Genomic DNA, 57,671 nt, shown 5'->3' with positions numbered 1-57,671 from the left:
GTCGATGCCCATGAGAATGTCCATGTTTTTCAAGCTCGGCTGCTGGGTCCGTTCTATCTACCCCTAGTGGCCGCGAATTATGCCCTCGCCACCATATTTCCGTATTGGCTGCGCAGCTATCGTCGTACCAACCCGCCAATTCGCGACCTAAGAACTTACTTTCATCAAGGCGTTTATCACGCCACCTGGCATGAACGCTGGGCGTATGCTCGAGCACCAAGTTCACAGGGTGCCACTCAACCCGCCGAGACCTGAGCTACCGAGGCGGTTGGTCATAACTGCGCTTGGCCTTAACAGCGCCTTGGCCAAGTCGCACCGATTACTTAGTCCAAACTGCGGACACGCCTACCTAGGCTGTGGTTACGGCTAAGACTCGCTACCGGCCTTTAATTGCCGCGCCAGGTATCGATAATAAATGGCACCAAAGAGACCAGCCACTCCGATAAACAGGCTGCCCGCAATATTCAGCTGGTAAAAAGTTTCAACATTGCTCAAGACCACATCTTCGACGTGCCTGGCATCGACACGGCCATCCCACCACACGGTTGAGCCCCCAAAACAAATAGACGCTGCTACCCACCCCAGCCAATACCAATACCCATTGAGATTCAACTTCGTCTGACGCCAACGAGAGGTATTTAACTCGTCGTCGTTACTTCCGGCGACACGTTCAATTTCGTTTAAGACCAGCTTGGGAATAATGAAGTTGGCGAAAGGAATAAACCAACCCCCAATGGTCCAGCCCGATGACCAGCGTCGATTCCCCGGCGCAAACGGTGTTTGGTGCTTGTAGGCCGCGTTCATCCAGACGATCACCAAGATGAAATTCACGAGCAACACCAACAGGACTAGCCCTAGCGCCCCCGAAAAACCCTCGTGGCTTTCGAACCAATTATCGAGGCTGCGATTGGTACCACTGTTGCCCCACAGACGGGCTTTGGCTAACGCTTGGTTACCTAGTCCGGCGGTGATTAGACCCAAGGGGATCATTGCCCACCAGATTATTTGAATCCACTTAGTTAATCCTGCTGACGGTAGCGGGACACTGGGATAACCAGGAGCGGAAGTTGGTGGATACCAGCGTCCGTCGGACGCCAACCACCAATCTGGTCCTTGTTGGGTGTCACTCACAAAAGTGCTCTATTGCTCGGGTTTAGGGCCATTTTCACGGTTGGCTACTTGAACGCTTATCGGTATTAGAGGGCTACTTCGCCACACCAACAACTGCGAATCGACAATCAATCGACTAAGAAGTGGGCGCAACAGGATTCGAACCTGTGACCTCTACCGTGTCGAGGTAGCGCTCTAACCAACTGAGCTATGCGCCCTTATTGCCAGGCAATAAGCTGGGATTAGAGACTCTAGCATCCTCACTGGTTCATGGCGTATATGCTCTCGATAAAGATCACAGAATTACGCCCGTTCGTATCGCCCAGACCGCCTAGGGTGGTGCCATGGCAAGCCAACTAGGAATCGATGTTGTGGGCAACGTGGCCATCATCGAGATGCAAACCCCACCCCACAACTTCCTCACCACCAGCCTCATCGCAGAAATCGCAGACGCGTTGGAATCGTATGAGCACAACGCCACGGTTCGAGCGGCAGTGCTTTGCGCGCAAGGCCGATCTTTTTGTGCTGGTGCTAATTTTGGCAGCGACGATGGCCCTCTCGGTGCCGGTAGCGCCTCAGAACCAATTGGTGGTTCTGCCACCGAGCAGCTTTACGCCTGGGCAGCAAGATTGTGCGCAGTTTCCATACCCACCATCGCAGCGGTACAAGGCCCGGCCATTGGCGGAGGTTTAGGCCTGGCGATGTCTACAAATTTTCGCATTGCCAGCCCGGAAGCACGATTTTCAGCTAATTTCGCCGCCCTTGGTATCCATCAAGGGTTCGGTTTGTCGGTGCTCTTGCCTGAAATCTTGGGTCCAAGTCGTGCCGCCGAGGTGCTTTTGAGTGCCAAACGTTACAAAGGTGACGAAGCCGTAGCGATGGGTTTGGCCGATCGCTGTGTTCCAGGCGATGAACTGCGCGACGCCGCTATCGACTGGGCGGGCGAGATCGCCGTCAATGCTCCCTTGGCTTTGCGAGCGATTAACCGAACCTTACGTGCTGGCCTAGCCGATCGGGTTCGCGCTGCTACCAAACATGAAGCAGAACAGCAACGAATTCTGTCGGCGACCGCCGATGCTGCGGAAGGAATCCGGGCCGTTTCCGAACGGCGAGCCGGAAATTTTCTCGGAGAATGATCGGCTGAATCCTACCAAACCTCGACAAGGGGTGATGGTAGCTCCCACCGTTTCGTGCGACTGATATTTGGCCGATCGAAACGAACTGGGAGCACCACTTAGAGCGCCGGGTCGGATTTGAACCGACGACTTTACGGCTTTGCAGGCCGTTCCCTTGGGCCGCTCGGGCACCGGCGCCTGAAGGCAGAGCGGTTATCGCAATGCGCCGCCACACCACCTCTGGGCTATGCAGTGTACGTGGCGACGAGCGCAGAGTGGTAACCGACACCGCGAAAACTCCCCCTCATTACACCGCCTCGGCTAGATGTAGCTGGCACACTCGTAGGTAACTATGTCCAAACCCACACAATCTGAAACCCCGGGTCCGCTGTCGGCTCTTGGAATTTTGGCCACCACCCAAGTACAGGTCACTCCCACACTTGATCATGTGGAGTTGTACTCGGCCCAAGGCTTGCTCTCGTTAATGTGGCACGGCGAAGCTGGGGCCACGTCGGTGGTTTTGATGGTGGGAGGTGCTCTGGGCGGTCTCCTAGGCCCTGGAAAAGGCCTCTATCACCGTTTTGGCGAGCATCTAGCTGAACAGGGAATTGCCACCATTCGGGTGGGCTATCGAGCTCCTAACAACCTAGAAGCATGTGTTCATGACACCATGGCTTCAGCCGAGTTAGCAGCGCGTGCTGGCGCCGATCGTTTTGTGGTCATTGGCCATTCTTTTGGTGGCGCCGTGGCGGTGGAGACCGGGGTGGCGTTGGGCGGTTTAACGGCTGGGGTTGTCACGGTGGCGACCCAGGTTAATGGCTGCGAAAATGGTGATGCCTTGGTGTGTCCAGTGCTACATATTCACGGCGATGCCGACACCTTGTTACCACCGCAAGCATCCGAAATGGTGCAGATGTTGACTCAAGGGGAACTAATGCTTATACCCGGCGGTACCCATTTGCTTGGTGAGTCAGATGAGATCCTATTTGAACGCTTGAGCGACTGGGTTCCGGCCGCTTTCCAAGCGTATGCTCAACCGGCACAATAAAAATCTAGTTCCGCGATCTGGTAAAGCCTGCTTTTGAGCGTGGCCGTCTTTTCTAGTTGCGTTGAACTTCTCTCAAGTTGCGAGCCTCAAGATAAGCATTAATTTCGGCACCGATAAGCGCCACCAAAGCCGTTATCCAAAGCCAGGTCAGCAACAAGACCACCGCCGCTAACGAACCGTAGGTGCGATTGTATTTGGCAAAGTTCGCAGCATAGAACTGCAGACCAATTGAGGCCGCCACCCACGCCACAACCGCCACCGTGGAACCAACGCTGGCCCAATGCAACTTCGCCTCACTATTCTCATGCGAACGATTTGGTCCGAAGTGATATAGCGTGGCCAGCCCAGCCGCCAAGGCCACCGCGATTAGCGGCCACACCGCCAGGCGCAGCAACCACGAAACACCACTTGGTAGCTGGAACGACGAAACCACAGGCGGCCAAACGCTTATGGCACCAACAGCGATTGCTACAAACAGGACGGCCCCAAAAGTGAACCCCAAGGCTTGCAAGCGCCGAATGACAAACGTGCGGGTCTCATCAACCTCATAAACCGTGTTAAGCGCCTGAATCAAGTGTCCAACTCCGCTTGATACTGACCACAGCGCGGCCAGGGTGGCAAAAACGAAGCCAATCTTGTGGGCATTGTGGGGTGTTGAGGTGATTTTTGAAAGTTCTTCCACAATAAGCTGGCGAGCGCCGTCGGGCAGGGTGCCCGCAATTTCGTTGACGCTCGATTCGATGGAATCAGGATTGCCAAAGATTCCATATAAAGAAACCAGGGCCACCAAGGCCGGAATCAGTGCTAAGAAACTGAAATAAGCAATACCGGCCGCCGTTAAAGGCAGGTTGTGGGCTTTAACGCGCGCCGCGACCGCCTTGGCTTCGTGCACTAAGCCGCCCTCGTCGTCACCAACCATAGCCACCATTTCATCCCTGGTGTTTTCGTCTTGGTCCAATGCCATTCCGGCCCCCAAAATTAGGCACAAGTGACATTACCCTACCCGCCTAGCTGGGCTTCCACCGGAATAGCACGGGGAAGATTGGTAATGGTTTGGTGCGGTCTAGGTCGGGATGGCTATGGTTCTTCGCGTTCCACCGAAACGTGTGGAACGGCACAAGAGAGCGAAGTTCGGTGCGATTCCGACGCTGTCCCGCAACTGTAAAGCCCTTTGGGTTTAGCCAGGCCGCCTCTTCTTGTGTGTTGAACGCCCTCGGAGGAAGGGCAACTTCAACAGCGCTTTTCGCTGCTGGCTCATCCTCCGATCAGATGGAGGATTGAATGAAATCGAAGCAATGGTTGGCGGCAGTGTTCGTGGCGGTTCTGGCCTTATTGGCTAGTGCGTGTAGCGACAGCGACGATAAAGCCAACGACACCACCAGTACCACCGCTGCTGGCGGCGACAGCGCCAACGACACCGGCGCCTTTCCTGTAACGGTGACGGGCACAAACGGTGACGTAACTATCTCAGAAAAGCCGGTAGCAATCGTGTCGCTCTCCCCTAGCGGCACCGAGATGCTCTTTGCTATTGGTGCTGGCGACCAAGTAATCGCGGTAGACGATTACTCATACTTTCCCGATGAGGCACCGGTGACTGACCTTTCCGGGTTCCAGCCCAATATTGAAGCCATTGCCGCTTATGAACCCGACTTTGTGCTGCTCTCGAACGATCCGGGCGACGTAGCCGATGGTCTTGACAAGTTGGACATTCCGGTGCTGGTGCTCGGTGCCGCCGATGTGATCGACGACGTGTACACGCAACTGGAAATCTTGGGTGCCGCAACGGGAAACATTGGTGGCGCCGCTGAGGTAGTTAGCCAGATGCAATCTGACATTGATGAGATTGTGGCTTCCCTGCCGGAAGATCTGCCTGAAGGCACCTACTTTCATGAGCTGGACGAAGGTCTTTACACCATCACCTCCGATACCTTTGCCGGTCAGATTTACGGCATTTTAGGGCTGTCTAGCATCGCAGATTCCGCTGAAGGTGCTGCTGCTTCAGCCGGATATCCGCAGATTTCCGAAGAGTTCCTATTGGATGCTGACCCGGATTACATTTTCTTGGCTGACGGACAGTGCTGTGGTCAAGACGCCGAAACCGTGGCCGCACGACCCGGTTGGAACACCCTTTCGGCTGTGACCAACAACAATGTCGTGGTACTGGATGAAGACACTGCGTCCCGTTGGGGGCCACGCATTGTGGAGCACCTGCGTTCGGTAGCCGATGCGATTTTGGCCAACACGGAAACGGCGGCCGCTAACTAACCGCTAAACCAGTTACCGAATCGAACCGGCGTCTGAGACTGATTGCACCATCTGTGATGGCGTATATGCGGTCACAAACCGTTTCAGCCAAGGCCGTGTCGTGAGTGATCAGCAAAAACGAGGCTCCGGTTCGATCTTGGTAGATCTTGAGCAGTTCAATAATCTGCGCTTGTGAAATCACGTCCAGCATGCTGGTAGGTTCATCAAGTACAACCAGCGCTGGCTCAACCACTAGCAGTCGAGCCAGCGCCAGTCGTTGGAGTTCACCACCACTCAGCTGCGACGGCAACCGCTGTAGATGCTCACCGTATAGGCCCATGGTGCCTATGTGGTTTAGCAATCGCTTCATGGTAAATGGCGGGCTGTAGAGCTTGTACGGCTCGACCATGCTTTTGATGATCGGCAATGCGGGGTTAAACGATACTTCGGGATGTTGAAACAGAATTTGTATTCGGCGTCTGATCTCACCCTTGTATGGATGACGAAGCGTTCGCCCCTCATAGGTAATGATGCCGTGGCTTGGGCGGGTGAGACCTGCGACCATCATTCCTAAGGTGGTTTTACCGCTGCCGCTTTCCCCCAGTAGGCCAACAGTTTCGCCCACCCCAATCGAGATTGAGGCATTCTCGACAGCCACGAAGCTTCGTTTTTTGTTGGTTCGCGAACCATAGATTTTGGTAAGAGCCGTAGTTTCAAGCCTCATACAGCCAGCACCTCACCATGTGGCCAGAATAAATTGTCTGCATGGGCGGGTCTTGCACGCATTTGTCATGGGCGAACCGACAGCGGTCTCTATATGGGCAGCCTCGGGTTTCGATGGTGCGAGAGGAAGCAAAACCAGCGGTGGAACGTAAGCCATTTTCTGGCAGGGCTGCCACCATATCTTGGGTGTACGGGTGGAGCGGTTCGTTTAGTAGTTGTTCCGTTGGGGCTACCTCCACCTGTTCTCCGGCATACATCACGCAAATCGTCTCAGCCACCGCGCGAGCGAAACGAAGGTCGTGGGTGACACACAAAATCGCCTGGTCAACCAGTGAATGAAAGGCCTCTTCCACTTGGCTAATACGTGCTTCGTCAAGGCCTTTGGTCGGCTCATCGGCCAGAACAACTTGGGCTCCGGCAGAGATACCCATAGCTACCATTGCACGTTGGCGCATACCTCCCGAATAGGTGTGCGGATACCCCTTAGCGCGCGTGACGGCCGGTTTAATATGAAACCGCTCAAGCAGTGTCACCCCTTGGTTCAAAGCCGCTTCGCGGCTTACTTTTCGGTGGGTAATTATGGGTTCGGCCACTTGAAAACCAACGGTTAAAAGTGGATGCAAGCTGGCACCTCCCCCTTGAGGAACGTATGCGATCTCGGCACCCCGAACCTTGCGAAGTTCTTTAGGCGTTAATTTCAACAGATCACGCTCGTGCCACCTCACAATGCCGCTGACCTGGGCATTCGCTGATAAAAGCTGTAAAATTGCTAGCAGCAAGACGCTCTTGCCGCTACCAGTTTCGCCAATAATTGCTGCTTTTTCTCCGGGTTTTAGGCTGAGTGTTACGTTGCGCAGTGCATGAACGGTATGCGCTCCTGGGAATGACACTGAGACGTTTTCGATATTTAACATCAGCTGCCCTCCTCGACCTTTTGAAGATTCATTAATTGGGTCATGGCAAAAATTTGATTTCAGGGTGATGACTCATAGAGTGCGTCGTCCGTAGTACCCGACCAGCATGAAACCAAGTACCGCCACACTGATACACACAATGGGGGGCACATACCACCAGTAAGCACCCCGGACGATGCTGTTTCGAAAGAAGGCATAGTGCAGAATGTTGCCCCAGCTTTTCTCACCATATGTTCCAAGACCGAGGAAGCTAAGACCCGTTTCGGTGAGCATGGCACTGGCAATTGAGAGCGAACCGCGCATCAAAATAATGTCGGTGATGTTCGGCAGTATGTGCTTGAAGATTATTACCGGCGATCGAACTCCAAGGCCGCGCTCAGCCAAGATGAACGGCATTTGGCACACCTGTTGCACCCGGGTTCGCAGAATTCGCGAAGTTCCTGTCCAAGCGGTAATGCTCATGGCCAGAATCAGGCTCCATTTACCACCAGAAAGGTAAGCAATTAAGAGCACGGTGAGAGGTAGGCTGGGCAGGGCCATAGCCACGTTGGTTACTGCCGTGATCGCTACGTCTGCTAGGCCACCAAAATAGCCCGCTATCAGGGCTAACACGGTTCCAACCCCGGTCACAACGAAAGCCGCTGCGAAGCCTATGAAGAGCGAAACCCGGGTCCCGTGAATTAGTTCACTCAGAATGTCTTGGCCCACGTCATTGGTACCAAGGAAGTGTTCACCGGAAGGTTTCAGGTAGGGAATACCCATTTCATAGGGACTGTGAGGGCTTACGTAGCCAGCTCCCACCGCTATCAGCACAAAGAATCCGATAATCGTGATGCCAGCGTAGAGAGCAGGGCTCCGGGCGTTAGTCACGGCCAGCCGCCTCTCTCAGACGGGGGTCAAAAACCAGGTTCAACACATCGGCCAGCAACATTACGGCCACTACCAGCACCGCCGAGACCAAAAAACAAAGCTGCGCGGTGGGGAAATCTCGGGACTGCACTGCGTCATAAAGCAGCTTGCCCATACCTTTCCAACCAAAAACCACTTCCACGATCATGGAGCCACTTAGTAATCCGCCCATCTGCAAACAGATGGAAGTTAGATATGGCAACATGGCACCGCGGGCGACGTGTCGAAACAAAATGTGGCGAGGTGCCAGTCCTTTGGAAGTGGCGGTCAAGGTGTACTCTTCGTGGCGTACTTGACTAGCCGCACCTTTCATTAACATGTAGTTGGAAGCTGAGCGGCCAAGCACTAGCACCGCCAAAGGTAAGACCATGTGCCACGCCACACTGGCGAACCAAGCGCTGCCCTCAAGGCCCGGGGAAACCATGCCATTAATCGGCAGCACCCTTAGTCGGTAGGCCATAACCACTAGCAGAATTAGGGCAATGCAGTTCGAGGGAATGGTGTTCAAGACCAGTATGACCGGTGTGCTGGCCTTGTCGAAGACTCCGCCTGGTTTCCAACCCGCCAGCAGTCCACAGGCACCACCGATTAACGAAGCCAAGATCAAAGTGGGCAGCGACAACGCCAAAGTCCAGCGCGAGGCACTGAGCACGTTTTCCAGCACGGGGCGATGGTTGGTGAAGCTAGTACCAAAATCGAGTGTGATTACGCTATGTAAGTAGTTGGTGTACTGCGCCCACAGGCTTTCATTTAAGCCGTATCGATTGGCAATGGCGTCGAGTGTTTCGGGTGAAGCGTCAAGCAGGTAGTAGTAGTCCTCTTGACCGATCAGGTGGATTAACGGGTCACCGGGCATGTAGTGAACAAAGAGAAAACTAATGGTGATGATCACATAGACGGTGGCCAGAGCCACCGCCGATGGACCGATATAGCGGCGCAATTGCTATTTAGTGGTTAGCTCATGCCAGGTGCGAGTGTTGATCACGCCCCAGGACGGGTAGTTCGTCCAACCGGTGTACTTGTCGGTTCGGTAGGGGAAGAAGGCTGTTTCCCAGGTCAGTGCTTGGGCAAAAATCTCATCGGCAGCCATTTGTTGCAAACGCTCGAGGTTTTCCAGATACACAGCTTCCGAAGCAGCACTTTGCATCGCAAAGAACGTGTCGCGGTATTCATCGTTGTGGAAGGTGCCCCAGATCCAAGTGCTTTCACCTTCACGAGCGTCGGCTAAGAAGTAGCGGAAGGCCGTGGTGTAGCTGGCCACGCCGGAGGTTGTGTAGCCAATAGCAAGGTCATACTTGCCATCAGAAATGTTGGCTTCCCAGATTTCGCTGTTAGCTAGGCTTTCTTCATCAAGGACGGTCTTTACGCTAATCTTTTCAAGGCTCGACATCACCACGTCACCGATCCGGTTAAGCAGGTTTTGTGAGGCGGCCGAGAACTGCGGCGTTACCAATACTTCCATTTTGGTGCCATCGGGGAACTCTCTCCAGCCGTCACCATCGACGTCGAGGTAGCCAGCATCGTCGAGAATTTGGTTGGCAGCGTCGAGGTCTTGGCTAAGGGTAGGCAAACCTTCTAAGTGGCCTTTGTTTTGAGGCGGAATAATGCCTGCACCAGGGGCAATACCGTATTCCCCGTTAATGGTTATCCCTAAGAGGTCATAATTAAGAGCACCTCGCACGGCTTCTCGGAAAGCCTTGTCATTCCCAGGGGCCCGTTCCATGCCGTAGGTCATTTGGTAATGACCAGAATAGGTACTTTCCCCAAGGTCAATGTTTTCGTCACGAACGGTTTCGATGATGGTCGAGTCGATGGGGTTGGCGTAGTTGAACATGGCGTCGACTTCACCGTTCATCATGGCCATCATCAGGGTGTCTTCACCGGAATAGGTTTGGAGTGTTACCGATTCAACGGTGATCGGACCTGCGTAGTCGTTTTCATGCACTGCTTCGTAGTACGAGGTTTGAGCGCTTTGGTCTTTGCGCACCAGTTTGAAGGGGCCTGCTCCGATGGCGGCGTCTTCACCGGTGTAGGTGCTTGGGTCTTCAATGTTTTCCCAAATGTGCTTTGCGAAAAGGCAAGCGTTGTTACTTACCGACGAGTTGATCCAGTAATAGGCGTCGGGCTCCGAGAAAACCATCTCGTAGGCATCATCACCAAGCTGGTTTACTTCGGCCAGGTTTTGCAGGCTGCCCACCTTCAGGGTGTCGCGCATGAAATCGAAAGTGAAGAGAATATCGTCGCTCGTCACCGGCTCACCGTCGTGCCAAATGGCGTCTACGGGCACGGTGAAATCGATTTTTGTGCCATCTTCAGAAATTTCGAAGCTGCGGAAGAAGTAGGGCTGCAACTCGTTGTTCTCGTCGCGATATACAAAGTTGGCCAGGGTGAAAGCGTTGTAGTTCATTCGCCCGAAAATGTCGGTTTGCTTTACAGCGCTGAAGGTGTTGTTTTCGGCGATGGTGCCAATGACCAAGTTCTCTACCTGCCCACCGGCGGAGTGGCTGTTGTCAGCTGCGGTGGTGGCATCGCCGTTGTTATTCGAGCTATTGGCATTGTTGTTCGGCGTGTCGTCGTCGCCGTTTGCGCATGCCGCCAGCAACATAAGGGCGAGCAGCATGGCTGTCGTTCGCCTAAATAGTGCTTTGGTCATTCACTGTGTCCTTTAAAGCGTGAGACCTTGTGTCAGGTCCCGATAGCTAGGTACACGTGATAAACACTTGTGGGTTTGCTCCAGGCCCCAATCCACAGTCCTCGATGGATGAAAACGGGTCTGCACCAAATGGAGGTAATCCGGCTTGTTTATGGAAGATTCCATAAACCTACGGTTGCGGGTCAGCGCCGGAATTTGACCGGCTTCCCCTCACATCTGCTGCTAAGTATTAAGTTGCGCCTTGTTTATCCGCTCGGGCGAGAGGTTGCAAATTTACGCGCTGGGGGCTGGCATGGCGAGGAACATTTTTCGGCTGGCGCTCACGGTTCCTGCCCATCTTGGTTGGGGTGCTTCTGTCATTTCTGCCGACAACTGCGAAACGGCTGCTAGATCGGTTGCGTCAACGTATTCTGCCAGCTCATCTACTATGCGTGTGAGCTGGCGTGCGATGAATTTAGTGGCCGCGATGCTGGTTTCTAGCGCCGCCGTCTCTGTCAGAACTTCTTCGAGAATAAGGGTGAATCCGGCTTCGGCCAGCATGGTCGGATAACGATCGGCATTGGCGCCACCGGGCAGTTCCGAGCGTTTTTCGTAGTCACGTTTGAGGCGCGCTTCGTTGATTCGGCTCCACAGACCCGGCTTGCCTAGGTCATCTTCCAGGTTGATGGTCGCTGGTTCGTGCCGTTCTAGAACACAGAGCAGGCCATGGGGGCTGATCTGGCTGTGGAGTTGGCGCAGTGTGGTTACCTCGTCGTCGACATGGTGAAGGGTCATCGACGCCAAGACCACATCGGCTGAGCCGATGGCGGCCGCATCTTGGTCAATATCAACCAGCCGGGTGTTTACCCGACTGCTAAGACCAGCGGCCGCCGCCCATTTTGCGGTGCGATCTAGGGCTACTTCCGAGACATCAACGGCCAGAATTTGGGCGTTTGGAAAGCTACCGGCCAGATTGAGGGTGGCAATGCCAGGCCCACAACCAACATCTACAATGGATGAAATGTTCTCACCATTTGCTGGCGCTTCAGCCTTAATTGTGGCAATGGCTTGATCAATAAAACCTGAGAAGGTCTCGGCATCCCATTCGAGCGCCGTTACGGCCTCATCGGTTAGAAAGGTATGCCCGTCGACACCGTGACCATGGTGATCGTGCGAGTGCTGGTGATTGGACGCGTCATTGTTCTCTTTATCAGCAGCCATCACCAGAGCTTAGTGAGCCGACACAAAAACCGGTTTATTAAAAGCGAATTGCTCAGAAACCATGACTAGAATCGACCCATCCACTATTTCTTCTTCGAACACCCCAATACACACATTCCCAGATGCCGATCCACCAGGATATAGTTGTGGCGCGTCGCGTAAATTATTTGGTGTAACCTGATAACACTTACCATGAACCTGGTTTTTGGAACCTATTGCTTCTATATTTACCTCCCATCCTGGATCAATTGGCTCATCGGTACCATTCGTTACAGTTACGTTGATCAGAATATACTGTGATCCTGCTGGAGCTGGATCATTGAACATATTCTCGGCTGCAATTATGGGTCCTGCCTCGAAGTTCACACTGTTTACAGTTATCTCTAGACCTTTATCTGAGACCAATGTAGATCCCAGTGTATAGGGATTATCACGAGCACCACGAGCTGCTCGGACAGATGTAGTAGTGCTAGGCACGCGTTTCAGCGTGGTCGATGTGGTGTTATGAGCTTCACGCTGTTCAGCTTTTCTAGGCTCTCCTCCACTACTCATATCACGGTCGGCCTCAGGCTGGGCACTTGAGAATTGAGCGTCGTTTGAACTTTCGCGGCTGGGGCTAAACACAAAACCGAGTAGCAAGGCACTACCTGCTATTCCAGCTGTTACCCACAGAGGTATAGGCTTTTTCCAGAGTGGTGGTTTTTGCAAGGTTGAGGGTTTCGGTGGCGTTGCCGTTGCGTTGGACGGCGGCGGATACCATCTGCCATCGCTAGCTTGCCACCATCCTGGCCCCTTCGAGATATCAGACATTATCAAAACCTCCATATTCAATGAGTCGCCTCAACCTTAATGAAGACCTGTGACATCGAACGGTCAAGAACAGCTACGTCCAGATCAAATACTTAAAGCTAGAGCTTTAAGCTCCACGTAGGAATGAACACAACAGTCACGAATAGAGACTGTAAAATTAAGAGCCTTAGACTGAAAACTGTAGTGGTCTGGGTTTAGTTCCGGTGTCTTTGAGAGGAAAGGAACTATGCCTACGAGCCTTTATAGGGCGCAAGTGCTTAGCGATGACCTAAGCAGCGCTGTCCTGAAAGGCGAGTGGACGAAACCACCATCAAAATGGCACGGGCCGAAGTGCAGCAAACCAATAATGCCGTATCGCACCTTTGACATATCTAGAGTCATATTTTCGGACGTTCACCGGATCCGAGTAGTGCGTACAGGGGCGATCACACAAACTAATTAATAGACAGGGCTTCCCACTCAACTGCCTAGCTACGACTTCCCATCGAGTAATCGGGCTTTCGCACGCTCAAACTCAGCTTGGTCAATCACACCATCCGCTAACAGCTTTCCAAGCTTGGCAATCTCATCAGCAATACTTGCATTAGGTATTGCTTCCACCAGTGGACCCTCAACAGATAGCTGTCCACGCGTCCCTAAACTGTTTTCTTTAACGATCGCTAAGCTCGGTCCCATAATCATTAAAAGTTGTGTCTTTGACTGCCGTTCAGCCTCAAGTAACACCGGACCTTGCTTGCAATCAATCGTTACGAGAACCGAGCCCGGCTTCTTCTTGGGAACCGCTAACGCGAATACGCCAAGGGTTAACATTCGAGTGGCAGTCAGCCGCCTCGTGGCTTCATCTTCAGTTTCAACGATAATCTCGTAGACATCTGACATTGATCTACGAATAAACAGTTCAGATCCGTGTTCGAGGGCAACCTCACTAGGCGTCACTACAAGCCTGACCGAACGTTTAGAGTTCGGATAGTCCGGTAAACCACCCAAATAAGTGAAGCCCGAAGTTCTTTTGATCTGACGAGGATCGACTCCAAGTTTCTGATTATTTGATTGGCGATTCTGATTCCATACTGAGACGGCAATTACCGAAACCAGAATGATTACGATCCATCCAACGGCTGCTTCCACAACAAACCTCCTTGGTTCTTAATTGCAGCCGACTATACGGAGGGCCTGTGACATTAAAGACACCTACAAAGCTCGCACATTGCAACCAGCGAGTAGCGCAAGACTCGCATGGAACTATCGAGATAGCTCACCTCATCTGTGTTGAACTGGGGGTTATTTCATTCGGGCGATGGCTTCCCAGATCAAGCTCGACCAGGTGAGAGGGCCGACTTTGCCGTCAGGCTCTAGATTACGGCTCGCTTGATATCGGATTACTGCTCGGTTTGTGGCCGGACCGAAAATCGGCAATGAGCTGCGCATACCGTCTTCAAATACGCCTGATCCTTCTAAGAAGTCCCAGAGCTCAGCAACGGCATTGCTCCGATCGCCTTCACGAAGTAGCGGCTTCGAAGCAATAAACGCCGCCACCACGTCTAGCGGGTCACTGCTCATCGTTCCCACACCAGAAGCCGCGTGAGCGACACCAGCAGCAATTTCGGCTGGCGAGGCAATGACCTCAAAGTGCATGGCATCTTTATTGCCGGAATAATCACCACCCCAGCGCCATACAGCGACACCGGAGATTGTCCGAATGGCTTTAATATCCGTCACCATGGCCGCTGGCATATCGGTTATTAATTTTTTGCCGTAAGGATTGGTCGACCAGTTGATGTCGAGGGCGGTTCCATATGCATGAAGTGAATATCCAGTTCCACCAGTGATTTGGCGGCAATTGTAAGCTCCGGTGTCGGCTTTGCGGGTGGCGTAACCGTGAGCAGCTAAACAGCCGTTCAATGCCAAAACCGCGTCAGTGATTGATGCTCGCACGGTGACGCTGCCCTCGCCGAATAGCTTCACTTTCGCCCATGGCCCAACACAATGTGGTGCCCATAATGTCCGCAGATCGCGAGTAGCACGAGCTGATGGCATCTCGCTCTCATAGGTCGAACCATGTTCGGCATTGGCGTCAGGTTCCGGGTCCTCGACGATGATGACATTGGGCGTCTCGGCAACGGCATGAGCCCAAGCCGCAAAGGAATCTAGATACTCGGGTGGATACTGCTCCAGCTCGTTCACCCCATGAACATTAGAACCCGTCTAGGTCGCTGACCAGGGTTAATTCCGGCCTGGCTAACGATTCGTGGCGAAGGCTTCCCGATCCCAACCCGCCAGTTTGGCACCAGCGTCATAGGCACTCCGATAGAAATCAAGCAGTGCTTGGTGGGGGTCTTCGGCACTTCGAACAGCGTCGTACGCAAGAACTGCTAAGGAACCGTTGCCAGTGTCTTGCCATTCAGCATCGTGGGGAAGCAAAGGTTGCGATGACAATGCTTCTGGTTCCGGCGCGGTGTACGAATAGAACGCTGGGTACGGGGTTCGGCGTTCGTCGCCTGGCCAGAAACCAAACGCAATTACCTCGTGCGAGTAAGCCTCGGCGGTTACCGGTTCGGCCGTGGGCGCAATCGGGGCAGGGCGTCCTGAATACCGGGCGTGCGCCAGGTCGAAACTATGCCAGAACAGTTGGATTGGGCTGGCTTTACCGTTGAATTCTGACGAGAACGAGGCCAGAACCCGGTCGGTAGCTACGAGAACACGCCAGAACCGAGTGACCGCATCGGCATCATAACTGTCGTTTTCACGGTCATCGTAAAATGCTGGTGAATCACCCAAATCATAGGGTTTGGCCAGAATACTTACTTCCACCTTTAGCTTGGCCAAGATATCCATCAAATCTTGATAGAAGTCGGCACAAGCTGGTCTTTCACCAAGTGAGAGGCGTTCAATTCTGCCATCACTGGTGATGGCTACAAGTTCGTGTCTGACAAAATCGAACACTAACTCAAGCTCGCCAAAGCTAACCGGCATCGGACCTGTGGTAAGGCCAGTCACGGTGGGCAAAAGGGTGACGTGCCACCAGTGATTGCGAAACGGCACCAGTTCCATACGAATCTTGCCTACGATTTGGGTATACCGATGCAGTGTTTCTTTAGTCGGTTTCCACTCTTCGTATGGCAGAGCTGGCCACACGTCACTAGTACTACTTTCGGACACCGCACTCCCCTGGTCACAAGTCGCCACATCGTTTGTGGCGCTCAATTCCATTACCCTACCGTGGCTATGTTCGCGAGCTGGTGAAACACCATAACTCTGCTCACGTCGGGGAACCCACCTGTTCTGGCTCAGCCGAGTCATATAGCTGGCAGCGAAGAGCTGTAAGCAAATAGAAATTTAACAGTACGAGCGGCTGAGAGTCCGCCGAAGAAGCCACTGTGCTCTGACAGAGTAACCAAATAGAGCGACTAAACCGAAGCAGTTATTCGTCTCTGCCAATTTAGGATCCTTCGGCGGATAAACGACGAAGCGTTTACTTAACGTTAAATTCGGCGTACATGCCATTCACGAAATGTGGAGGTCCACCATCTACCTTCGGAGCTTCGCCTCCTGAGGTCTCGGCTGCGGCCATATACTCCGCTGGGTCAGCACCAGTTGGTATTGAGCAAAACACGATATAGCGTCCGGGCTCTGTGATAGTGCCATCGCCGACCGCTGGAATGGTCTCGTCACTATCTGGCATTGCTAGCAATACAGCCGCTGGCGGACCCTCAAACACTCCCTCGCTCTCCTCTTCGGGGAGCTTCAGTATCTCGTCAGCCGATCCGTGTTTCTCCATCCTTTACCCGGAAGACAACCATTTCGTGAAGTTCCGAGTCGCTTTCGTTACTCAAGGTGAACTTAGTACCTGCTGTAACATCGCTTGGCAAACCATCGTACTTATAGTCGAGTGCTTTAACGTTTATTTCTGTTGCCGCAGCATCATCTGATTTGTCGTCGGTTTGTTCTATGGTGCTCGACGAAGACTTTTCCGAATCATCGCTACAAGCACTGCCAACCATGGCGGCAACAATGGTCACCACAGTTATCGCCACCATGGATGATCGCGAACGAGTGTTCTTCATGGGTCCCCCTTAAATTTATGTTAATGAACCCTTATAGCTACTGCACCAATATGATTTAACCAGCAGACACTGAAGAATAACTGTTCTCCTCAGGAGTTTGTCAAGGGTTTTTAAAAGAAAACTTATGGGGTAGCAGCGGCAGCATGAACTTTCTCCACAACGTTCACATTCCCATTTGAGTGCTGATGACGTCATCAGCGACGCGACCAGTTCCGGTCGACAACTGGTCTCACATCATCCCAATTTTTGCATCTTAATATGTACGTATTCCTATACATGCGCCTGTTAAAAATATTTGGAGGCTTTGTGAAGGTAGAGACAATCAGCAACGTTCGTCGAGATCTATTAAAGTACGTCGCTAGATTTCGAATAGAAGGTCTCAACTCCGAACCGATCGTATTTGGCGAGCACCGCAACGCTGAAGCGGTTGTCGTTCCGCTCGAGATGTTCCAGCTACTGCTCGATATCGCCGAAGACATTGCTATAGCCGAGAGAATTCGAGAGCGAGCCTCAGCGGACACCGGTGCCCGTTCGTCCTTGGCCGAGGTCGCAGCCGATTTTGGGAAGGAATCCGCATCACTACAGCCACACGATCGAGCAATGCCACGTACTCACCAAGGTAGTCGCCTCCAAACCGGTTCATGACCTCATCCACACACAGGTAACACTGAAGTGCTCTGGGTCGCGGCGGGTGCGGGCAGGGTATTTGTGGGAGCAGTGATTTTAAGGTCCAGCAGTGGTGGTGTTACCTGTTAGACGGGTCGGTGCGGAATCGTTTCGTGGGGCGGGTCCCTAGACAGGTTGTTGAATCATCCATTTGTGATGGTTGTGATTCTCGTCCTAGGGATTGGGAAAGACCCGTCGGCTAGTCTCTCTCTGCCCTGCCAAACGCGCACCCAGCCAAGCACCGATACAGCCACCTAAGAGTGCAGCGAAAAATATCACCGGTGGGCCAAAGAAAAGCGACACACGCTGGTCCGGCTCTAGCTCGCTACCGGCCAAGTACTGCACAGGAAGAATCGCCGCACACGCCGCACCCACTACAACGGCCCATGCAATTCCCCAACCGCAAGTAGTACACGCAGCGACAATAAGCGCTCCGACCATGCCAACTAGAAACACGATCGGGAAATGGCCCGCTGGATCGACATCTGGCCTAAAGCCCCAACCTAACGCCACCGTATGTAGGACGAGAGCAAAAATAGGTGCAGATATCGCCATCAGCACAATGACAGTAACGCTCTGTGAAGCCCTTGACATATCGCTAACCTACTTCCTCTCTACACGACCATACTGAATCCAGATCGCCCCCAGACCCTAGAGGGTCTGATAAGACTCCGGCGCTTAGGGCTTGAACCCGGACGGCCTCTGGCCAAAGGCCGACAGCGGAAGGCGGCTCAAGCGCTGACGACTCAGTAGCACAAACTCCGCCATCGCTAGAGCCAACTGACAACCAGTTGGTTTCACCGGGACCGTGGTTTAACGGTGTCTTTGGCCTGACACGTTTACGCTGTGGGCTTGGTGGGATGGGTGCTGTATTGACTGCGACACTTAATAATGTGCATACACCGAAAAGAAGGCCGAACCGTCGGCTGAGAATGCCGCTGCGGTTGAGTTGGCGAGGCCGGCCCAGGAACAGGTCTACAGTTGACTGGCACCGACGGTTTGTTAAGACCGTCCACCAAAAGGATGTTGGAGACGGCATTGGACGAGGAGCTAACCGCTGGCCAGCCCCAGAAATCTACTAAATGAAACCGCCACAAACAGCGTTAATGAAACAGACCCATCTCACCTAGCAGGAGGGGGATCCAGATGGCAGGAGATCGGAGCGGTGTTACGGCCGAGTGGCACTGCGCGAAACCACTTCGATCAGGAGATCATCATGCCTCAACCAAAACCGCCGAACCAGCAGTCCTCACCATCGAAGAAGCAGGAACACTCCTACGAATAAGCTGCAACTCCGCCTACGCAGCTGCCCGCAAATGGCGCACCAACCGAACAATGCAACCCGGCAAGCAAGTGGGCACAATTTCTAATCGGAAAAACAAGCGAAAACCGCAGGTTAAAACGCAAGAAGCCCCAGCCGAGGCTGGGGCTTCTAGTTGGAGCGGACGACCGGATTCGAACCGGCGACCCTCACCTTGGCAAGGTGATGCTCTACCAGCTGAGCTACGTCCGCACGAAGCTTTTACTTTAGCACTTTCGCACCAAAGTGCGAATTGAGAGAAAAAGCTCCGTGACCTGGTTTACGCCTGGCCTGTTCTAGCTCGAACTCGCTGCGCCATCTCGCGAGCCAAAGCAGTATCGCTAATGCTTTCGACCATGACCGTAGTGGCACCCGAGGTAAAGGTAAGCGAAGCCGAACGGTCATCGCCCATACCCTGCACTTCAAGAGAACTATCCACATCAAGGTTCACAACATCGGGCTTCCATTCCCGGTCGTTCACCAGCAACAAACGTTGATCGGTCAAGACTGCGAAGGCCGATTTTCCGAGGAAGTTTCCACCGACACCAAACTCGACCATCTCGCCATCATGAAGCAATGCCGAGATAACAGCAGCGGCGGTCTTAGCTGAACGACGCGACAACATGCCCAAGCGCCCTAAAGCAGCACCCACGGCATGAGGGTCTTCGGTGGTTGCTACCAGCGGTGGGCTCAATGGAGCGGCCTGAGGCGGAGCTGGTACAGACGAAGCCGCGGGTGGCATTGGCGCGGCCGGCAGGGGCGGAACATTTGGGGCGGCAGGCGCACCTGGTGGAGCTGGCGGCACCGGTGGAATCGGTGGGGCCGGAGGAGGTGGCACGGCCGATGGACCTGGTGACGGTGGCGGCGGTGCCGACGACCCGGTAGCTCCAGGCGGTGGAGGCACCGGTGCCGATGATGACGAATCTGCCGCGGGTGGTGGAGGCGGTGTGGACGGTTCGGCAGGAGGTGCCGGTGGCGTTGGCGGTTCCGGTGGTGCTGGAGCAGGGGGCGGAGGTGGCGGCGTCGGTTGCGAAGGCACGTCACTACCCGAGTCGTTAGGAACCGGGGGTGGTGGCGGCGGCGGTGCAGACGACCCGGTAGCTCCAGGCGGGGGCGGCGGCGTATCAGAGCCAACGGCCCCAGACGGCGGGGGCGGCGGAGCTACAGCACTGGGAGGAGCTGGCGGTACCGGTCTGGGCGGAACGGGCGTCGGCGGAGTCGGACCAGGAGGCGTGGGAACTGGCGGGGTGGGTGGGGTTGGCCCTGGTGGGGGCGGTGTAGGAATCGGCGGATCAGGCAGTGGTGGTGCTGGTTCTGGTGGATCAGGCAATGGAGGGCTCGGCTCGGGTGGCGTTGGCCCTGGAGGTTCTGGAAGTGGCGGTGTGGGTTCTGGTGGTGGAGGGGGCGGAGTCGGCGTTGGCGACTCTAAGTTTGATTCCGTTGCGGCAGGCACGCCCGAGGCATCGTCTAGTGGCGCATCGGCCCCGACTTCAGGTGAAACTGGCGAGTCATGTGGGTCCGTAGGCAGGTCAGACATAACACTGTCCTCATTTCTACTTGCGATTTATGGAACACTTCCCGAAATAAAATCTCTAGCCTGCGCTAAATACTAGGTGACCAGCGTCTCAGAAGTACGGTCGCTAGTCATCACGCCGATATACATTCTCTGAACGCGGTGGTTGCGGACGCGTTTTCCACCAATAGAACACGGCCAAGGCCAAGAGAAGCACCCCAACCACAATCAGGCCATACATAACTTTTTGGATGGTCGCTTGAGCATTGTCGACCACTTCGGGTGCCTCGGCGACAGTCGTGCTAGTGGTATTACCATCATCGACCTGAGCACTGACACCAGGTGCCACAAGGCCCGTCAGCACAAAACAGAACAGTCCGATGGCAAGCTTTGGTTTGATCACTGGTCTTTATGCTTCCGAAACAGCACTTGAGGAAGCATCAGAATCTAAAGCGCCGACTAAATCGGCCACTACGTCATCGGCATGCTCAAGGCCTACCGATACTCGAATGGTGCCCGGAGTAATGCCAGCCAGTTCTAGCTCTTTAGGTGACAGACTTACGTGGCTTGTTGATGCCGGATGAGTAATCAGAGTCTCGGGTCCACCGAGCGACGTTGCCAGTTGGGCAATATTGGTGGCCTCTACCAACCTCACACCAGCGTCGTAACCACCGGCCAGTTCGAAAGCCACCAGTCCACCGAAATAGTCAAGCTGCTCACAAGCCAGTTTGTGCTGTGGATGCGATGGGAGACCCGGATAGCGCACATCGGTCACGCCAGGGTGGCCTTCCAAGGCTGTTGCTAAGGCCAGCGCCGTGGCCGATTGTCGTTCTAGGCGCACCCCCAACGTCCGCAAACCTCGCAGCCCATTCATGGCTTCGGTCGGAGAAGCATTAGCGCCCTGAAGGACCGCGTAACCCCATAGCCAAGCAATCAGCTCAGCGGAACCGGCCACCACACCTAGGGTGGCATCGTTGTGCCCACCAATAGCTTTGGTGGCCGAATGCAGCACCAAATCAACCCCATATTCTAAAGGTCGCTGACCAAGGGGTGTGGCGAAGGTGGAATCAACCACCGTCAGCGGCCCAGCAATTTCGCCAAGCTCGGCCAAATTGACCAGATCGAGCCTCGGGTTAGCAGGGGTTTCAGCAAACACCATCATGGTTTTACCGGGGCGAATAGCCTCAGCGAAAGCGCCCGGTTTGGTGGCATCGACAAAGGTCACGTCAATCCCAAAACGGGGGCAAACCGCCTGAAAAAGCATCTGCGTACCAGCGTAAAGCTGTTGCTGGGTCACAATGTGATCTCCAGTGGAGCACAAACCCAAAATCACAGCGTTTATCGCACCCATCCCTGAAGCAAAAGCACGGGCCTGCTCGGCTCCTTCAAGATCGGCAATGGCCTGCTCAAAAGCCTGCACGGTGGGGTTGCCGTAGCGGCTATAAAACCTGGTTTGACCGGGAGTGGTCGCCAAGCGCCGACCTTCCTCCACCGACGGGGAAACGAAAGTGGTGGTGTTCCATAGCACCGGGGCTAATGCGGTGTCGTTGTCGCCACGTCCGCTGCGGATCAATTTCGTGTCGGGGTGCCAATGCGGCGACGAATCATTCATTTCCACAAACCTTATTTAACAATCGTGTCAGAGGCGGCCCAACTTGCGCTGGTTCCACCAAAAAACCGTCATGTCCGTGATCGCTTCGAATGTTGACGTGTTCAAACAGGTGACCGTGGCGATTCAGCACTTCCGCAAGGTGTTCTTGCTGGTAGGGCGGGTATAAGCCATCAGAATCGATGCTCATGGTCAGAACTGGCACCCTAATTCGCTCTAAGGCTCGGTCACTGTTTATTCGACCCCGCCCGACATCGTGCAGGTCCATAGCTTTGTTCAGCACCAGATAGCTGTTGGCGTCGAATCGGCGCACCAGTTTTTCACCGTGATAGTCGAGGTAGCCCTCCACCTCGAAACGGTTCCAAAGCCCAAAATTGTCAAGCGATTCAATACTGCGACGACCAAAGCGCTGCGCATAAACCACTTCTGTTCGATAATGGATCTGAGCAATGGCTCGCGCCAGCGCCAGACCCTTATGTGGACCGTCACCTTCGGCCGCTTCATAGTAATCGCCGTTGCGCCACTTAGGATCGTTCCCAATGGCCAGACGCCCCACGTGGCTCCACGCTATCTGCTGGGCACTGGCATGCGCGGTGCTCGCCAGAGTGGCCATGGCACGCAAACGGTCGGGGAACATAATGGCCCATTCGAGCGCCTGCATTCCTCCCATCGACCCACCAACAACCGCTGCCCAAACTTCAATTCCAAGTGCATCGGCCACTAGCGCCTGGCTGCGAACCATGTCTCGTATAGTGACCACCGGAAATTCTGAACCATAGGGCGTATTAGTCGCCGGGTTTAGCGAAGACGGGCCGGTCGAGCCCTGGCAGCCACCCAGCACATTCACACAAACGACAAACCACTCGTTAGTGTCTATGGACTTGTCCGGGCCAACTAAGTCGTCCCACCATCCTGCGACGGCATGACCACGTCCACTAGGCCCGGCCACGTGTGAATCTCCGGTTAAGGCATGACAGATTAGTACTGCGTTCGATGAGTCACCGTTTAAAGTTCCCCAGGTTTCATAAGCCAAATCGACCCCGTGGAACACGCCGCCGCTTTCTGTGACGAACGGGCGCGCCGCGTTTTGATGATGGAACTTACGATTACCAGGCGGATCGCCAAGCCGCCATGCCCCACTTACGGGCAATCGACTGGGATGCGACTCTGGTCGGTTAGCTCGCGACAGGCCCGAGGGAGCACCATTTTTGTTGTCAGTTCCACGAGCGTCTAGCGACACAATCCAACCTTTGAAATCCACTTGGTGGAACTAAAACAGTGGCCCTGCCATTTGAGTGCCGTCAACCTACCCATCAAGCTTTGGAGCAATGCGGTCGTACCACCAGTCAAAAACTTTTGGTGAAGCCGCATATGCCTCAGTCATGATCTTAGCCGCGTCAACTATTGCGGCCATGTTACAGCCCGCCAAAGACCCTTCGTAAGCGTCGGCCAGCATCAGCGCGGCAGAGTCCCATTGCTCTGAATCGCCAGGTAGTGGAATCTGTTCAACCTGGCTGGCGGAAACTTTGATGGCGTTGACCGACAAGGCTGCACCGGCATACGTGCTGGCCGCCCACCAAGAAGCTGGCGGAGACAACAAGACTGCCAGCACATGCCAGAGACGCTCGGGTACCACATGCACTGCAATAACTGGCGTCGAGGGCACCCAATGTCCACTTAGATCGGGCGCTGCTTCGAGCACTGGTGTTTGAGTAGCTAACACGATTTTCGCGACTAACCGTGCCTCAAGCCACCGCAGCAATGAGCTGTCATCGGCCACTGAACCAGCAAGTAATGCTGGCGCTTGCCAGGTGTGGCCCGCGATGCGCGTTGAGCGTTCACCCCAAAGTACCCTGCCTGGTTCAATCAAACCTGAGGTAATTACCGGCAAGGGCACCTCTCGCAAGCCGGTGGTCGCTAATGGGTGGCACGGTTTGACGCTGCCACCATAGCTGTTCTCGTGAATCAGTTCGGAAGGTGCCTCGAAAACATGGGGAGCAAGTCCGTAGAACTGCCGTCGAAAGCCAGCCGTAGCGCTAGCTAGATGGCCCAACAAACCTGCTGTTTTGAGCGTGCTCCGTGGCGTATTGTGCACCAGATCCGAGACCAAATGGCCCCACGTGGCAGCCTCGCGTAACGAAGCCTGGTCAACCTCGATGGCATCAGCTTTCGACCACGCTTCCCCACTCCACCGGCGCACCCAAGTGCTGCGCTCAACTGGGTCACTTGGTTTGTCATCAACCGCCGTGTCTACCTCGTTGACTACCGCCGTCGTGTCATGCCGAGGGAAGACCGTGTGCAGGCCAGCTGCGCCATTCGAAACAACGGATGGGCAAGTTAGGGGTTTTCGGTCCAAAATGATTGCGCAAACCTGCACCGTCGCTGTTGGGAAAACTTGAGCATTGGCCACCCACAATCCCACCAAGTCGGCCAGCTCTAGCACTCGCTGGCGGGCCGGTTGAGCGTCGCGAACCGTAAGAAACGAAAGCGGCATAATCATCGCTACTCGCCCACCAGGCGCTGCAATTTGGGTCGCGTGGACCAAGAACATCGATGCAGTATCGGCGTAAAGCGAAGCCACTGCCCCAAACCGCTCTTTCAAGGCGGCTCGTTCGCTGGTCTCCAACCAGGTTCGGCGTTCAAGCTGATTCCTAAAGGGAGGATTCCCAATTACCAAATCGAAGCCTGCTTCAGGTGCGTCCTGCCAGGCGTCAAGACCGGCTAATAACGCGTTCCCATGATAAAAATCGCAGTCGGCAATAATCTCTCCATCCTCGTCACTGCCATCTAGCCAGCTCGGGTGGAAAATGTCGGCCGCAAAGAGGTTGGTCTTATTGCCGGTTAATGCTGCAATTTGCCCAAGTAGGCGGCCATCACCGGCGGCCGGATCGCAAACACTATTCGGGGTGACCCGACCAGCCAGGGCCACTTCGGCAAGCTTGCGGCCAATGGCTGGCGGAGTGAAAACAGCACCTCGAGAGCGCCTATCTTTCATAGTTTCCAACTGAAGATTAAATGCTGTGACGCCACTGGAAAAACCTCTGGGCCAAAGCTAACCATGGACCCAACACCAGTTACCGAAGCTCAGTTGAACGGCCTCGAGTCGAAACTTTTTGATCTCAACGAGGAAGGTTGGCTTCAATGGCGGCGATTACCTCAGGAGCATCGGGTGTAACGGTGGGTCGAAAACGCTCGAGCACTTCACCCTGGGGAGACACCAGGAACTTCTCAAAATTCCATTTGATATCGCCGGCTTCACCTTCGGCATCGGTCTTTTGGGTCAACTCTTGATAGATAGGGTGGCGATCCTCACCGTTGACGTCAATCTTTTCGAACATGGGAAAAGTTACGCCATAAGTTGCTGAACAGAACTCGGCAATCTCTTCTGGTGAACCGGGTTCTTGGGCACCAAATTGGTTGCAAGGAAAGCCCAACACAGCGAAACCACGATCGGAATACTTCTCGTGAATATCCTCTAGCTGTTCATACTGCGGAGTGAGCCCACACTTCGACGCCACATTCACCATCAAGGTGAGCTTGCCTTTTTGTTCAGCCAGCGAAGGTTCGGTACCCCCATCTAACGCCGCAATTGAATTATCATAAATAGACATCAGCACTCCCCTGTCGGTGCTTAGAAATATTTCTGTGAAATGAACCCTAGTGGCTGATTGGGACATTTCGAGGTACAGGCCCGAAAGTCAAACACTAACCTCATATAGCGTGAACAGCATTCTTAGCCAAGTTGAGGCTTGGCCGGTGGAACAAGTCGCCGCTGGCGCTATCGGCCCGGGCAGCACCTCGCTTCAGCACGGTCCCACTAGTCAAATCTTCAAACTGGCTTCGGTAACTAAGCCTCTAGTCGCCTTGGCAGTACTGGTGGCGGTCGAAGAAGGCACCTTGAGCCTCGACCAGCCCGCCGGTCCTCCAGGTTCGACCATTAAACACCTTCTAGCCCACGCCTCAGGTCTAGCTCTCGATAACAACGAAATCTTGGCCCCGGTTGGCACTAGACGAATCTATTCAAATACGGGCTATGAAACTCTAGGCGCAGCGCTATATGAACATAGCGGTCTCCCGGTTGCTCAATACCTGCATGAAGCGGTGCTCGAACCACTTGGTATGTCCAACACCGTACTTGGCGGTTCACCAGCGCATGGTGCCACAAGCAGCGTCGATGATCTATTGCTCTTAGGTAACGAGTTGCTGAATCCGAATGGTCGGATTCTCTCTGATGAGACCATTGAACTGGCAACACAAGTAGCATTTCCGAATCTGGCGGGCGTATTGCCTGGTTACGGCCCCCAAACACAAAACGATTGGGGTTTAGGTTTTGAGATTCGGGACTCTAAAGAACCTCACTGGACACCCCCACAGGCTTCACCAAAAACGTTTGGTCACTTTGGCCGTTCAGGCAGTGTCTTTTGGGTTGATCCGGTTGCCGAGGTTTGCCTAGTCGTGCTCGGTAATCGAGATTTTGGTGAATGGGCTACGCCGTTGTGGCAAGATTTAGGTTCAAAAGTGCTGACGGCCTTAACCAGAGGGTGATTTCGCGAGCTACTGTATGAACTTATAATTCACAGTTGTATTAACTAAACCCTTGTAAAACGCGTGTCGTCAACTAGCCCCCAAGCATCAACTGGTTTCGCCATGGCCCGAGCCCGTCGGGCCTTGCAAGAAGCCGGGCTAGATATGGAAATGCCGCTCCGCCGTGCCGATAGCGTTACGAACGAGGTTTGGTTCGGCGAAGAATACGTTATTCGGGTGAATCGTCGCCTAGACCCCCGCTTACGTCGCGAAGCGTATCTGGCGCCCTACCTACCGCCAGAAGTGGGTTACCCCGAGGTCGTGGCCTACGGAGGTAAGCCAGGCGCTGATTGGTTAATTGTTCGCCAGGTTCCGGGCCAGGTTCTGTCTCGTGCATGGCCAACCATGTCAAAAATTGAGCGCCGCGAAGCTGTTCACCAACTAGCGATGCGCCTAATGGCCCTGCATAAAACGGCACCACCTCCTAATTTGCCCGATATTAGCGACTCTACACCCCAGCTTTTGTCGCCCGATACATTCACACCAGTCATGCCTTTGTTGGTAGCGATCGACAAAGCACGAACCTTTCCCAATCTCGACAAAGAGCTCTTCGATGAGGCTGAAGAGTTAGTGATCGCTCTAGCTGGCTCGATAACGCCTTTTGAAGCCACCGGGTTAGTGCATGGCGACTTAACTTTCGAAAATATCATGTGGGATGGCAAGCAAATCTCGGCCGTACTTGATTTCGAGTGGTCACGGCCAGCACCTTGCGATCTAGACCTAGATGTATTGCTACGTTTTTGCGCCTTGCCACATCTTCACGTGGCACCGGATTATGAGCACTTGGCTCGACCCGTCGACTATCAAGATGTTCCCTGGTGGCTGGCCAAGGATTACCCGGCTTTGTTCGCATTTTCCGATCAATACAGCCGAATGCGCCTCTTTGCCATGGCGTACGATCTACGAGACCTGGTGAAACATCCTCCAGAGGGATCGGTGGATGATTTGTGGGAGCATCATCCATATCACCGCTTGGCGGCCACGGTGCGTGGTACTGGTTACCTAAGCCAGCTGAACCGTTAGCCGAACCGCCAATTCGCTATTCCTCAGGATCATCGGCTGACACTGCGTCCATCGTTGCGCCTTTGGAATTCTGAAGACCTGTGACCACAAAGAATCCGCCAACCACAATGCCCAGTAATGCTGTCCAGACGTTGATTCGTATACCGAGAACCAAACTGGCTGGATCGCTTCGCATCAACTCCAAACCAAGCCGGGCGATGAAATAGCCCAATACATACAGCGGAAACAGGCGTCCAATCTTTAGACGTCCACTTCGCTCGGCCCAGATCAGGAAGCCGCACAAGGCCAAGTTCCAGAGCGCTTCATACAAAAAAGTCGGATGAAACGTTTCGTATTGCATGTAGCGCGCTGGCCGATGAGTCGGATCAATTTCTAAACCCCACGGTAAATCTGTAGGCCCACCAAAAAGCTCTTGATTAAACCAGTTTCCAAATCGGCCGATAGCTTGAGCTAGCGGTAATGCTGGAGTGGCGGCATCTAAGATGAGCGGCACAGAGAGCCGCCGGCGATGGGCCACCATTAGCCCAACAATTACACCCAGGGCCATCCCCCCGGGAATACCAAGACCACCGTTCCAAATGGCAAAGGCCTCGCCCCAATTGCCGCTGTAGCGTTTCCAGTCGGTGGCCACATGATAAAGGCGGGCACCAACTAGACCGGCCGGTACTGCCCAAATGGCAATGGCTGAGATGTCATCGGGGTTTTGGCCCTTTTGGGCCCACCGGCGCTGAGCCAGCCAGACGGCCGCTACCACTCCCAAGGCAATCATTAGGCCGTAAGCCCTTAGCTGCAAGGGTCCAATCGAGATGGAACCACCCGAAGGGCTCGGTATTGAGCTGAATAACAAAATTTTCAACCTAGTTTAGCTAATAGAGGTTTGAACGAGGTGCTCAATCGCAACGACTGCGACCCTCCACGATAGATCAGAACCGACGGGCATTTAGGGTCTGGGGGCAACTAGGTTCGTAGCACTAAGTTATGAACGATAACCACGGCATCGATCAAGGAGAATGCGTGAGCAGCAAGAACCTCTTCAACATTGAGGGCAAAACAGCGTTGGTTACCGGTGGTAGTCGTGGCATAGGTTTGATGATCGCCCGCGGTTTCGTGGAGGCCGGTGCCAAAGTGTATATCTCGTCTCGCAAGGCGGCTGTTTGCGACGAAGTGGCCGCCGAGCTCTCAGAATTCGGCACTGTTGTCTCGGTGCCCGCTGATCTCTCCACCGAAGCCGAATGCATCCGCTTAGCTAACGAGATCGCCGAGCGTGAAGAACGCCTCGACATATTGGTAAACAATGCTGGTGCCACTTGGGGTGCACCCCTCGAAGATTTCGACGATGCCGCCTGGGATAGAGTGCTAAATCTGAATGTGAAGGGTGTCTTTCATCTGACCAAACATTTGGTCCCACTCTTAGATGCGGCTGGCACCGACGACGACCCCGCCCGAGTCATCAATATTGGTTCGGTCGATGGAATCCATGTGCCAGCACTAGAAACATATTCCTATTCGGCCTCTAAAGCCGCTGTGCATCAGCTAACGCGGGTCTTTGCTCGGAAGCTAGCGCCTAAACGGATCACGGTAAATGCCATTGCTCCGGGGCCCTTTGAATCGAAAATGATGGCGGCAACCTTGGAAGCTGCTGGGGATTCAATTGCTCGCAACAACCCACTTGGCCGCATTGGCCGGCCTGATGATGTAGCAGGCACCGCGATCTTCTTGTCTAGCCGTGCCGGAGCGTATCTGACTGGAACCATTATTCCAGTTGATGGTGGTATTACCGGCACTCGGTAGCTCGCAGCGTTTCTAAGCGCAGGAACGTATATCTGGTTCGGTTAGGTGGGTTGGCACCGTCGTTGCGGTGCCGCCGCCCTCTATTTCTGCAGCCGATCCCGGCTTTTAGAATTTTCGATCGATGGGTTTAGCCCCACACGCTCAGTGCTGAGATCAAGAACAAAAACGCCACCACCGCTACCATCAGCCAGATAGCTAACCATTTGGGATGACCAGAAACTGGTTCATCCCGCGAGGGAGGATTCGGCATGTTTTATTCCTCTCGTGGGTCGAGGCGGACCGGATTAACGCTTGGCTGTGCTGACAACTAAACACAGCAGGGGTACGGCGCTAAAGAAGTGACTCGTTCACTAAGCGGAGAGCTTCTTCTTCTGAAACATCAAGAGCGAAGCTGAGCTCGGAAACCAATACGCTACGGGCTCGTACCAACATCGATTTCTCACCAGCCGACAGACCCTTAGAAACTTCGCGCAAAGCCAGGTTTCGCACCACTTCAGCGACCTGATACACGTCGCCCGACTTTAGTTTCTCCTGGTGGTTCTTGAAGCGACGGCTCCAGTTCGAAGGTTCACGTACATCTTTCTTCCGGAGCAGCTCGAAAAGATCTTCTACGTCTTCACCACTAATCGGCGGTCGCATTCCAACGTCTTCGGCTTTGTCGGCTGGCACCGACAGCACCAGATCACCGTGCGCCATCCGCAAAACTAGATATTCAGTTTCTTCACCAAAGGCAAAGCGGTTTTCTCTACGTTCGATGACTGCGGCTCCGTGATGCGGATACACAACTCGATCGCCAGGCTTAAACGACATATGACTCCTGTAATGGCGCAGTTCTACTTCTAGAATGCCAGATTTTTGCCTGAATCCCCTCATTTTCCACTATCTAGAGACTTAAAGGCGATTGACAATCCAACGTTGGCCGAAGATTTGATCACCTTGGCGCTTCGAAACTGCCGCAGTTGTGTGCAATCCGTTAGCATGGCCTGAATGGCTCAACCCTCTGTACTCCCAGATACAGCTCGTCCGAGCTTAGACGACGGTGACGATGAACGTTTTGCGCACTATGCACGCAAAGCTGACATTGCTCGTGCCGCGGTAACTGGTGAGACCATTACGGCCATCTGTGGCAAACGGTTCACCCCAACTCGCGATCCAAATCGTTATCCGGTGTGCCCAAGCTGTGCCGAAATCAAAGCCGCCGCCAGTAACGCTGGCAATAATTAATCCTGTTCACTGTCTTGGCGTGGAGAACAGAACCAGCACGGTAGCGCGCACGAACGCAAAAAGGAGTGGCGGGTGGAGTTGAGTCCCGAGCTTGAAAATGAAGTGGAACAAACCCTCTCAACTTTAGAAGGGGTGTTGCTTCCCAATGATCTTTGGCAACGAGTAGCTCGACTATTGCGGGATTTAGAGCCAGCCGTTGCTTCCGGTAACGAATCGGGTGTGCGTGGAGCATTGATTCCACTGGCGCAAATGGTATTTGAGGCCAAGGTAGGTGGACGTTCTATTAAGGCGCGTCCCGAAGCCTCGGTGGTGATTCCGACCAAATCAACGCCAATTCTGCCTTTGGTAGGTGCTATCTGCGCGGCCGTGTTGCTCTTGTTGGCGTGGATGTTAGGTGGGGGTCTCATCCTTTTAGCCACCGGAGCATTAGCAGCCTTGGTAATGGTGGTTGCCATAAGTGGCACCCGCTCACGACACCTGAAACCGGCCAAAGAACCCGATGGAGCTGCCCAAATGGCTCCACCGGTGCCAGCGCCGCCCAAAGTTAGTGCGTCGCTTGGCAAGATTCGAACAATTATCGACAAGTGACACTTGACACAATGAGAATAAACGTTATTATGGACTTATGGCGAACTCCGAAGCCCCGCTCATCCACGACCCCGCTTGGGCAACTATGAGCGACCCCGTACGCGAACGGCTGGTCGATTCAGCAGCATCGGTCTTCGCCAATCACGGGTACGACGGTGCACGTATCCAAGAAATTGTCCGCGGAGCAGGCCTCACCACCGGAGCGGTATACGGACGCTTCACCGGCAAAGCCGAGTTGCTCCACGAGGCAGTTACCACTCGAGCTGTACCGCAGGCACCGCTTTCAGCCGAAGGAATCGCCAAAGTAGCCGACCTCGTAAAAACTTCCGCTCTTAAAATCAAACCGGGCCTGGAAGATCGCGAGGCTCTACTATTGGAAACCTATGTGGCGGCAAGGCGCGAACCTGAAGTAGCAGCGGCTATTGCTGAAGCTGAGGAACGCTGGAAAGTTGCCCACGCTCCGTTGGTCGAAGCAGCCGTGCTAGACGGCACGATTGATGACGACATAAACCCCGAAGCCGTATTGTTTTTCGTTCGGGTAATGCAACTTGGCCTCTTACTTTACCGAGGTTCAGGGCTTGAAAGCACCGAGCCAGAAAACTGGGCCACCCTGATCAGCCGCGTTGTCGCCAGCTTTGGCCGACCTGCCGACATGATCAGTGCACTTCAAGATCAAACCAAATAACCACCAAATCCAACGGCCCAACAGAGGGGGACCACCAAAATGACTGCAACCGATCTACCTACCAACACCGGACCTGATCTCACCCTGCCTAGCCAGGCCGAGATGAACGAAGCCTTCAAACTTGTTGAAGATCATTCAGACTCCATCTTCACCTGGCGTTACGAGCGTGAGCGAGATCAACTCGTCACCTTGTACAACAAGGGCGTAGACAACCAGTGGAGCGGCGTGACCGACCTTGACTGGTCAACTGACGTCGACATCGAGCGTGAGGCCTATCACGATCACCCCACAGTCTTTTTGGCCCGCAAAGTTGCCGAAATGCCCAACTCACCGCTTAAGAACTGGAGCGAAAAAGAGTTCAGCCAGCTGGCTGTTGAGCTTCAAAAAGCACAGCTCAGCCAGTTCATGCACGGTGAGCAAGGTGCCATGATCGTTACCGCCAAAATCGTAGAGACGGTTCCTTGGATTGACGCTAAGTACTACGCCTCAACCCAGGTAATGGACGAGGCTCGCCACACCGAGGTCTTCGCTCGCTATTTGTACGAGAAGATGGAAGACCATTACCCAATGAGTCCCTTCCTCGCTCAGCAGATCGACGCTTTGATCACCGATAGCCGTTGGGATATCTCGTATCTCGGAATGCAGATCGTGATCGAAAGCTTGGCCTTGGCGGCCTTTGGCGACATGTTGCGCCAAACCAAAGAACCACTACTGAAGAAGCTCATCCGTTATGTCATGGCCGATGAAGCCCGTCACGTAGCCTTTGGAATTCTGAGCCTCGGCGAGCACTACCAGCACCTCAGTGAACCCGAGCTGAAAGACCGTCAAGAGTTCATGCTTGAGAACACTCTTCGCAGCCGCTCACGTGCCTCAACCCCTGAGGTATGGGACCGCATGGGTGTTAGCTACGATCAGGTCCTTCCGTTGCTCATCGAATCCATGGAAGAGTTCGGTGTGAACTCGGTTTCAAGCTTCCAGCGTGGTTTCTTCGCCAAACTGGTGCCAAACGTACGCAAGCTTGGTCTGCTCGATGCCAACAATGGCTACCTCCGCAAGGAATGGGAAAAGGCCGGTCTAATGGAGTTCGAGTTCTCCGATGACGACACCGCCAGCGACTACGACACCTACAATGCTGTGGCACAAGATCGTGCCAGCAGCGAGGCGTAAGTAGCCCAACACAAACTCACAAATCCTTAAGTAATAAACTTTGGCCGAGCCGGGAGATTCCTGGTTCGGCCAAAGTCGTTTTTGGTACCGGCTGTCGTTCTTTTTATTTCATCGATCAAATTCGCATCTTGGCTCGGACAAAGCGGTAGGCTAAGGCAACGGGTTATATCCGAGTGCGCTCGGGTTAGGGGCTTCGTACCTTTCCCATTTCGGGAACGTCAGAGCCGCCTCCTAAGAAACTTCTGCAACTAGCAATCGGCAGATCTCGCTGCGATAAGCAGTCTGAGGGGCCTTCTGTGATTCGTGGAGATTAATGCAGCCAGCTACCGGAGTGGTTAAACCACCCACAAACCAGGCGCCGCTTACGCCCAAAATCGTTGTGCCTAAAAACTCAACTCGAGCGGCCACACCTGGCAAACCAAAGCCGATTGAAGAAGAGCCTTCCGAGGAAGAACTAATTGCTCTCATCGAGTTAGCCGCCAGCGCCGAAGCGTCACCGCAACAACTGGCGCTCCTTAATGCCAATCGTGAACGTTGGCTCAGCACCCTCGACACGCTCCTCGAAGAAACCGAAGAAATTTTGGACGAGCTGCGCGGCATGCGTGGCCCTGAACGTGCCCAAATTGTGGCCGATTTTGACGGCGAACGGCAGCGCCTCAAAACAGCTCTAGAACTGCTGGAAGACGCCACTTCATCAACTGAAGCAATAGCTGTGGTGCAATCCCCTGGTGAAACCCACCTACACCTCTCTTGGGCTAACCCCAACCTGGTGGCTTGGAGCGGTGGACCAGCAGCACCTTCCGGGAATGAAAAAACCCTGCGCCAATTCCTAGCTGATTTAGGTGCCCCCACCGACGTTTGGCAAGAGCACGATCCGGTAAACCTGCCCGGAAACGAAACCGCTTTTGCCCTCTCAACCTCCATTGCCCAGGTGCTTGGTTGGCTGGCCGTAATTGGTGGCAACAACTCATCAGAAACCTATGTGAGTCCGAGCGTCTTGTGGCTCGCTCGGGTGGTGGCCTGGGGTGTTCAGCTAGTAGCACAAGGTGCCGTGGTACCCACGGTTCAGGTTGAAAGCTCGGCCCCCAAAGGGCAGCCCTCGTCAAGCACATCGAATGTGTCGCTGCGTTGGCAACCGGCCTTGGTGGAAACAAAACGGCTAGAAGGCTTCACTAAAACCATGCCCGGGCCAGTAACCGCGGTCGCAAAGGCACAAAGCCGCGACGTGGTTAAGGCCCTACTGTCAAATGTTGTGCATGCCATTGTCAGCGATTCGGCCAGCCGTCTCTCGTTGCCTGCTCCCCCACCTAACCCTCAAAGCACTTCTGATGTGGCCGAAGCCCTGCTCACCCGCCTCGACGGCTCGGTGTTCACAGCACCCCACAAAACTTCAAGCGAAGTAGCTTCTCGCATCGATCGGTGGGCGCGGCCTGTTACCGACCCAATCTCAAGTCGCTTGCTAGTCACCCTCGACCCACCCGACTCCGGTGGCGCCTGGTTCTTGTCGGTACAGCATCCCACTTCGGGAGGTGAATACATCCCGGTCGAAGTGGCCCTTATCGACGCTAGGTCAAAGCGCCAAACCTCTTCGCAGCTCGATCGGCTCGAGCGATTACTACCGGCTCTCAAACGCCCTGGGGCCCTACGCCGAGGCCAGGTGTATCTGGCACAAGATGAGGCTTGGGAATTAATGACCAAAACGGGCCCCTTGCTTCAAGCCGCAGGTTTTGATGTTCGTGTCCCCGCGCTTTCACGTCGTAGGCCTTCGCCCACTCTCCGTTTAAGCACCGAAAGTACCGAAAGCGTTGTTGGGGCTAACCAGCTCACCAACGTGCGCTGGTCGGCCGTATTCGACGATGTTGAGCTCACCGCAGCCGAGATCACTGCTTTGGCGTCGGAAGCCAGACCCCTTATTCGATCGCACGGACGCTGGGTCGAACTTGATCGCGCCGATTTAGCCGAAGCAGCTGCCGCTCTCGCCGAGCACTCGCAACGAACGCAGATGACCGGGGCCGAGGTGTTGCGCTTCGGAGTTGGTCTCGACGGTAGCGGACTTTCTGGCGGCATTACTGTTGTCGGAAACAGCTGGGCTGCCGACCTACTCGAACGGGCCAGTACGGCCACCACCGAGCCAATCACTAAACCGCAAGGGTTCAAAGGTGAACTTCGTAGCTACCAAGCCGAAGCTCTCGGTTGGCTTAGCTTCCTCGACTCGGTTGAGTTGGGTGGATGCTTGGCACTAGATATGGGCCTTGGCAAAACGCCAACCGTCTTGGGCCACTTAGCACGAACCCGGGGCGAAGCCGCCTCGTTAATCATTGTGCCACCCGCCATCGTCGGGAACTGGGCTTCTGAAGCGGCCCGATTCGCGCCGCAGCTTCGGGTACTAATTCATCACGGTCCTAATCGTTTGGAGGGCCAAGGATTCAAAGATGCGCTGGCGGGAACCGATCTGGTGATTACGACCTATGGAACCGCGGTGCGCGACCTCGACCTGCTCGCCAATTGCGGCTGGCGGCGTATGATCCTCGACGAGGCCCAAGCCATTAAGAACCCCACCAACGAAACCTCACAAGCGCTGCGCCAAATCAACGCCGATATGCGCTTGGCCCTTACCGGTACCCCGGTTGAAAACGGTTTAGGCGACCTGTGGGCCATTCTCGATTTCACCAACCCCGGCTTGGTCGGCTCTCGCTCAACTTTTGTGGCTCAACTATCGACCAACACCAGCCCGCACACACCTAAAGGTGCCGAAGCTGGTTTACGGGCCCTAAATGGCATTCTTATCTTCCGTCGCACGAAGGCTGAACCAGCGGTGGCGGCCGAGCTGCCCGACCGAATCGACGAGCTCGACCATTGCAGCATGACACCCGAACAAATTGGCCTCTATCAAGCGGTGCTTGACAAGTTGGTGGCACCACCTAGCTTGATTGGTGAAGATGCCCAACAACCGGCCCAAGGTCAGATTTTGGCTGCCATAACAGCGCTAAAACAGATCTGTAACCATCCAGCGGCCTATGAAGACGATGGCCGACCCCTCCACGGCCGTTCGGGCAAACTAACCCGTCTAGAAGAGATCGTTCGTCAGGTTTACGCCTCAGAAGAACGAGTGTTGATCTTTACCCACTTCGCCCGTTGGGGCATGCGTTTGGCAGATCATTTGACCGAAGAGTTCGGTCACAAAGTCGAGTGCTACCACGGCGGGCTTTCACGCACTGAGCGTGATCGCATCGTTCGTGAGTTCCAAACCGGAGAAGGACCAGGTGCCCTGGTTCTTTCTCTCAAGGCCGGCGGCACCGGTTTAAACCTAACCGCGGCCAGCCATGTTGTGCTGTACGACCGTTGGTGGAACCCAGCGGTGGAAGACCAGGCCCGAGACCGTGCTTGGCGAATTGGCCAAACTCGCACCGTAGTCTCGCGGCGATTGGTATGTCCCGGCACAATCGATGAGCGTGTGGAAGAAGTAGTCGCCGGTAAACGCCATATCGCCAACATGGTCTTGCCGAAATCAAGCTCGCTGTCTGATCTTGATGCCGAACAGCTTCGCAGTGCGTTGGGTCTCCGAACCGATTCACTCTTGGTCGATGATGAGGAAGAGGTGGCACTGGTATGACGAGTAGACATCGGAGCCGAAAAAAATCGGGTCGCGGAAAGTCTAGGTCACCGCAGCCACTTGAGTTCTGGAAGGTTGTGCCCGAGCCAGATCGTTCCGAGCCGATTAAGGCCGTTGACGATCCGGGAGCAATTATTCGGTCTCTGGGAAGCCCGCCCTTTGGACCTCATACCACCGAGGCCGCTCGCTTTCTAGAACTCGCCAGCCGTAAGGCAGCCGCCACCGCGGCTGCCTTAGCCAATGCTGCTGGCCTTGTCGAAGCGCCTGACGACTCCGACGAATAAACCTGGTCGCCTCACAAAAAGTTTAGATACCAGGCACCGCGCCTTAAGCGAAGAAAATGAGCGTGATCCAGTCGGCAACCAAGGCTGGCCGATCGCTGCCTTCAATTTCCACGGTATAGGTCTTGGTCACCTGGATATTGGAGCCCTTCAGTTCCACACTCTTTACGGTACTTGCCGCACGAATTTTGGAACCGACCTTCACCGGCGACACAAAGCGCACCTTGTCAAAGCCGTAGTTCATGCCCATGACCACACCTTCTAGCGGGCCGGTGCTGTTTTCAGCTTTAATCGAACCCGACAGATGAGTGAGCATTGAAAGCGTTAAGAAACCGTGCGCAATGGTGCCACCAAAGGGTGTAGAGGCCGCGGCACGTTCGGGGTCGACGTGAATGAACTGGTGGTCCTGGGTTATATCAGCAAATTCGTTGACCTGCTCTTGGGTGACTTCAAACCAGGCACCAACGCCCTCGTCGGTCCCCTCGGTGGCTTTCAAAACCTCATACGCCCGCTCAGCATTGCTTGACATAATTTCAGTCCTCTCGAAGTAAATACTTGCTCGAACCGTAGTCAGCGCAGCGGTATGGCACCAAGGTAGAAGCTCAGATGAGCTTGCTCGCCAGAACGTCGTCGTTTCTGAAGCACGACCGAAACCGGCTGGTATGCTCCAATGAGCGTGAAGGGTTAAGTTAAAGGCCGATCGATCTTACGAACCAGTTCTGACATAGCAACAGCTGGAATCGGCCGGCTGTAGTAAAAGCCCTGGGCATAAGGAACATCGAGAGCACGTAACAGCTCGACTTGTTTGGCCGTTTCAACCCCCTCGGCAATTACCGACAGATCGAGAGCGCGCGCCAATGCGGCAATACCACCGACCAGAGCGGTACCAGATTCCTCAATGCTAGAGATGAACTCACGGTCGATTTTCACCATGTCAACGGGTAGACGTTGCAGATAGGCCAGGGACGAATACCCAGTGCCAAAGTCGTCAATCGAAATCGGGGTACCCAAAGCCCTAAGCAGCGAAATTAGTTGCAGCGCCTCGGCCGGATCGGCCATAACTGCCGATTCGGTCAGCTCTAAATGCAGTGCCTCACCGGGCAAGGAACGAGTTGCCAACGCACGTTCCACCCGATCAATCAACGCAAAATCATTCAGATCGGTAGCTGACATGTTGACCGACACATAAAGATGCTCAGCGCCGGGGTATTGCCGCCACTTCGCTATCTCCTCAACAGCCAGGTTTAACGCCAGTTCACCAAGACGTGTGATCAAACCTGTTTCTTCAGCAACTGGAATGAAATCACCGGGACTAACTCCCCCAAACTCTGGACTGTTCCAGCGAGCTAGCGCTTCCATTCCTTTTAGATGGCTAGTCTCCAAGTCGATAATCGGCTGGAAGTGCAAGTAAATTTCGCCGGTATTGTTGTTTTCTTCGATGGCTCGCCTTAGCGCGGCCGCTAAGCCAATGTGTCGTTTCGATTTGTCACGTAGGCTCTCTCGGAATGACTGGGCTCGGTTCTTCCCCGAGCATTTGGCCTGCAACAAAGCCAAATCGGCATCGCGGAGTACCGTCTCAACCCCAATTGGTTGCAGGGCTTTGGGATAGTCATTCGGCCAAACTATACCAATGGAGGCGGTAATGATGACGGTGGCGCCTTCCAAAGCTACCGGCTCGGATATCGCGGTCAGAATACGCTCTGAAATAATTTCTACGTCACTGCGTTTATTAACGTGACGCAGCAACACCACGAACTCATCGGCAGCAAACCTCACCACCAAATCACTTGCTCTGGCACAAACTCGAAGCCGTTCGGCAATTACCGTAAGTAGATGATCACCAGCAGAATGACCTAAGGAATCATTAATATATTTGAAATCATCAAGGTCGATAAACAAAACCGCCGCTTGTGCTATATTAAGCTTTAATACCTCGTCAAGCTCGCTCCAAAGCACCTCACGATTAGGAAGCATGGTGAGGGGGTCTTGGGTGGCTTGCACCCGAAGCTGACGGTTGAGGTTATCGCTCTCGGTTAGGTCTTCAATAGTGGCAACAAAGCCAACGTCACGGTTAGCGAGGCCCGCTCGAGCGACCTTGATCCTAACCCGACGTTCCAACCCTTCCCTTGACTTTAGTGATGACGTGAAGATTCGCGCGCTGCCATCTACCAGCACTTGACCAATGGCATCTTCAGCCAGATACGCCCCATCTTCATCGAGATGGTCAAGCCAGCCAAAACCTAAAAGGTCTTCCACGCTGCTAGCAAATATTCTTGCTGCGTATTCGTTAATATAGTCTGCACGCATGCCGAATTCTGAGGAAATAATACCGGCAGGAACATTAGTAACTAAGTGCTCTAAGCGTTCTTCGGCCAGACGTAGGCGCAACGCCTTATTATATTCCTCACCTAAAACCCTAATAAGAACACTACAGGCTTTCACTGCTGGCAATGCCTTAATAAGCATCACGACCGGAATATTAATATCCTCGGAATACCGTATGGTACCGGTGACCTCAATCGGGGTATTTCGACCAACAGTGGCCGCCTGTGTCGCCCGGGTCATGATGTCATCAAAATTGCCGTCAACATCGAGCAACTCACAAACATCAAAGTCGCCTTGGCTCTCAGGCAGACCGGCAATTTCACGAACCAGCGCATTAGCAAAAAGCGCCCGGCCTTCACGATCACAAACAATCAGCCCGGCGGGCAGGTGTTCAAGCGCGCTCCGCTCGAAATCTGACAGCCTGTCCTTCGGTCGCATCAGGGCATTTCCGCAGTATCAAGCACCGCTGCTAGTGAGGCTGCTTCAAACTTAACTCGGCTCACATAGCGGTCTAGAGATTCGTCTTCAATACCTTCCAAGCCCAGCAAAATGCGTGCTGTTTCAGCTTGATTAAAACTCAGGCGGTTCAACGCCAAATCAGCCACTAGCTGCGAGGCTATCAGGCACCGGGTGAGAGGCGTCTCGCGGGGGCTCAGCTTACGATGGTGGTTCGCCACCGCCTCACAAAAAGCTCCGGGAAAACGCCAGGCCTCAAGCACTCGCGCCCCCGCATCGGCGTGACTCACACCAAACAGCTTGTGCTCTTCATCCAAGGTATGACGCTGACCTAGCTCTTCCCAAGCGGAGGGCGAAGCTTGTTGAAGTAAAGCTTCACCAAGGTTGTGTAACAGACCCAAAGCAAAAGCGTCTGAAGGTGGCACGAAGTAGCGAGGAGCCAAAAGCTGCGCTGCATTGGCCACCCCAGCGGCATATGTCCAGAAATCTTGGGGCACCACCGCCTGATCTTCACTCAACCCAGCCGCTGAGGAAGCCGCGAGGGTCCGAACGGTAGCGAATCCCAAGGCTGCTATTGCACGCGGAACATTCGTTACTGGCGTTCGAAGGCTGTAGTAAGCCGAGTTTGAAATCCTAATTAGCTGTGCTGAAAGCAGAGGATCGAGCTCTACCACTTTGGCCAACTTGGCAACATTTGAAGTGGGGTCATCAATTAGCCACAGCACCCGCAAGGCAATGGTGGGATGGGTGGGCAACGATTCGAGGGCCTGAAGAAGTAGCTCAACTTCTTGTCGATACTCCTCCGCTTCAGTTTCCTCCAAAGTCATTTCAATGTCGGCTTCCGCATGCTCAAGATCGACAGCACGAATGAACCTCTGATCACTGACCAAAGAGTTTGGGGCCTCATTTGGGCCGCCGAGCACATCGGCATAAGCCTCAGACGGTTTACGCACATCAATAATGTCGGCATCGGCACGTGAAGGTTGAGTCTTTAGGACTACAAATTCTAAGAGGCCGAACCTAAGTGCCGCACTCATGCGCACCGATTGCGCTCAAATATGGCTGATCAATGACCTGGTGAGCGGTAATGAAGGGTGATTACCGGCCCAAGAAACGAGGAGAACGCTTCTCGGCGAATGCAGCTTGGCCTTCTAGATAGTCTTGCGAATCGAAGCATGCTTCAACCGCTTCGGCCACCAAAACCAGATCGCGCTGCGGCAACGGTATGCCGGTTTGAACCAACCCGGCCTTGCACGCCCGCACTGTGAGTGGCGCATTGGCCGCAATTTGGCGGGCTAACGAATAGGTTTCGCCCTGCAGCATGTGTGGCGGCACCACGCGATTAACCAAATGCATTGCTCGGGCCTCTTCCGCATCAAATTGCCGGGCCGAGAACAATATCTCTGCGGCATGGGCTTTGCCTACGGCGCGCTCAAGCATGGCAATACCGTCGTAGGCGAATCCGAGGCCTAGCTTGGCAGCCGGAATTCCAAATCGTGCCTGTTCACTAGCAATGCGAATGTCGGTCTTTAACAGCACCAACATGCCAGCACCTAAGCAATATCCTCCCACCATTGCGATGACCGGTTTGGTGACCTTTTGCCAGGCTTGATTCATCGCAAGGTAATTGTTGTCATACTCATGCCGGGCTTCAGGTGCGGTGCGTTGCGATTCAAACTCTGAGATATCGGCACCGGAAATAAATGCCTTGTCACCAGCTCCGGTGACAACAATTACCCTCACCTCGTCAGACGCTTGCACAGCCGCCAACGCCCTAGGCAGCGCGGTGCGGATCTGTTGTGTCATGGCGTTGTAACGTGCCGGGTTGTTAAAGGTGACTGTGGCGATACCATCGACGGCTTCGCAAAGTAGCTGCTCGGTACCAGTATCAAACTCGATCGACATGAGGGCTCCCGTTCACCAACAATTTTGTCGCGATGGCTGATGCTACCGCAGTTCCTCTAGCTTGGGTTCATGGCCGATACTCCCAGCTCCAGACACAGCGGCACTGCCTATGTGGTGACACCGACGGCTGAGGCCGGCCCTGGGGTTCTGGTATTGCACTCGTGGTGGGGCCTCACCAGTTTCATCAAGCAGTGGTGTGATCGGTTGGCCGATGAAGGCTACGTGGTGATGGCACCCGACCTTTACGGCGGTGAAGTAGCGTCTACCCCCGACGAGGCCGAAGAGCTGCTGGCCGAAATGGACGTCAACGCGGCGGCCGATTTGGCGTTGAATTCTGTGGGCGCGTTGCTACGTTTGCCGGTAACTCAGGGCAATCATATTGCCGTGGTTGGATTTTCAATGGGGGCTTCATTGGCATTGTGGTTGTCGGCTCGGGCAAATGAGTTCGTTAGTGCCACCGTTGCCTATTACGGAACTCAACAAATCGCCTTAGATGATGCCAAGAGCGCATTCTTGGGCCACTTTGCCGAACATGATGAGCTGGTAGATGCTGATGAAGTCGTTGAGCTTGAGGCCCATTTGCGTCTCTTAGACAAAGACGTGACGTTCCACCATTACGCCGGTACCGGACATTGGTTTGTGGAAGAAGATCGCCCAGCCGCCTTCGATGCGGCGGCCGCCCAAATCTCTTGGCAACGGACCGTGGAATTTTTGAATCGGAACCTGCTTGAGTCGCCCTAGTCGGATTAGCTATTCATAACGGTCGCACTAGCGAACCCAGTTTTACTCAGCCCAATCGAAAGAACACCTATGTCATCTTCTGGCGAAAACTCCATGCCAATTCCTTCGGTATCGCAAAGCATTGTGACTTTGGATCTTGAAGGAGTGCTAGTACCTGAAGTGTGGGTTGCGGTTGCCGAAGAGACTGGTATCGAGACGTTACGTCGCACGACCCGCGACGAACCGGATTACGACGTCTTGATGAAATACCGCCTTAACATCTTGAAAGAAAATAATCTCGATTACGAAGCCATCACGAAAGTCATCGACTCGTTGCTGCCCCTGCCGGGTGCCGTTGAGTTTTTGAATGAGCTTCGAAGCTTTACCCAGGTTGTGATGCTTTCTGACACCTTTGAAGAGTTTGCTCAGCCCCTTATGCGCAAGCTCGGATGGCCCACAATCTTGTGCCACCGCTTGGTGGTTGAAAACGGCTTTATTACCGATTATCGGCTTCGCATGTCCGACCCCAAACGGAAAGCTGTTCAAGCGTTTCAAGCGTTGAATTACCGCGTGATCGCGGCAGGAGATTCCTACAACGACACGACCATGCTTTTGGCCGCCGATGCCGGATACCTCTTTAATGCGCCTCAAAATGTGGTTCAAGAGTTTCCCCAGCTCACCGCGTTATCGAGCTATGAAAGCTTGTTAACGGCGATAAAATCGCACCTCAGCCCAGTTTCATAATCACTTAGTTTCACGGTTTTTCATTTTCCATGGTTCGAATCAGCCCCGAGGCGGCAGAGCGGCGCGCCGCACGGCTTCCAATACCGACTTATCCCGCAGAGCTGCCCATAACGGCACTGCGCGATGAGCTTTTGGAGACCATCGCCCAGAACCAGGTGGTTGTGGTGGCCGGTGAAACGGGGTCTGGTAAATCGACCCAATTACCAAAGTTGTGTTTGGAATTAGGCCTTGGAGCCAAAGGCTACATCGGGCACACCCAGCCGCGTCGACTGGCGGCACGAGCGGTGGCCGAGCGTGTTAGTGAAGAACTCGGCACCAGTGTTGGTGACTTGGTTGGCTACACGGTGCGTTTCAACGACCAAGTAAGCGAAGACACCTTAGTTAAGGTGATGACCGATGGAATCTTGTTGGCCGAGATTCAGCGTGATCCCAAGCTGTGGAACTACGACGTCATAATCATTGATGAGGCTCACGAACGTAGCCTGAACATTGATTTCTTGCTCGGATACCTCAAGAATCTGTTGCCCAAACGGCCCGATCTGAAGCTCATAATCACTTCGGCCACCATCGACACCGAAAAGTTCTCACAGCACTTTCGAAACGCTCCGATCGTCGAGGTTTCAGGGCGCTCTTACCCCGTCGAAATTGTTTATGCACCACCGCTTGCTGATGACGAAACCGAAGATTCGGCGTCCTCCGATGGTCGCTATAACCAAATCGGCGACGCACTGCCCCAGGCCATCGTGGAAGCAGCAAAGCGATGTCGCTCCGATGGACCCGGAGACATTCTGGTCTTTTGTGCTGGCGAACGCGACATCAAAGACGCTGCCGATGCGCTCAGAGCGCAAAACTGGTCACGAACTGAAATTCTGCCTCTATATGCTCGCCTGTCGTCGGCCGACCAACACAAGGTCTTTTCCCCTCATACAGGCCGTCGGATCGTACTGGCCACCAATGTTGCCGAAACATCACTTACGGTTCCCGGGATCCGTTATGTGATTGACCCTGGTTTTGCCAGAATTTCACGGTTCAACCATCGCACCAAGGTGCAGCGCCTTCCGATTGAGGAAATTTCTCAAGCCTCAGCTAACCAGCGAGCCGGTCGTTGCGGTCGAGTTGGTCCGGGGGTTTGTATCCGACTCTATTCGGAAGCAAATTTCTTAGAACGGCCTGACTTCACCGAACCGGAGATCCAACGAACCAACCTCGCTTCGGTTATTTTACAAATGGCTGCCCAGCGGCTGGGCAAGGTGGAAGACTTTCCATTTGTTGATCCACCCGACCAGCGCGCCATTCGTGACGGCACGACCCTTTTGTGGGAACTAGGTGCGCTCAACCCTGACCTAGAAGGCAAAAAAGGATGGCTGACTCCGCTGGGGAAGCGGTTGGCGCGCCTGCCGATCGACCCGCGCTTAGCACGCATCATCTTAGAGGCCGAACGTAACGGTTGTGTCAGAGAGATACTAATAATTGTGGCCGCGCTTTCGGTCTTAGACCCGCGTGAATATCCCCGCGACGAAGAATCTTTGGCGGCCGCAGAACATAAACGCTTTAACGTGCCCGGCTCAGATTTTCTGGCCTATTTGATGCTCTGGGAATATATCCGAGACGTTCGTAAAGCTAAATCTACTAATCAATATCGTAAAACTCTACGGAACGAGTATCTCAACGTAAACCGCATACGAGAATGGAGAGAGCTATTCCGTCAACTTCGCCAGATTTGTGGCGAGTTAAACATCAGATTAAACCGAATCAGCGACTCGATCGACAACGACGCTATCCACCGTTCTCTATTAGCGGGCTTTCTATCGCATATCGGGATGAAAGACCCACAGAGTCGTGAATATCGCGGAGCGCGAGACACTCGATTCGTTATCAGCCCAAGATCAGGGGCGGCACGCAAAGAACCTAAATGGATTGTGGCGGCCGAGTTGGTGGAAACCAATCGTCTATGGGCACATACCGTGGCTTCCATCCAACCAGAGTGGCTGGAACAAAGCGCCAAACATCTTGCGAAATATAGCTATAGCGATGCCTGGTGGTCACGAGCCCAAGGCCAAGCCGAGACCCACGAGCGCGTGAGCCTCTTCGGTCTTCCAATCATCTCTCAACGCAAAATTGCAGTAGCTCGTGTTGACCAGGAGCTCGCCCATGAAATGTTTGTTTGGCATGCTTTGTCGCTCGGCGATTGGGACGGTTCATATCCATTTACCCAGGTTAATGAGAGCTTACGGCAGGAAATCTTGACGTTGGAAGAACGTGCCCGGCAACGACTGGTCAAGGACCGCCAGGATGTGTCGGAATGGTACGCCAGGGCCATTCCTTCCCAGGTGGTTTCATCCAAAACATTTGCTAAATGGTGGAAAACTCATCATCGGTCTAATCCCCAGGCTTTGTGGATGTCACTCGATGACCTCTTAGTGCCTGGCACCAAGTTCAACCCGCAAGATTATCCCGACACCTGGCAATCGGCGGGCTGCACGTTCACGCTTGACTATGAATACGACGAAACTTCGGTGGCCGACGGTTTAGTGGTGCAGGTGCCCATTACTCGCTTGGCGAACCTGTCTCCCCAGGAATTCTCTTGGAACATTAAAGGTTACCGTCAAAACCTGATTTATGCATTATTAAAATCTTTGCCAAAGGCCAAACGACGCACGCTATCGCCCCTACTTCCACCGGTTGAACATTTAACAAGTGTAATTGAATACAACCCACAAATATTTTTAACTGAAGCACTATCTGAAGCTCTACGAGAGCACTATGGTCTCGAGATAACGCCTTCAGATTTCGACCTGAGCCTGGTTCCAGACCATCTATTGCCCACCTTCGAAGTAATCGATAATAAGAACGAGGCTTTGGCTTATGGGAAAAGCCTTCCCGCCCTTCGTCAGCTGCTCGCTTCACAGATCGAAGAAGCCTTTTCCAACCTTGATTCCAAGTGGCGAGCCCATGGCTTACAAAGTTTTCCAAGCTTCGATATTACAAAGACCATTACCTTGGAAGACCAGTGCGGGAAAATCATCGCTTTTCCGGCCCTTTACGACGAAGGAACCAGCGTTGGCTTACATCTGGCGGCCACATCGTCTCAGCAATGGACAGAAATGTGGGACGCCACTTTCCGCCTCCTTGAACACCAAAATGCCGCGGTGACACGCGCTCTTGGTCGAATGCTCAGCAACTCAGACCAGCTAGCACTAGTACGTTCGCCGTGGCGCAATGAGGGAGCTTGGGCTCGCGACGTACTGGCGGCCGCCTTAGAGCATTTCATTCAAGAGAACAACGGCCCAAGCTTCGATCAAGCCGGGTTTGCCAAATTGGCACGAACCACCAAAGAACAGCTTCCGAGGCTCTTTCGCACTATCGCCCCTGCTGCTCTAGCGGTATTGCGCTTGGACGCTAAAATCCAGAAACATCTGGCGAAAATGGTCCAGCCAGCTTTTGTTGAAGCGGCTTCCGATGTTCAAATCCAACTTCAGCGTCTCTTGTATCCGGGCGTATTTCGGTCAGTTGGCCTAGCCCGCATACCCGACCTAGTCCGATATCTCGAGGCCATTGATTATCGCTTGCGTCGCCTACCCAACGAGCTTGATAAAGACCATCGGCGCATGTCGTTGTGCGTCAAGCTGGAAGAGGAACTCGATGCCAAGGCGGATCACGCCAGCAACTCAGCTGCTCTCGATGAGGTCTCGTGGCTACTACAAGAACTGAGAGTAGCCACGTTCGCTCAACATCTCGGCACCGCTGCTCCGGTGAGCGAAAAACGTATTCGGGCCGCCATGGCCAAGGCATAGGTTCGTCGGTTAGAGCGACCCAAACGTTGGGCTTTAACCCTTAAGAGCGCTGTAAAGCGCGTTTACCAGGGTGGCAAACTCTTCGCGTTCGGCTTCGGTCAGGCTTTCAAATACATAGGCAAAAGCAGCGGTGGTGGCCTCTTCGGCTTGTTCCCAAGTTTCACGAAGGCCGTCGACCTCGGGCAGTTCAGTCCAACCAAAGGCCGTTGCCATCATCGGAGTTGAGATTGCCAAGGCCTGAAGTGGGTCTAAACCGCTAGCCACGATGCAGGCAGCGTGGATACCGCCTCGCAGTTCACGCAGAGCGTTTAGGTGGTGGATAGCAGCCGCCTTGGGTGATTCGGGAACCTCAAGTTTCCGCCAGCCAGCAAAGAGGGGTGCTGCCGTCACGCGAGCACCTTCGGCCAGTTTGTCAGCAAGTTCGGCCAAACGAGCGGCATCAAAGTCGTCTGGCACGTGGGCTTCGGCCCAGTTGGCTGCGGTTTCCGCGAAGGCTTGGGCCGCCGCTAGAGGCTCCATAACCCCGATTCCCGATTCCCATTGAGTACGAACGTAAGCAGGCTCGAAGTATGCAAAGGCGGCCGTGACCAAGTCGGCGTCAACGTTGCCCAACACCCCGCCTCGACCAGCCACGTAGAAATTGAAACCAGCAAAACCAAGCTCGCCACCACGCTGATATGTCGCTGGATTGAGCATGAAATAAGAGCCGATCGTGCTAATTGCTTCGGCGGTAGCGTCGGCCGCGGTGGTGGTGTCCATAGGTGTTTGTCCCTCTATTTGCGAGCCCAAAGTATGAAGCTCAAGTCGTGCAACAACTGCCGTTATGTTTAGTCGAATTTTTCTGCGGATGACCTGACGTCGAGGATTTTCACCAAAGAAGCTAGGATATGAGGCGTTTTTACCCGGCGGTACCGGCCATACCCGCCTTATCAAAACCGGAGGAACTCCCCTGTCAAACGTTGAACCATCCATAAACGCAGCCGAACCCGGAACGGTTGCTGCTTCCCTCAGCGCGCCATCTAAAATTGCGATTGCTGCTGTGGCTGCTTATATCGGTGCCCAAGCAATTGCCGATATTGCGAGCATCAAAATTGGAGTATTTGCTGGCCGTGCAGTCGATATGGGTACTTTTATATACCCCCTAACGTTTACCTTACGTGATTTGGTACACAAAACGTTAGGACGGCGCGCGGCCCGCACAATGGTTATCGCCGCGGCTGCCGTAAATCTTTTTATGGCTTTTTACCTTCAATGGGCGGCGTCAGTTACACCCGACCCTTCTTATGGCTTTAATGCCGAGTTTCAGGCGGTTTTGGCACCATTGTGGCGAATCACGATGGCCTCAATTTTGGCTGAAGTGATTAGCGAGCTTGCCGACACTGAGGTCTACCGATGGTTTGTTAAAAATGTTACCACTAAACACCAGTGGGCGCGTGTCGCGACCAGTAACGCGGTGAGTGTACCTATTGATAACATGATATTTGCGGTAGTGGCCTTTGGTGCCGTACCTGGGTTTACCAACCATCCCCTTACCTTGCCCTGGGCCACCGTGTGGGACATTTTCGTGGTTAACCTAACGATCAAAGCCGCTATTAGCGTATTGAGCATTCCGCTCATCTACTTAGGCCGCGACCGAGACTGGGAGAACAACCCAGATGATTAACTCGCTGCCGATCGATCTGCCAACTCCTCGACCAACGATTAACCCCTAAATATGTCGAATATGGAGCTTGTGGTGCTTGGCACCGCCAGCCAAACGCCAACCAAAACACGTAACCACAACGGCTATCTCTTGCGTATTGGCGCCGAGGCCGTGCTCTTTGATCCCGGTGAAGGTACGCAACGACAGCTCAGTTTTGCTGGTCTTTCTTCCAGCGCTATCACCCATATTTGCATCACCCATTTTCATGGTGATCACGTTTATGGCCTACCCGGGATGCTTAGCCGAATGGCGCTAGAAACTCCTGGTAGGCAGGTACATATCCACTATCCCATCGAAGGCGAAGACACGTTAAATCACCTAGTGGGCTCGGTTCTTCATCTCAACTTGAGCGTCGAACGGCATGGCCATGCAGGAAGCGGCGTCGCTTTTGAGTCATCTGACTTCACGATTTCACATGCTCCCCTAAGACATCGGGTACCCACACTTGGGTGGAGGGTTGAAGAACCGGCGCGTTATCGCATGAATACCGACAAACTTGATGAATACGGTCTTCACGGGCGGGTAGTTGGAGAATTATTAAGCGTGGGCCACGTAACGGTTGACGACAAGGTGATCATGCTCGACCAAGTAGCGCAACTAAAACAAGGTCGTAGCATGGCGGTAGTAATGGATACCGCCTGGTGTATCAATGCAATAGAACTGGCGCGCGATGTGGACGTAATGCTTTGCGAATCAACGTTTTTGGCTAGCGAAGCTGAACTTGCCGCACAAGTACTACATCTAACCGCCGAACAGGCCGCCCAACTGGCATCGGAAGCTAACGCCAAACTTCTGGTGTTAACGCATTTTTCGAAGCGCTATAGCCAACCAGAGCAGTTTTATAATGAGGCGGTGCGATACCACAATAATGTAATTATCGCTCGCGACCTCCAGCGCATAAGCATTTCACGCTACAATTAACCACAAATCCGATGTCAACGATAGGGTTTGATCTAATGGACGCATCAAGCACAACCAACGAACTCACTGCCGCCGATGCCGAGGCAGTCCGTCAATATCTGGCTTGGATCAATAACCCAAAAAGTGTTCTTGATACCGACAAGATCGAAAGTCTCCAGGCCGAGTTAGAGAAATCAAGCGATCCCATGGAACGTTTGGCATTAAATAGCGAGCTAATCAGGGCTCAAAACCCCGATGGCGACGAGCTAATCCGTGGTTTTGTAACCTCGGCCAAGCGTTACGCCGATGAACACAACATTTTGGCCCAAGCTTTTCTCGATGAAGGCGTACCCGCTGAGGTTCTGCGCCAGGCACGCCTGCTTACCGGGCGAGGCGAAGGTGGTCGCGGCAAGGGCGCTAAAGGGTCTCGCGTAAGTCGCACCTCAAGCGAACATATCCGTGAAACGGCCCTTAGCTTCAAAGAGCCCTTCACCATCAACATGCTCCGCGATGCTTCAGGCGGAAGTGTTGCCACTATTCGCAAGTGTCTCGACGCTTTAGTTGAAGAAAACCTTTTGACCAAACTTGGCCCAGCCAGCGATTGGTCAAGCCCTGGTCGACCAGCTCACCAGTATGTTCGGGTCTAAAACACTCAGCTCCAAACCCGAACTGCGGCTGCCAATGTAATTTTGCAGGTAGTGAAATATTGCAGAGAGTGCATCGTGCGCTAGATTGCGCCGATGCACTCTTTTGTTTTGTGGGCAACCTCAGCTAGCACCTGTGCTGGAACTACGTTGCAATGGCGCGACCGAGGCCAAGCAACTCGATGAATGCCAGCATGAGGGAACGTAAGAAGACTGAGACCCGAAAAACGATTGCACGGGCTGCGCTGGCCTTGGCCCAAGAGCACGGGCCCGACGCAATTACCGTTGATGACATAAGCGCGGCGGCGAATGTTTCACCTCGCACTGTCTTCAACTATTTCGCTTCCAAAGAAGACGCCATCTTGGGCGTTGACCCTGCCCAAGCCACGCGCCTAGAAGAACGATTTAGCGCACGACCCAACGACGAAAGGCCACTTCGCTCACTGCGGGCAGTACTGCTCGACGCTTCTGAAGAGCTGAGCGCCGATTTAGGCGAGTGGCGCCAACGGTTGGCCCTGGTGAGACAATATCCGTCCTGCCTTTTTGCAGCTCATGCAGCGCGTTTTGCCGCCAACGAAACCGCACTTATCAGCCTCGTCGCCCAGCGCCTAGGGGTTGATCCCGATACTGATCTGCGACCAGCGCTCTTAGTTTCGGTAGCCCTCTCAGCGGTTAGATCTGCCACCGATGTCTGGGAAACATCCGACCGCTCTGTGCAATTGGAAGAACTCATCGAAGAGGCCTTTAGCTTGCTCGAAGAAGGACTGGGGACCATTCATTTAATCAACACTGAAACCGTGGCACCGAGCCACTAACCATCCGCGCGGGAATCCAAATCATCGGCCATCTCAAACGGCCATCTAGTAATCACCATTTGCCAGGAGAAGTTAAAGCCCAGTGGAAACACTTGAACCCGAAGAACCCTTAGCCGTGCAAACGCACGAGCCACCCGACCTAACACACCGCCAAATACAAATAATCTTTGGCGGGCTGATGTTGGGCATGCTCTTAGCAGCACTTGACCAAACAATCGTATCTACCGCGCTACCAACCATCGTTGGTGAATTAGGTGGACTAAACCACCTGGCCTGGGTTATCACCGCTTACCTATTGGCCACCACCGTCTCAACACCGCTCTATGGAAAACTGGGTGACCTCTTAGGACGCAAACATATTTTCCAAAGCGCCATTGTTATCTTCTTAGTAGGCAGTGTCCTATGTGGACTAGCCCAAACGATGGGTCAGCTAATTGCCTTTCGCGCCATTCAAGGCATTGGCGGTGGTGGGCTGATGGTACTGGCCCAAGCCATTATCGCCGATGTGGTTAGCCCTCGCGAACGTGGACGCTACCAAGGGTATTTCGGTGCCGTATTCGGCGCATCGAGCGTCGCCGGACCACTACTCGGTGGATTTTTCACCGACCACTTAACCTGGCGCTGGGTGTTTTACATCAACATTCCTCTCGGCATTTTGGCCTTGGTGGTAACTGCCTCGGTGCTGCCAGAAGGAGTGCGGCGTTCCAAGGTGAAAATCGACTACCTGGGTGCCACTCTGATCGCCGCCGGAATTACCTGCTTGGTGCTTCTAACCACCTGGGCGGGCAATGAATACGCCTGGGGTTCACCGACCATAATTGGGCTTGGCGCTGCCACCGTGTTGCTGCTTGGCCTTTTCGTAATCGTTGAACGAAGGGTTGAAGAGCCGATCTTGCCCTTGGGCCTATTTAAGAACTCAATATTTAGCGTTTCCTCAGGTGTGAGCCTGATCATCGGTATTGCCATGTTCGGCGGCATCAGCTTCTTACCGCTGTTTTTGCAGGTGGCCAGGGGCGCTTCAGCCACTAACTCAGGCCTCCTATTAACGCCCATGATGGCTGGCATGCTGGTCACTTCGATTCTGGCTGGCCGGGCCGTTTCAAACACGGGTAAATACCGTGCCTTCCCGATTGCCGGTACCGCCACCGCTTCGGTGGCTTTGGTGCTCTTTTCAACCATGAGTGCTAGCACCTCATATCTCCAAACCAGTCTTTACATGGTTATTTTGGGTGTGGGTTTCGGTCTGACGATGCAGATTCTGGTGTTGGCGGTACAGAACTCGGTTCAGGTACGCGATCTTGGCGTCGCCACTTCGGCCACGAACTTCGCTCGGTCCATTGGCGGGTCGGTCGGAGTTGCGATCTACGGCGCTATTTTCTCCAGCCGACTGGCAATTGAATTAGCTAATCGCCTACCAGCCGACGCTCCGAAAGAGCTGTTCAGCTCAGCGGTCACTCCCTCGGCGGTTCACGCTCTCGACCCTGCCCTCAAAGCATCATTTATCGATGGCTTCGCCGAGGCGCTAACCAGCGTATTCGTAGTGGCAACGCCGGTGATGCTACTGGCATTCGGCCTAACCTGGCTATTAAAGGAAATACCTTTGCGCTCGTCAGTTAGAGACCACAGCACGCCCGCCGCTTTCGAATGAGCCAGCTTGGAATAGCCAAGGCGGTATCGTTCTACCGATCTTCGCAAGTAGGATGGTTCGCTAGAGCTTTGACGGGTGAATGGACACGGTAATGAGCACTCCTGCCGGCTGGTACAACGATGAAACTAACGGCGTTCAACGCTATTGGGACGGTAATGCTTGGACAGAACATACCGCGCCGCTAGCCACCTCGCCTTCTACGACACCTGCCGCTGCGACCAAGTCGAAGACACCACTAATTGCCTTTGGAGCCCTGGTGGTGGTGGCATTGGTGGCCGGTATTTCTTTGGTCGTTCTAAACAGGGGCGACCAAGGAGACAAATCCGCTGCGGCCACGCCCGAAGGAGCAGTCGAAAGCTTTTTTGCGGCTCTGGGTGAAGAAAACTTGGATGATATGGCCGCCGCTGTGGCACCCAGCGAACGCTCAAGTTACATCGACCCTATTTATGAAACCATCGACGAGCTAAAGCGCCTTGGCATCGTGGCGCAATCGTTTTCTACTTCGAAAATTGAGGGCCTAGATTTCACCGTTACCGACCTCACCATGGTGAGCACACCCGTCACCGATGAGATTGTGAATGTGGTGGCCTCAGGTGTGATCAAGGCTGACGCCAACCCGCTGGCGCTCCCACTTGGGCCTAACTTGTTGAAGCTCGTCACCTTGGAAGACTTGGCCGAAGGGATGCAAGAGACTAACGAGCCTCAACCATTCGACGATTTGGCCCTAACGGCGATTAAAGAAGACGGACGCTGGTATCTCAGCCCTATGCATTCGGTTATGGAAGCCATGCGGGCCGAGGCGTCACTTCCCTCCCCCGACCCGAGCCAAGCCCTGGTGCCGGTTGGGGCGTCAAGCCCAGAGGCAGCGATCGAGTCGCTCATCAACACGGCCTTGGCTTTTGACCTTGGCGGCGTTCTAGCTCACCTCGACCCTAACGAGATGAGCGCCCTCCAGCTGTATGCCCCACTTTTCCTGGGTGAAATTGAAGCAGAACTCAACTCGATGCTGGCCGAAACCCAGTTCGAAATGTCGGTTACTGATCTTCAACTCGACGTTAACAGCAGTGGCGACACTGCGTCGGTCATCATCAAGGCGATAAGCGTGGAAGGCGTTTTGGATGGTGCCCCGGTGAGTTTGACGCTTGAAGGCGAGTGCATGTCGTACGAGGTTATGGGCGAGTCCGATCGGATTTGTAGCGATGACCTAGCCAATATGCCGGAATTTGGTGAATTTGGTGAATTTGGTGGTCTGGCAGGTGGTTTCAACATGGATTCGCTGCCACAGACTGGCATTGTGGTTTCCAAAGTCGACGGGCTTTGGTATCTAAGCCCGGTACAGACCATGACGAAAGCGCTCATAGCGCAACTCGCTACGCTAGATGCCGGCGATGTTAGTGAACTCTTCGACGCGCTCGCCGATGGTTCGATTGAAGACTTGCTGAACGGTTCCGTAGGTGGCAGCTTTGGCATGTTCGCGCCAGGTATGTTTGCTCGACAAGAAGCCGCCACAATCGGCTACAGCTAAACACAGGTCGCTCTGATCTGCCTAAAAATTCAGTGAGGTTACCTTTAGGCCGCCGATGTTTTGCGAGCCATTGTTCGGCGCTCTATTGGTTAGCTAGAAGTTCTTATTAGTTAGCTAGAAGTTCTTCGCGCAGTTCTCGTTTTAGAATTTTACCGGCAGCGTTGCGAGGTAGGGGTTCTTCACGAAACCACACGTGGGTAGGCACTTTGAAACCGGCCAGCGAAGCTTTCACGTGGCTTTGAATTTCTTCAGTGGTGGCAGCCGTGCCAGGGCGAAGCACCAGGATCGCGCCAACTTCTTCACCCAGAACACGGTGCGGTACGCCTAAGACACAGGCTTCGGTGACAGCGGGGTGTTCATACAAGACACCTTCAACCTCAGCACAGTAAACGTTTTCGCCACCACGAATTACCACGTCTTTAACCCGGTCGGTGATGGTAACGAAGCCTTCGTCGTCTAGGTAGGCCAAGTCGCCGGTACGCAACCAACCATCCACAAAGCTGTTGGCCGTTTCTTCAGGTTTATTCCAGTATCCCCGCACCACATTGGGACCGCGAACCAACAGTTCACCAACGTCGCCTAGAGGTACGTCATTGTTGTCAGGGTCGACAATTCTCACGTCTACAACGTCTATCGGCTTGCCGATACTGGCTGGCTTGCGTAGATAATCGGCACCGCCGTTAGCGATCGCTACCGATGAGGTTTCGGTCAATCCATAACCAGTGCCGGGGCTCGCCACGGTGAAATTCTTTTCAATTCGTCGCACCAGCTCCGGTGGCGCTTGAGTACCGCCATAACCAATTGATTGAATGCTAGAAAGGTCGAATTCCTCGAAGCGAGGTGATTCGAGGACCTCCCACACCATGCTCGGCACACCGCCAAAGCTAGTGAGTTTTTCTCGCTCGATTAGCCGCATGGCTTCTACCGGATCCCAGCGGTACATCATGACTAACTTCGATCCGGTCGCCATGGCACCAACCATGGTGGCGTGGCAACCCGTCACATGAAAGAGCGGCACTGACAATAAACGACCAGTTTGGGGACGTTCAGCAGGTGGAGGAAGAATGCGGCCCGCGCTTGCCGCAGCCTTAGCGGCAGCGTGGTCACTGTAACCTGTCATGCTGCAAATGTTGCGGTGGGTGCCTAAAGCACCTTTAGGAGCGCCGGTAGTGCCCGAGGTGTAGAAAATGGTGGCATCGTCATCGGGATCGATTTGTACATCTGGTAGTTCGGTTGCGGTGCTGGCCGCCACTACGTCGTCAAATGCATGCCAGCCATCGAGCTCGCCTCGGACAATAATTCTGGTCTGCACAGCAGTGTTAGGGAGGTATTCGACCAAGCGTTCAGCACGATCTTGGTCGGCAATCAGCACCGCCGAGCCAGAGTCTGACAAGGCATATTCAAGCTCGGAACCACTCCACCAGGCGTTCAACGGCACCACAATGGCACCAGTTACCGTGGCCGCCCAGAAACTGGCAATCCATTCCGGAAAGTTGCGCATGGCGATGGCAACGCGATCACCGGGTTTTACACCAAATTCGTTAATTAACTGGTCAGCCAATTTGGCGACAACATCAAAATGCTGGCTGAAGGTCCAGGCGTCATCTTCATAAACCACGAAGGTGCGCTCGGCAAAGTTTAGCGACCGCTTTAACGTGTCTACCAAGGTCCTGGGTGCGTTCTTGTAGACCCGCATCGGGATGCCACGAACTTCTTCTTCCACTACTTCGTGGCTTCCACCCGGGCCTATTACGGCCATTAAGATGTCGTTTTGTTGGCTGGACAATTCTACCCCCGAGATTTGTGGCCTGATTCAGCCCACCTGGGCTGCACCTCGTGACGCGAACCTACCTTTTGCGTCGCGTCGTGCGCCAAAGCATACATTCACACCGTAGTTTTCTGTTCTGAACACGCCTTTCGCCTACCTTGGTGGCATGGCCATCGACAACACGAACAACCCGCCAAGTGCTGATCATGATGAAACGCTTGGCACGTTTCGAGCCAGCATCGACAACATCGACGCGGCAATAATCCATCTGCTGGCCGAACGTTTCAAAATCACCCGTCGGGTGGGCGAATATAAGGCCACCCATCAGTTACCACCAGCCGATCCCGCTCGCGAAGAGCGACAGATTGCTAGGCTTCGGAAACTAGCGGAGGAATCAGACCTCGACCCCGAATTCGGCGAGGCGGTCTTGCGTTTTATTATCTCTGAGGTCATTCGCCATCACGAAAAAGCTCGGGATTAACGACGCCCCTAGCCATTTGATGTTCGGCCAATTACTTCACACGTAGGGAGTTGGCACCAGCTAGTTCGATGTTGAGCTGCGAGGCGCGGTTGTTGAAGTAGTTGTGGTCGAGCGTGGCGGACGAGGCGAATCTCCGTCGTCGTCATCGTCGTCGTCCTCATCGACAGTTGGAGGCGGTGGTGCGGCCCCAGCTGAAACCACAACCGTGACAGCAGAACCAAACTCGGCCTCGGTTCCAGAAGCAGGTGTGGTTGAAATTACCGTGCCCCGTGATATCGAAGAGGAGTAGGCAGTGCCATGCTCAACTGTGAAACCTGCCGCGATCAACAGTCGCGTCGCCTCGGCTTGGGACATACCTTGAGTGGCTGGAATAGTTCTCGGTCCAGGTCCCTCCGACATCACCACGTCAACTGCTGTGCCTAAAGCAATCTCGATGCCAGAGTCGGGGTACTGAGCAATAACTTCGCCAGCCAATGTAGTTTCATCTCGCATGCTGGTGACTTCGCCCAGCACCAAACCATAACGCTCTAGTTGAGATTCAAGGTCTTGACCCAACGAGCCTTCCAGCTGCGGCATAATCACAAACCCGGTTCCGGCGCTCACTACCAAGGTCACAGTGGTATTGCGTTCAGCCATCACGCCCCCGACGGGGCTTTGGTCAAATACTACACCCGGAGGGACTCGGGTATTTTGCACTTTCGTGATTTCAGCCCGGAATCCGGCCGCTTCGAGGTCGTTCACGGCATGGGTTTCGTCTTTGCCGTCAAGAACTGGAATCGGAAGAAGCTCTTTTGCTTCAGTGTTGCCGGTGGATTCGCCAATGATGGCAAAGGCACGAGGTAGCAATACCGCGCTTAGGCCCAACATGACTACCACTGCAACTATCACCTGAATAGTGCGATTGGGTGGTGGCTTGTAAATCTCGTCAATCATTCGGCTTAAGTCTACATTGCCTAAACAATTTGTTGGAGACGCCTTCAACCACCGACGTATTGCCTGAGCTGCATATCTACAAAGACAACCACATGTAGTAAGAACTAATTTTGTGACCTTTCACGCCGTGGCCCTAATGAAGTGGCGGTTGTCACCGATACTCCAAAGGTATGTATCTAACTTGGTGGGAAAGGATCTACCGTAAAAATAGTTGAGATCACCTCCGCCATCATCACCGACAACGGTGACGAAGACGGCGAGTTCACGGTGACCATCACCGAGCCCAACCTCGTCAACGGTCAGGCCTACTATGACCTCAACTTCACCAATGCCGATAACGAAGCCAAATTTGAACAAGGCGGCCTTGAATACTGGGCCAACCTAAGACAAGCAGGAGTATCAGAACAACAAATCATCTCCAGCTTCCTAAACTCACCAGAAGGCCAAAAAGCACTCGGCCAATTCGACACCCAACGG

Annotated in this window: 57 protein-coding genes, 3 tRNA genes, 1 pseudogene and 2 riboswitches (1 of these 63 running past the window's edge); of the genes and pseudogenes, 27 read left to right on the top strand and 34 right to left on the bottom strand. The window is 54.0% G+C overall.

Going from position 1 to position 57,671, the window contains the following annotated elements:
* Positions 1–255, top strand: partial view of a glycine zipper family protein gene (locus WC184_00305; protein MFA7476320.1) — the final stretch only. 384 nt of this gene lie to the left of the window's left edge; the window shows 255 of its 639 coding nt (coding positions 385–639); its start codon lies beyond the left edge, outside the window; its stop codon occupies positions 253–255.
* 111 nt (positions 256–366) lie between these two features.
* Here the strand turns inward: WC184_00305 and WC184_00300 are convergent, their stop codons facing one another.
* Both WC184_00300 and WC184_00295 read right to left on the bottom strand, forming a co-directional pair.
* Positions 367–1,131, bottom strand: a complete 765-nt coding sequence (locus WC184_00300) for a DUF4328 domain-containing protein (protein MFA7476319.1) — start codon at positions 1,129–1,131, stop codon at positions 367–369.
* 123 nt (positions 1,132–1,254) lie between these two features.
* Positions 1,255–1,328 (bottom strand) — tRNA-Val (locus WC184_00295).
* A 126-nt stretch (positions 1,329–1,454) separates the two neighbouring features.
* Here WC184_00295 and WC184_00290 point away from each other — a divergent pair.
* Positions 1,455–2,246, top strand: coding sequence for an enoyl-CoA hydratase/isomerase family protein (locus WC184_00290; GenBank protein MFA7476318.1), 792 nt, complete (start codon positions 1,455–1,457; stop codon positions 2,244–2,246).
* A gap of 102 nt (positions 2,247–2,348) precedes the next feature.
* Here the strand turns inward: WC184_00290 and WC184_00285 are convergent.
* Positions 2,349–2,423 (bottom strand) — tRNA-Cys (locus WC184_00285).
* Positions 2,424–2,577: 154 nt separating this feature from the next.
* Between WC184_00285 and WC184_00280 the strand changes: the two genes are divergently transcribed.
* On the top strand, positions 2,578–3,273 hold the full coding sequence (locus WC184_00280; protein ID MFA7476317.1) for an alpha/beta hydrolase: 696 nt from the start codon (positions 2,578–2,580) through the stop codon (positions 3,271–3,273).
* 52 nt (positions 3,274–3,325) lie between these two features.
* On the opposite strand, the gene WC184_00275 is transcribed toward WC184_00280, so the two are convergent.
* Positions 3,326–4,237, bottom strand: coding sequence for a YihY/virulence factor BrkB family protein (locus WC184_00275; protein MFA7476316.1), 912 nt, complete (start codon positions 4,235–4,237; stop codon positions 3,326–3,328).
* Positions 4,238–4,373: 136 nt separating this feature from the next.
* Positions 4,374–4,504, top strand: a riboswitch (adenosylcobalamin (AdoCbl) riboswitch).
* Positions 4,505–4,554: 50 nt separating this feature from the next.
* Between WC184_00275 and WC184_00270 the strand changes: the two genes are divergently transcribed.
* Entirely contained in the window at positions 4,555–5,538 is a 984-nt protein-coding gene (locus tag WC184_00270) for an ABC transporter substrate-binding protein (protein ID MFA7476315.1), read from the top strand.
* Here WC184_00270 and WC184_00265 read toward each other — a convergent pair.
* The 12 genes from WC184_00265 to WC184_00210 all read right to left on the bottom strand — a co-directional run bounded on the left by WC184_00265 (position 5,531) and on the right by WC184_00210 (position 16,790).
* Positions 5,531–6,241 carry an ATP-binding cassette domain-containing protein gene (locus WC184_00265; GenBank protein MFA7476314.1) on the bottom strand — a complete coding sequence of 237 codons (711 nt, stop codon included), beginning with the start codon at positions 6,239–6,241 and terminating at the stop codon, positions 5,531–5,533. The two genes, WC184_00270 and WC184_00265, sit on opposite strands and share 8 nt — an antisense overlap.
* Positions 6,231–7,154: an ABC transporter ATP-binding protein gene (locus tag WC184_00260; GenBank protein ID MFA7476313.1), complete on the bottom strand. Its 924-nt coding sequence runs from the start codon at positions 7,152–7,154 to the stop codon at positions 6,231–6,233. Before WC184_00260 ends, WC184_00265 begins: the two co-directional genes overlap by 11 nt.
* Before the next feature lie 72 nt (positions 7,155–7,226).
* Positions 7,227–8,024 carry an ABC transporter permease gene (locus WC184_00255; protein MFA7476312.1) on the bottom strand — a complete coding sequence of 266 codons (798 nt, stop codon included), beginning with the start codon at positions 8,022–8,024 and terminating at the stop codon, positions 7,227–7,229.
* Positions 8,017–9,003 carry an ABC transporter permease gene (locus WC184_00250; protein MFA7476311.1) on the bottom strand — a complete coding sequence of 329 codons (987 nt, stop codon included), beginning with the start codon at positions 9,001–9,003 and terminating at the stop codon, positions 8,017–8,019. Before WC184_00250 ends, WC184_00255 begins: the two co-directional genes overlap by 8 nt.
* Before the next feature lie 3 nt (positions 9,004–9,006).
* Entirely contained in the window at positions 9,007–10,716 is a 1,710-nt protein-coding gene (locus WC184_00245; protein ID MFA7476310.1) for an ABC transporter substrate-binding protein, read from the bottom strand.
* 112 nt (positions 10,717–10,828) lie between these two features.
* A riboswitch (cobalamin riboswitch) is annotated at positions 10,829–10,967 on the bottom strand.
* Positions 10,968–10,989: 22 nt separating this feature from the next.
* Entirely contained in the window at positions 10,990–11,916 is a 927-nt protein-coding gene (locus WC184_00240; GenBank protein ID MFA7476309.1) for a class I SAM-dependent methyltransferase, read from the bottom strand.
* 9 nt (positions 11,917–11,925) lie between these two features.
* Positions 11,926–12,726, bottom strand: a complete 801-nt coding sequence (locus WC184_00235; GenBank protein MFA7476308.1) for a hypothetical protein — start codon at positions 12,724–12,726, stop codon at positions 11,926–11,928.
* Between the two features lie 471 nt (positions 12,727–13,197).
* Positions 13,198–13,854 (bottom strand): SHOCT domain-containing protein, encoded by a 657-nt coding sequence (locus WC184_00230; GenBank protein MFA7476307.1) that lies wholly within the window; start codon positions 13,852–13,854, stop codon positions 13,198–13,200.
* 153 nt (positions 13,855–14,007) lie between these two features.
* Positions 14,008–14,910 (bottom strand): M15 family metallopeptidase, encoded by a 903-nt coding sequence (locus WC184_00225; protein ID MFA7476306.1) that lies wholly within the window; start codon positions 14,908–14,910, stop codon positions 14,008–14,010.
* 54 nt (positions 14,911–14,964) lie between these two features.
* Positions 14,965–15,936, bottom strand: coding sequence for a DUF5996 family protein (locus WC184_00220; protein ID MFA7476305.1), 972 nt, complete (start codon positions 15,934–15,936; stop codon positions 14,965–14,967).
* Positions 15,937–16,198: 262 nt separating this feature from the next.
* On the bottom strand, positions 16,199–16,504 hold the full coding sequence (locus WC184_00215; protein ID MFA7476304.1) for a hypothetical protein: 306 nt from the start codon (positions 16,502–16,504) through the stop codon (positions 16,199–16,201).
* Positions 16,482–16,790, bottom strand: coding sequence for a hypothetical protein (locus tag WC184_00210; GenBank protein MFA7476303.1), 309 nt, complete (start codon positions 16,788–16,790; stop codon positions 16,482–16,484). The genes WC184_00215 and WC184_00210 overlap by 23 nt, the downstream gene beginning before the upstream one ends.
* A gap of 306 nt (positions 16,791–17,096) precedes the next feature.
* Here WC184_00210 and WC184_00205 point away from each other — a divergent pair, with 306 nt between their 5' ends.
* The gene (locus tag WC184_00205) at positions 17,097–17,435 is read left to right on the top strand and encodes a hypothetical protein (protein ID MFA7476302.1); all 339 of its coding nucleotides are present in this window, start codon (positions 17,097–17,099) and stop codon (positions 17,433–17,435) included.
* Between the two features lie 195 nt (positions 17,436–17,630).
* On the opposite strand, the gene WC184_00200 is transcribed toward WC184_00205, so the two are convergent.
* Complete coding sequence (locus WC184_00200) at positions 17,631–18,050, bottom strand: hypothetical protein (GenBank protein MFA7476301.1); 420 nt, start codon at positions 18,048–18,050, stop codon at positions 17,631–17,633.
* A 310-nt stretch (positions 18,051–18,360) separates the two neighbouring features.
* Between WC184_00200 and WC184_00195 the strand changes: the two are divergent.
* Positions 18,361–18,512: pseudogene (locus WC184_00195) on the top strand (IS256 family transposase).
* A gap of 381 nt (positions 18,513–18,893) precedes the next feature.
* Here WC184_00195 and WC184_00190 read toward each other — a convergent pair.
* Both WC184_00190 and WC184_00185 read right to left on the bottom strand, forming a co-directional pair.
* Positions 18,894–18,969, bottom strand: a tRNA-Gly gene (locus WC184_00190).
* A gap of 67 nt (positions 18,970–19,036) precedes the next feature.
* The gene (locus WC184_00185) at positions 19,037–19,660 is read right to left on the bottom strand and encodes a hypothetical protein (GenBank protein MFA7476300.1); all 624 of its coding nucleotides are present in this window, start codon (positions 19,658–19,660) and stop codon (positions 19,037–19,039) included.
* A gap of 43 nt (positions 19,661–19,703) precedes the next feature.
* On the opposite strand from WC184_00185, the gene WC184_00180 reads away from it, so the two are divergent.
* The gene (locus tag WC184_00180) at positions 19,704–20,369 is read left to right on the top strand and encodes a hypothetical protein (GenBank protein MFA7476299.1); all 666 of its coding nucleotides are present in this window, start codon (positions 19,704–19,706) and stop codon (positions 20,367–20,369) included.
* Positions 20,370–20,396: 27 nt separating this feature from the next.
* Here the strand turns inward: WC184_00180 and WC184_00175 are convergent, their stop codons facing one another.
* The 5 genes from WC184_00175 to WC184_00155 all read right to left on the bottom strand — a co-directional run bounded on the left by WC184_00175 (position 20,397) and on the right by WC184_00155 (position 25,489).
* Complete coding sequence (locus WC184_00175; GenBank protein MFA7476298.1) at positions 20,397–20,672, bottom strand: hypothetical protein; 276 nt, start codon at positions 20,670–20,672, stop codon at positions 20,397–20,399.
* Between the two features lie 6 nt (positions 20,673–20,678).
* Positions 20,679–21,881: an aminotransferase class I/II-fold pyridoxal phosphate-dependent enzyme gene (locus WC184_00170; protein ID MFA7476297.1), complete on the bottom strand. Its 1,203-nt coding sequence runs from the start codon at positions 21,879–21,881 to the stop codon at positions 20,679–20,681.
* Positions 21,874–23,118: a homoserine O-acetyltransferase gene (locus WC184_00165; protein ID MFA7476296.1), complete on the bottom strand. Its 1,245-nt coding sequence runs from the start codon at positions 23,116–23,118 to the stop codon at positions 21,874–21,876. Before WC184_00165 ends, WC184_00170 begins: the two co-directional genes overlap by 8 nt.
* A gap of 66 nt (positions 23,119–23,184) precedes the next feature.
* A complete protein-coding gene (locus tag WC184_00160; GenBank protein ID MFA7476295.1) occupies positions 23,185–24,873 on the bottom strand; it encodes an N-6 DNA methylase in 1,689 nt (562 codons plus the stop codon).
* A gap of 124 nt (positions 24,874–24,997) precedes the next feature.
* The gene (locus tag WC184_00155; protein ID MFA7476294.1) at positions 24,998–25,489 is read right to left on the bottom strand and encodes a glutathione peroxidase; all 492 of its coding nucleotides are present in this window, start codon (positions 25,487–25,489) and stop codon (positions 24,998–25,000) included.
* Positions 25,490–25,598: 109 nt separating this feature from the next.
* Here WC184_00155 and WC184_00150 point away from each other — a divergent pair, with 109 nt between their 5' ends.
* Entirely contained in the window at positions 25,599–26,423 is an 825-nt protein-coding gene (locus tag WC184_00150) for a serine hydrolase domain-containing protein (GenBank protein ID MFA7476293.1), read from the top strand.
* Positions 26,424–26,486: 63 nt separating this feature from the next.
* The gene (locus WC184_00145) at positions 26,487–27,485 is read left to right on the top strand and encodes an aminoglycoside phosphotransferase family protein (GenBank protein ID MFA7476292.1); all 999 of its coding nucleotides are present in this window, start codon (positions 26,487–26,489) and stop codon (positions 27,483–27,485) included.
* A gap of 16 nt (positions 27,486–27,501) precedes the next feature.
* Here WC184_00145 and lgt read toward each other — a convergent pair whose 3' ends face one another.
* The gene (lgt, locus tag WC184_00140; GenBank protein ID MFA7476291.1) at positions 27,502–28,332 is read right to left on the bottom strand and encodes a prolipoprotein diacylglyceryl transferase; all 831 of its coding nucleotides are present in this window, start codon (positions 28,330–28,332) and stop codon (positions 27,502–27,504) included.
* 167 nt (positions 28,333–28,499) lie between these two features.
* Here lgt and WC184_00135 point away from each other — a divergent pair, with 167 nt between their 5' ends.
* A complete protein-coding gene (locus tag WC184_00135) occupies positions 28,500–29,276 on the top strand; it encodes an SDR family oxidoreductase (GenBank protein MFA7476290.1) in 777 nt (258 codons plus the stop codon).
* 127 nt (positions 29,277–29,403) lie between these two features.
* Here the strand turns inward: WC184_00135 and WC184_00130 are convergent, their stop codons facing one another.
* Both WC184_00130 and WC184_00125 read right to left on the bottom strand, forming a co-directional pair.
* A complete protein-coding gene (locus WC184_00130) occupies positions 29,404–29,526 on the bottom strand; it encodes a hypothetical protein (protein MFA7476289.1) in 123 nt (40 codons plus the stop codon).
* Positions 29,527–29,606: 80 nt separating this feature from the next.
* Entirely contained in the window at positions 29,607–30,086 is a 480-nt protein-coding gene (locus tag WC184_00125; protein MFA7476288.1) for a CarD family transcriptional regulator, read from the bottom strand.
* Positions 30,087–30,263: 177 nt separating this feature from the next.
* On the opposite strand from WC184_00125, the gene WC184_00120 reads away from it, so the two are divergent.
* The 6 genes from WC184_00120 to WC184_00095 all read left to right on the top strand — a co-directional run bounded on the left by WC184_00120 (position 30,264) and on the right by WC184_00095 (position 36,837).
* Positions 30,264–30,500, top strand: a complete 237-nt coding sequence (locus tag WC184_00120) for a DUF3039 domain-containing protein (GenBank protein ID MFA7476287.1) — start codon at positions 30,264–30,266, stop codon at positions 30,498–30,500.
* 72 nt (positions 30,501–30,572) lie between these two features.
* Positions 30,573–31,088: a hypothetical protein gene (locus tag WC184_00115; protein MFA7476286.1), complete on the top strand. Its 516-nt coding sequence runs from the start codon at positions 30,573–30,575 to the stop codon at positions 31,086–31,088.
* 37 nt (positions 31,089–31,125) lie between these two features.
* Positions 31,126–31,773, top strand: coding sequence for a helix-turn-helix domain-containing protein (locus WC184_00110; GenBank protein ID MFA7476285.1), 648 nt, complete (start codon positions 31,126–31,128; stop codon positions 31,771–31,773).
* A gap of 39 nt (positions 31,774–31,812) precedes the next feature.
* Positions 31,813–32,940: a ferritin-like domain-containing protein gene (locus tag WC184_00105; protein MFA7476284.1), complete on the top strand. Its 1,128-nt coding sequence runs from the start codon at positions 31,813–31,815 to the stop codon at positions 32,938–32,940.
* Positions 32,941–33,253: 313 nt separating this feature from the next.
* Positions 33,254–36,553: a DEAD/DEAH box helicase gene (locus WC184_00100; protein ID MFA7476283.1), complete on the top strand. Its 3,300-nt coding sequence runs from the start codon at positions 33,254–33,256 to the stop codon at positions 36,551–36,553.
* 77 nt (positions 36,554–36,630) lie between these two features.
* Complete coding sequence (locus WC184_00095; protein ID MFA7476282.1) at positions 36,631–36,837, top strand: hypothetical protein; 207 nt, start codon at positions 36,631–36,633, stop codon at positions 36,835–36,837.
* Between the two features lie 43 nt (positions 36,838–36,880).
* On the opposite strand, the gene WC184_00090 is transcribed toward WC184_00095, so the two are convergent.
* From WC184_00090 to WC184_00075, 4 genes are all read right to left on the bottom strand, one after another.
* Entirely contained in the window at positions 36,881–37,363 is a 483-nt protein-coding gene (locus WC184_00090) for a MaoC family dehydratase (protein ID MFA7476281.1), read from the bottom strand.
* 155 nt (positions 37,364–37,518) lie between these two features.
* Positions 37,519–39,597, bottom strand: coding sequence for an EAL domain-containing protein (locus WC184_00085; protein MFA7476280.1), 2,079 nt, complete (start codon positions 39,595–39,597; stop codon positions 37,519–37,521).
* A complete protein-coding gene (locus WC184_00080) occupies positions 39,597–40,652 on the bottom strand; it encodes an HDOD domain-containing protein (GenBank protein MFA7476279.1) in 1,056 nt (351 codons plus the stop codon). Before WC184_00080 ends, WC184_00085 begins: the two co-directional genes overlap by 1 nt.
* A gap of 61 nt (positions 40,653–40,713) precedes the next feature.
* Complete coding sequence (locus WC184_00075; GenBank protein MFA7476278.1) at positions 40,714–41,520, bottom strand: enoyl-CoA hydratase; 807 nt, start codon at positions 41,518–41,520, stop codon at positions 40,714–40,716.
* A gap of 69 nt (positions 41,521–41,589) precedes the next feature.
* Here WC184_00075 and WC184_00070 point away from each other — a divergent pair, with 69 nt between their 5' ends.
* The 3 genes from WC184_00070 to hrpA all read left to right on the top strand — a co-directional run bounded on the left by WC184_00070 (position 41,590) and on the right by hrpA (position 46,778).
* Positions 41,590–42,261 (top strand): dienelactone hydrolase family protein, encoded by a 672-nt coding sequence (locus WC184_00070; GenBank protein ID MFA7476277.1) that lies wholly within the window; start codon positions 41,590–41,592, stop codon positions 42,259–42,261.
* A gap of 69 nt (positions 42,262–42,330) precedes the next feature.
* Entirely contained in the window at positions 42,331–42,984 is a 654-nt protein-coding gene (gene thrH, locus WC184_00065) for a bifunctional phosphoserine phosphatase/homoserine phosphotransferase ThrH (protein ID MFA7476276.1), read from the top strand.
* A gap of 29 nt (positions 42,985–43,013) precedes the next feature.
* A complete protein-coding gene (gene hrpA / locus WC184_00060) occupies positions 43,014–46,778 on the top strand; it encodes an ATP-dependent RNA helicase HrpA (GenBank protein ID MFA7476275.1) in 3,765 nt (1,254 codons plus the stop codon).
* Positions 46,779–46,811: 33 nt separating this feature from the next.
* Here hrpA and WC184_00055 read toward each other — a convergent pair whose 3' ends face one another.
* Positions 46,812–47,537 carry a hypothetical protein gene (locus tag WC184_00055; protein MFA7476274.1) on the bottom strand — a complete coding sequence of 242 codons (726 nt, stop codon included), beginning with the start codon at positions 47,535–47,537 and terminating at the stop codon, positions 46,812–46,814.
* Between the two features lie 280 nt (positions 47,538–47,817).
* Between WC184_00055 and WC184_00050 the strand changes: the two genes are divergently transcribed.
* The 6 genes from WC184_00050 (at position 47,818) to WC184_00025 (ending at position 54,012) form a co-directional block, all read left to right on the top strand.
* Complete coding sequence (locus WC184_00050; protein ID MFA7476273.1) at positions 47,818–48,441, top strand: queuosine precursor transporter; 624 nt, start codon at positions 47,818–47,820, stop codon at positions 48,439–48,441.
* Positions 48,442–48,492: 51 nt separating this feature from the next.
* Positions 48,493–49,401: a ribonuclease Z gene (locus WC184_00045; protein MFA7476272.1), complete on the top strand. Its 909-nt coding sequence runs from the start codon at positions 48,493–48,495 to the stop codon at positions 49,399–49,401.
* Positions 49,402–49,436: 35 nt separating this feature from the next.
* Entirely contained in the window at positions 49,437–50,027 is a 591-nt protein-coding gene (locus WC184_00040; protein ID MFA7476271.1) for a hypothetical protein, read from the top strand.
* Positions 50,028–50,206: 179 nt separating this feature from the next.
* Positions 50,207–50,839, top strand: a complete 633-nt coding sequence (locus WC184_00035; GenBank protein ID MFA7476270.1) for a TetR/AcrR family transcriptional regulator — start codon at positions 50,207–50,209, stop codon at positions 50,837–50,839.
* 82 nt (positions 50,840–50,921) lie between these two features.
* Positions 50,922–52,487, top strand: a complete 1,566-nt coding sequence (locus WC184_00030) for an MDR family MFS transporter (protein ID MFA7476269.1) — start codon at positions 50,922–50,924, stop codon at positions 52,485–52,487.
* Between the two features lie 91 nt (positions 52,488–52,578).
* Positions 52,579–54,012, top strand: a complete 1,434-nt coding sequence (locus WC184_00025; GenBank protein ID MFA7476268.1) for a DUF2510 domain-containing protein — start codon at positions 52,579–52,581, stop codon at positions 54,010–54,012.
* A 106-nt stretch (positions 54,013–54,118) separates the two neighbouring features.
* Here WC184_00025 and WC184_00020 read toward each other — a convergent pair whose 3' ends face one another.
* Positions 54,119–55,771 (bottom strand): class I adenylate-forming enzyme family protein, encoded by a 1,653-nt coding sequence (locus WC184_00020; protein MFA7476267.1) that lies wholly within the window; start codon positions 55,769–55,771, stop codon positions 54,119–54,121.
* Positions 55,772–55,946: 175 nt separating this feature from the next.
* Between WC184_00020 and WC184_00015 the strand changes: the two genes are divergently transcribed.
* On the top strand, positions 55,947–56,261 hold the full coding sequence (locus WC184_00015; protein ID MFA7476266.1) for a chorismate mutase: 315 nt from the start codon (positions 55,947–55,949) through the stop codon (positions 56,259–56,261).
* A gap of 60 nt (positions 56,262–56,321) precedes the next feature.
* On the opposite strand, the gene WC184_00010 is transcribed toward WC184_00015, so the two are convergent.
* On the bottom strand, positions 56,322–57,194 hold the full coding sequence (locus WC184_00010; GenBank protein ID MFA7476265.1) for a PASTA domain-containing protein: 873 nt from the start codon (positions 57,192–57,194) through the stop codon (positions 56,322–56,324).
* 267 nt (positions 57,195–57,461) lie between these two features.
* On the opposite strand from WC184_00010, the gene WC184_00005 reads away from it, so the two are divergent.
* The coding region (locus tag WC184_00005; protein MFA7476264.1) for a hypothetical protein at positions 57,462–57,671 on the top strand (210 nt) is incomplete at its 3' end.

The organism is Acidimicrobiia bacterium (genome assembly GCA_041676705.1).
Taxonomy (GTDB): Bacteria; Actinomycetota; Acidimicrobiia; order Acidimicrobiales; family SKKL01; genus Actinomarinicola.
The sequence above is the reverse complement of the archived record's forward strand: the minus strand, read 5'-3'. Positions and strand labels throughout refer to the sequence as shown.

Coding starts and splice junctions, on each gene's coding strand:
- WC184_00290 (MFA7476318.1), top strand. CDS start 1,455: ATGGCAAGCCAACTAGGAATCGATGTTGTGGGCAACGTGGCCATCATC.
- WC184_00280 (MFA7476317.1), top strand. CDS start 2,578: ATGTCCAAACCCACACAATCTGAAACCCCGGGTCCGCTGTCGGCTCTT.
- WC184_00275 (MFA7476316.1), bottom strand. CDS start 4,237: ATGGCATTGGACCAAGACGAAAACACCAGGGATGAAATGGTGGCTATG.
- WC184_00270 (MFA7476315.1), top strand. CDS start 4,555: ATGAAATCGAAGCAATGGTTGGCGGCAGTGTTCGTGGCGGTTCTGGCC.
- WC184_00265 (MFA7476314.1), bottom strand. CDS start 6,241: ATGAGGCTTGAAACTACGGCTCTTACCAAAATCTATGGTTCGCGAACC.
- WC184_00260 (MFA7476313.1), bottom strand. CDS start 7,154: ATGTTAAATATCGAAAACGTCTCAGTGTCATTCCCAGGAGCGCATACC.
- WC184_00245 (MFA7476310.1), bottom strand. CDS start 10,716: ATGACCAAAGCACTATTTAGGCGAACGACAGCCATGCTGCTCGCCCTT.
- WC184_00240 (MFA7476309.1), bottom strand. CDS start 11,916: ATGGCTGCTGATAAAGAGAACAATGACGCGTCCAATCACCAGCACTCG.
- WC184_00235 (MFA7476308.1), bottom strand. CDS start 12,726: ATGTCTGATATCTCGAAGGGGCCAGGATGGTGGCAAGCTAGCGATGGC.
- WC184_00220 (MFA7476305.1), bottom strand. CDS start 15,936: ATGGAATTGAGCGCCACAAACGATGTGGCGACTTGTGACCAGGGGAGT.
- WC184_00215 (MFA7476304.1), bottom strand. CDS start 16,504: ATGGAGAAACACGGATCGGCTGACGAGATACTGAAGCTCCCCGAAGAG.
- WC184_00210 (MFA7476303.1), bottom strand. CDS start 16,790: ATGAAGAACACTCGTTCGCGATCATCCATGGTGGCGATAACTGTGGTG.
- WC184_00200 (MFA7476301.1), bottom strand. CDS start 18,050: ATGTCAAGGGCTTCACAGAGCGTTACTGTCATTGTGCTGATGGCGATA.
- WC184_00170 (MFA7476297.1), bottom strand. CDS start 21,881: ATGAATGATTCGTCGCCGCATTGGCACCCCGACACGAAATTGATCCGC.
- WC184_00160 (MFA7476295.1), bottom strand. CDS start 24,873: ATGAAAGATAGGCGCTCTCGAGGTGCTGTTTTCACTCCGCCAGCCATT.
- WC184_00155 (MFA7476294.1), bottom strand. CDS start 25,489: ATGTCTATTTATGATAATTCAATTGCGGCGTTAGATGGGGGTACCGAA.
- WC184_00130 (MFA7476289.1), bottom strand. CDS start 29,526: ATGCCGAATCCTCCCTCGCGGGATGAACCAGTTTCTGGTCATCCCAAA.
- WC184_00125 (MFA7476288.1), bottom strand. CDS start 30,086: ATGTCGTTTAAGCCTGGCGATCGAGTTGTGTATCCGCATCACGGAGCC.
- WC184_00120 (MFA7476287.1), top strand. CDS start 30,264: ATGGCTCAACCCTCTGTACTCCCAGATACAGCTCGTCCGAGCTTAGAC.
- WC184_00110 (MFA7476285.1), top strand. CDS start 31,126: ATGGCGAACTCCGAAGCCCCGCTCATCCACGACCCCGCTTGGGCAACT.
- WC184_00105 (MFA7476284.1), top strand. CDS start 31,813: ATGACTGCAACCGATCTACCTACCAACACCGGACCTGATCTCACCCTG.
- WC184_00100 (MFA7476283.1), top strand. CDS start 33,254: ATGCAGCCAGCTACCGGAGTGGTTAAACCACCCACAAACCAGGCGCCG.
- WC184_00090 (MFA7476281.1), bottom strand. CDS start 37,363: ATGTCAAGCAATGCTGAGCGGGCGTATGAGGTTTTGAAAGCCACCGAG.
- WC184_00085 (MFA7476280.1), bottom strand. CDS start 39,597: ATGCGACCGAAGGACAGGCTGTCAGATTTCGAGCGGAGCGCGCTTGAA.
- WC184_00080 (MFA7476279.1), bottom strand. CDS start 40,652: ATGAGTGCGGCACTTAGGTTCGGCCTCTTAGAATTTGTAGTCCTAAAG.
- WC184_00075 (MFA7476278.1), bottom strand. CDS start 41,520: ATGTCGATCGAGTTTGATACTGGTACCGAGCAGCTACTTTGCGAAGCC.
- WC184_00070 (MFA7476277.1), top strand. CDS start 41,590: ATGGCCGATACTCCCAGCTCCAGACACAGCGGCACTGCCTATGTGGTG.
- thrH (MFA7476276.1), top strand. CDS start 42,331: ATGTCATCTTCTGGCGAAAACTCCATGCCAATTCCTTCGGTATCGCAA.
- hrpA (MFA7476275.1), top strand. CDS start 43,014: ATGGTTCGAATCAGCCCCGAGGCGGCAGAGCGGCGCGCCGCACGGCTT.
- WC184_00055 (MFA7476274.1), bottom strand. CDS start 47,537: ATGGACACCACCACCGCGGCCGACGCTACCGCCGAAGCAATTAGCACG.
- WC184_00045 (MFA7476272.1), top strand. CDS start 48,493: ATGTCGAATATGGAGCTTGTGGTGCTTGGCACCGCCAGCCAAACGCCA.
- WC184_00040 (MFA7476271.1), top strand. CDS start 49,437: ATGGACGCATCAAGCACAACCAACGAACTCACTGCCGCCGATGCCGAG.
- WC184_00035 (MFA7476270.1), top strand. CDS start 50,207: ATGAATGCCAGCATGAGGGAACGTAAGAAGACTGAGACCCGAAAAACG.
- WC184_00025 (MFA7476268.1), top strand. CDS start 52,579: ATGAGCACTCCTGCCGGCTGGTACAACGATGAAACTAACGGCGTTCAA.
- WC184_00020 (MFA7476267.1), bottom strand. CDS start 55,771: ATGGCCGTAATAGGCCCGGGTGGAAGCCACGAAGTAGTGGAAGAAGAA.
- WC184_00015 (MFA7476266.1), top strand. CDS start 55,947: ATGGCCATCGACAACACGAACAACCCGCCAAGTGCTGATCATGATGAA.
- WC184_00010 (MFA7476265.1), bottom strand. CDS start 57,194: ATGATTGACGAGATTTACAAGCCACCACCCAATCGCACTATTCAGGTG.